The following is a 55,250-nucleotide window of genomic DNA, read 5'->3' as shown; positions in this document are numbered from 1 at the left end:
GAATCGGCCCAGGCTCACGCTAGGGGAGAACTGGCATCTTTCGGGGCTGAATGGACATACTCGACAGGTCGGAACGCCGAGGTCGCGGCCGCTGCCAACTCGTTGGCGGGCTGCCAACGTATCGCCTAGGAGTTAACCGCCGAGGCAGCAGGTCCACCGCCGACCGCCGACCGCCGCTGCCACCGGCTGCCCCGATTCGTCCAGCGTTGCCACGGGGGAGCGCTGGTGCACGCGCCGTTCGTGGGCCACCACCGCGCGCCACCCGCCGTAGGGCGGGAGCTCCGATCGACGCCGCCGGAGTCGTTGCGGCACAGCAGGTGCGTCACGCCGTCGCGGACCGCCTCGTCCATCGGGCCGGTGCCGCCACCCACCCGCAAGGTGCGCAACGAATTGGCCTGCAACAGTCCGAACTGGTGCGGCCGGTCGTCCCGTCCGGACATCCCGGCCAGGTCCGGGACCAGGCTTCGCCGCCCCAGATCGGCCGGGGCGTGCCAGGCGTCAGGGATCGTCTGTCCACGGCAGAGCCCGCCTGCCGAACGCGGCGACCGCGGCCAGCGCGCCGGTGCCCCTGGGCAGCCAGCCAGGACGTGGTGCCGGGGTGGCCGTAGGTCTGGCTCCGGCCGTGGCGCTTGTTACGGGACGCGCCGCCTGCCCGCGGCTCGCCGCGGCCGTAGTGCTTGTACGGGGAGGGTGCCGCCTGCCCGCGGCTCGCCGCGGCCGTAGTCCTTGTTCCAGGAGTGCCGTCTGCCCGCGGCTCGCCGCGGCCGTAGTGCTTGTTCCGGGAGGTGTTGCCCACTCGCAGATCGCGCGGTGGGTACCCGAAAGATCACGGCCGGTAAACGACGCGGCTACGTGCCGGTTGCGGTTACTTCACTCGCGTCGTGGCAGGCTGGGCGGGTGTTTGACGACAGGGATGTGGCTCGGGTCGAGCAGGTGGTGCGTCGGGTGGCCGCGGAGCAGATCATGCCGCGGTTCGGGCGGCTGGCCGACGCCGAGGTGAGCGAGAAGAAACCGGGCGATCTGGTCACGATCGCCGACCATGCCGCCGAGCGGGAACTGACCCGTGAACTCACGGCGCTGCTGCCGGGCTCGGTGGTGGTCGGCGAGGAGGCCGTCGCGGCCGACCCGAGCGTGCTGGAGCTGCTGAACGGCGACGCGCCCGCGTGGATCATCGACCCCATCGACGGTACGGCGAACTTCGTCGACGGCAGCCCGCGGTTCACCGTACTGGTCGCGCTGGCGCACCAGGGTGAGCTGCTCGCCTCCTGGACGTACGCGCCGGCGCTGGACCTGGTCGCGACCGCCCGGGTCGGTGGCGGTGCCTGGATCGATGGCGAGCGGGTCCGGGTCCGCCCGACCGGCCCGCAGCTGCGCCACCTCGACGTGACGGTGGCCAGTCCGCGCTGGTGGACCGAGCGGGACCGGCGTGGCTTCCACGCGCTGGCCCGCCGCGGCGTGTCGATGGCGTTCTACGACACCACTGGGCTGGACTACCTCGCACTGGCCCGGGGTGGCCGGGGTGCGATTGTGGTGACCTGGGACAACCCGTGGGACCACGCGGCCGGGCTGTTGCTGGTCGCCGAGGCGGGCGGGGTGGCGCGTACCGCCGCCGGGGTCCCGTTCCGCCTGGCGGGCGGCAACCCGCTGCCGCTGGTCGCCTCTGCCGACGCCGAGTGCACCGCCGCCGTCCTGGCCGCCTTCGCCGGGGAAGCGGCCGCCGAGCAGCCGCTCACTGTCGAACTACCGCCCCCTGCCCCGGAACCCCGCACTCCCGCGATCCGCTGACCCGCCCGCCCGCGTCGCCCCGCCGCCCGCCTCCGGCGGTCAGGAAGGGGCCCTTCCACAACGTATTCCGAGCCGAGCCGCCGCCCGTCTCGCTGACGCGAGCCGACGAAGCTGCCCTTCCTTACCTGAAGCTGCCCTTCCTTACCTAAGGACGGTGCTGACGAGGCCTACGGTGCCCCAGTCGACGTCGGGGTCGGTGAGCAGGGCGCCATAGGTGGTGATCTCGACGGTGGTGTGTTCGCCGTCGGCGGTCACGCCGTGTTCGCGGGGTCCGGTGGTCAGGGCGTCGAGTTCGGCCTCGGTGAGTTCGAGGCCGAACAGGTGGACCCGGTGCGCGGACAGGGTCGCGGCGACCTGGCGGGCGCCGTGGGCGCGCAGCCGCGCCGGGGCGACGCGCAGGCCGGTCTCCTCGGCCAGTTCGGCCACCGCGGTGGCCAGCGGGTCGACCGGTCCGGTGCCGGGGCGGGTGGAGCCGCCGGGCAGCTCGTGCACGTACCCATCGGTGGTCACCGCGCCGCTGCGGAACTCCCGGACCAGCACGACCCTGGTGTCGGCGGGCCGTGGCGCGGGCAGGTACGCGACCACCACGCTGATGTCCGGGCGGCCCAGCACCACCTCGTTGTCCTTGACCCGCCCTTCGGCGGTGACCTCGACGGCCACGTGTGCCGCCCAGAAGAACGGGCGCCCGTCGGGTCCGGGCCAGGTCCAGGCGACCCGGGCCGAGCGCAGCCGGTTGCCCGCGCCCTCCTGGGCGGCCAGCCAGGTGCGCAGCGCGGAGTCGCGCCACAGCGGCAGCGGCAGCCATCGGTGCGCGCCCGCGCGCCGCTGCCCGGGGGTCACCGTCGCCAGCGCGAACAGCAGGGTCCGGGCCAGCGTGTCGGCGAACGGCACGCCGTGCACCCGGGCGTAGTGCCGCAGGTAGCGCAGGCCCGGGGCATCGGATGGGGCGCCGAGCACGGCCCGACCGCTGCCCTCCCATCGGCCCCACTCGACGTTGGTGGTGAAGCCGGGCAGGGTGGCCAGGTCGCGCGGCACCCAGAACACGATCGCGTCGCTGAGGTGCAGCCCGGCGTCCTCCCAGGCCACCTGGGCGTCCCAGCCGTGCGGCATGCCGCCGGTCTCGGTCTCCGGCACGAACACGACCAGCCGTCCCGGGCCCTGCCACAGCTCGCGCAGCAGTTCGAGGGCTCGTGGGCGCCAGGAGGCGACGTCGGGGGAGCGGGGCGTCGGCCCGGCCAGGAACAGCGCGGCGTCCCACCAGCCGGGCGGCTCCTGCCCGGCGTGGACGACGACGACCTCGGCGGGTTCGTACGGGGTGGACATGAGGGCGGAGCCTAGCCGTTTCGCGTTACCGAGGAATGCTGCCCAGATTCCTAGGACGGAGTAGGGGGTGTGCCGGGCGGTACGGTGACCGAGTGCGAGCGATCTCTCCGCAGCGGCTGCGGGACGGGCTGACCGAACGCGTCGCCGGGCTGGCCGAGCAGCGGGACTGGACCCGGGTGGCCGTCGACGGGGCGGCCGCGACGGCGCCGGACGAGTTGGCCGCCGACCTGGTCGCGCCGCTGCGGGCACGCGGGCACGCGGTCCTGCATGTGCGTACGGCCGACTTCCTGCGCCCGGCCTCGCTGCGCCTGGAGTTCGGCCGGACCAACCCTGACTCGTTCTACGAGGGCTGGGTCGACGAGGCGGGACTGCGTCGCGAGGTGCTCGACCCGACGGGGTCCGGAGGCACCGGCCGGGTGCTGCCGAGCCTGTGGGACGCCGCGATCGACCGGGCGACGCGGGCGCCGTACCAGACGCTGCCGCCCGGGTCGGTGGTGCTGGTCAGTGGGGCGTTCCTGCTCGGTTCCGGGCTGCCGTTCGAGCTGACCGTGCACCTGCGCGCGTCGGCGGCGGCGCTGGCCCGCCGTACGCCGCCGGAGCAGGGCTGGACGCTGCCCGCGTACGCCCGCTACGACGAGGAGGTCGCCCCGGACACCTTCGCCGACGTCGTCGTGTCGCTCAACGATCCACGTCACCCCGCGATAGTGGCCTGACCTGCGACGATGTCTGTCGATTAACGTGCGCGCGGGTCGGGCGCCAGCGCAGGATGAGCCCCAGGGGACCGTTCGAGGGGGGTTGCCATGACGACGGCGAAGCAGATGATGCATTTCGGGGTGCAGTGCGTGCCCGAGAGCGAGACGCTCGACCGGGCCGCGCAGATGATGCGGGACCTGCAGGTGGGCTCGCTGCCGATCTGCGGTGAGGACGACAAGCTACGCGGGATCATCACCGACCGCGACATTGTGATCAAGTGCATCGCGGCGGGCAAGGATCCGGCCAAGATGACCGCGGCCCAGTTGGCGCAGGGCACCCCGATCTGGGTGGACGCCAAGGCCGACGAGAACGAGGTGCTCAAGCTGATGGAGCAGCACAAGATCCGCCGAATTCCGGTGATCGAGGACCACCAGCTCGTCGGCATGATCAGTGAGGCGGACCTGGCCCAGCACCTGGACCACGACAAGCTGGCCCACTTCGTGGAGACGATCTGCAAGGCGCCGCCGAGCCGGGCGTGACGCCGTACGCGTGACAAAGGTGGCGCGGGTCCTGCCAGACCCGCGCCACCTTTCCTCGTGCGGTGCTCAGTGCGCGCCGTGGCCGGTCAGCGACCGGACCTCCAGCTCGGCGAACTTGGCCGCGTCGGCGGACTCGCGCGACAGCATGGTGCCGATCCAGCCGCACAGGAAGCCGACCGGAATCGAGATGATGCCCGGGTTGGACAGCGGGAACCAGTGCCAGTCGGAGTCCGGGAACATCGCCGTCGGGGTGCCGGACACGACCGGCGAGAAGAACACCAGCACCACGGCGGTGATCAGGCCACCGTAGATGGCCGCGGTGGCCCCGGCGGTGGTGAACTTCTTCCAGAACAGCGAGTACAGGATGGCGGGCAGGTTGCCCGAGGCCGCCACCGCGAACGCCAGCGCCACCAGGAACGCCACGTTGAGGCTCTGCGCGAAGATGGCCAGCACGATCGCGACCGCGCCGATGGCGAACGCGGAGATGCGGGCGACCTTCACCTCGCCGCCCTCGGTGACCTGACCCTTGCGCCACACGTTGGCGTAGAGGTCGTGCGCCAGCGAGCTGGACGAGGCCAGGGTGAGCCCGGCGACCACGGCCAGGATGGTGGCGAAGGCGACCGCGGCGATGACGGCCAGCAGGGCCGCGCCGCCGTTGGTGCCGCCGAAGAACTTCTCGCCCAGCGCCTGGGCCAGCTGCGGTGCGGCGGTGTTGCCGCTCTTGTCCTGGCCGGTGATGGCCGCGCCGCCGACCATGGCCGCGGCGCCGAAGCCCAGGGCCAGGGTCATCAGGTAGAAGACGCCGATGATGCCGATGGCCCACAGGACGCTCTTGCGGGCCGCCTTGGAGTTGGGCACGGTGTAGAAGCGGATCAGGATGTGCGGCAGGCCCGCGGTGCCGAGGACCAGCGCGATGCCGAGCGACAGCAGGTCCATCTTGTTGTAGAAGGTCTGCGTGGCGTCGCCGGCGACCTCCTTGCCGTACCGCAGCCCGGGTTCGAGGAACGCCGCGCCCTTGCCGGACTTCTCGGCCGCGCTGCCGAGCAGGTCGGACAGGTTGAACTTGAACGCCGCGAGCACCAGCACGGTCATCAGCGCGGCGCCGACCATGAGCAGGAACGCCTTGACGATCTGGACGTAGGTGGTGCCCTTCATGCCGCCGACGGTGACGTAGACGATCATGAGGATGCCGATGAAGACGATGGTGGCGATCTTCGCGGTGGCGGCGTCCATACCCAGGAAGGTCTGTCCGGGTTTGATGCCCAGCAGCAGCGCGACCAGGGCGCCCGCGCCGACCATCTGCGCCAGCAGGTAGAAGATCGACACGGTGATGGTGGAGATGGAGGCGGCGACCCGGACCGGGGTCTGCCGCATCCGGAACGCCAGCACGTCGGCCATCGTGTACTTGCCGGAGTTGCGCAGCAGTTCGGCCACCAGCAGCAGCGCGACCAGCCAGGCGACCAGGAAGCCGATGGAGTAGAGGAAGCCGTCGTAGCCCGAGAGCGCGATGATGCCCGCGATGCCCAGGAAGCTGGCGGCCGACATGTAGTCGCCGCCGATGGCCATGCCGTTGGCGAAGCCGGAGAACGAGCGGCCGCCGGCGTAGAAGTCGGTGGCGGTGCGGGTCTGGCGGCTGGCCCAGATGGTGATGGCCAGCGTGATCAGCACGAAGACGACGAACAGGACGATGGTGAGGGTACGGGCGCTCACTGGTCGCCTCCTTCCAGCTCGGCCTTGATCTGCTCGGCGACGGGGTCGAGCTTGCGGTCGGCGTAGCGGGCGTACAGCCACGCGATGAGGAACGTGGAGACGAACTGCAGCAGCCCGAAGATCAGGGCGACGTTGATGTGATCGCCGAGGACGACCTTGCCCATAAAGCCGCGCGCGTACGCCGAGAGGATCACGTAGAGCGCGTACCAGGTGAAGAAGGCGATGGTCATCGGGAAGACGAAGCGTCGCAGCGCGCGGCGCAGCCCGTCGAATTCGGGGCTCGCGGCCACCTGCTCGTAGCGGTCGGGCGCGGCTGCGCTCGTCTCAGGAGCGTCGGTGCTCATGTGTCACCAGCCTGTGGGGAGGGGAACGGTTCAGCGCAGGCTAGGACTGGTGATCGCCCGCCGGTACGGGCAAATCGGGCGCGGCGGCCGCACGCGCCGAACGGTAGCGCCCACGCGCCCAGCGGCTCACCCCCCTCGCCGAACGGCACCCCCGAGGGGGTAAGGAAGGGCACCTTGTTATCGCTTTCCGATGTAGAAGGGCCCCTTCTTAACGCCGCTGCGCATAAGCGACGGCGGGTGGCGGCGTGCGGCGGCGTGCGGCGACGGGTGGCGGCGTGCGGCGGCGGGGTGGCGTGGCCCGCGCCGTCAGGCGGTCCAGTGCTGCTTGGCCGGGCGGATGAGCCGGTCCTTGAGCGCGCGGGTGTGCCGCCGCGCGACCGGGAGCTGGTGGCCTTCCACGGTGACGACGTACCCGGAGCCGGTCAGCCGCAACTCGGTGACCAGGTCCAGCCGGACCAGGTACGACCGGTGGATGCGCAGGAAACCGGCCTCGGTCCAGCGCTCCTCCAACTGGGTCAGCGACACCCGGACCAGGTGTGAGCCGTCGGCGGTGTGCAGCCGGGCGTAGTCGCCCTGCGCCTCCACCCAGCACACCGCCGAGCGGGGCAGCAGCTTGACCACGCCGCCGAGCTCGACCGGGATGGTCACGTCCGCCCCGGCCGGGTCAGGGGCGGGCCGTTCGCCGCCATGGCCGCGTTCTGCCAGCACCCGTCGCAACGACTCGGCGATCCGTTCGGGCCGTACCGGCTTGCGTACGTAGTCGACGACGCCGAGGTCGAACGCGTCGGCGGCCCGGTCGTCGTAGGCGGTGACGAAGACGACGGCGGGGGAGCGGGCGAAGCGCTGCAGCAGCCGGGCCAGGTCCATGCCGTCCAGGCCGGGCATGCGCAGGTCGAGGAAGACCGCGTCGACCTCGGTGTCGCGCAGGACGCGCAGCGCCTCGGTGGCGTCGGGGGCGGTGTGCACGTGCCCGACCCGGGGGTCGTTGCGCAGCAGGTAGGCCAGTTCGTCGAGGGCCGGGGGCTCGTCGTCGACGGCCAGGACCCGCAGCGAGGGTTCCATCGAGGTCATGCGCGGCTGCTCCGGTGGAATTTGGGGATGCGCAGGCTGACGCGGGTGCCCGCGTCCGGGGCGGTCTCGACGACCAGGCCGTACGAGTCGCCGAAGACCGCCCGCAGCCGGTCGTCGACGTTGCCCAGCCCGACGTGGCGGCCGGGTTCGCCGTCGCCGACGGGCGCCGGGTTGAGCAGGATGGCGGGGTCCATGCCGACGCCGTCGTCCTCGACGATGATCTCGCAGTCGGCACCGGCGTCGGCGGCGCTGATGCGGATGGTGCCCATGCCGGGCTTGGGGTGCAGGCCGTGCCGGACGGCGTTCTCGACCAGCGGCTGCAGGCACAGGAACGGCACCTCCACCGGCAGCACCTCGGGCGCGACCCGAAGCCGCACCTGCAGTTTCTCGCCGAAGCGGGCCCGTTCGATGGTGAGGTAGCGGTCGATGGAGCGCAGCTCCTCGGCCAGGGTGGTGAAGTCGCCGTGGGCGCGGAAGGAGTAGCGGGTGAACTCGGCGAACTCGAGGATCAGCTCGCGGGCGCGTTCGGGGTCGGTGCGCACGAACGAGGCGATCGCGGTGAGGGCGTTGTAGACGAAGTGCGGGCTGATCTGGGCGCGCAGGGCGCGTACCTCGGCGCGGGCGGAGCGGGCGCGTTCCTCCTGGAGTTCGGCCAGTTCCAGCTGCAGCGCCATCCAGTGGGCGGTCTCCAGCACCACCCGCAGCAGGCCGGGGGAGGGTCGGGCGTCGGTGACGGCGACCAGCGCGGCGGTGGGCGCGCCGGTGCGTGAGGGCGGGGTGACGGTGGCGGCGACGACGCCGCGGACGGGACAGTCCAGGCGTACACAGGACAGTTCGTCGGCGTGCAGCAGCACGGGCCGTTCGGTGGCCAGGGCGCGGCGGGCGGCGGCGAGCACCGCGTCGCGATGGTCGGTGCCGGCACCGTCGTGGGCGATGACGCCGTTACGGTCGGCCAGGGCCAGCCCGGCGGTGCCGACGAGGGTACGCAGATGCTTGAGCGCCTGCGCCGCGGTGTCGTCACGCAGGCCCTGCCGCAGCGGCCCGCTGGCCAGCGCGGCCGAGTGCAGCACCTGGTAGGTGGCCCGCTCGGTCGGCGTGATCACCCGGCGACGGCCGCGCAGCATCACTGCGGCGGTGGCCGCCACCACGGCGACCACCGCGGCCACCCCCAACGCCGGAAGCATCCCCCGATGTTGCCCTGCCGCCGCCGGAGAGGGAAGGGCACCTTCTTATCGGAATACGTTGTGGAAGGGCCCCTTCCCGACCGCCGGAGGCGCTCGGCGGGCGCCTGGGCGTCCCGGTGGGGCCGGGATGGGCGGCGGATGGGCGGTGTGGGCGGTGGGTGGTGCGGGGGCGGTGCGGCGGTTACGATCCGACGGCTGTGAACCCCTACGCCCTGTTCGCCGTCACGACCGTCACCGTGGTGACCGTCGTGATCGGAGCATGGGGTGTGCGCCTGGTGCGCGGCACGTCGGATCTGCTGGTGGCGTCGCGGATGGTGAGCCCGACGCAGAACGCGGCCGCGATCGGCGGGGAGTATCTGTCGGCGGCGAGCTTCCTGGGCGTGGCCGGGCTGATTTTGGCGTACGGCGCGCGCATGCTCTGGTATCCGGTCGGGTTCGCCGCAGGCTACCTGGCGTTGCTGCTGTTCGTGGCGGCGCCGCTGCGCCGGTCGGGCGCGTTCACGCTGCCGGACTTCTGCGAGGCGCGGCTGGGCTCGCCCCGGCTGCGGGCGCTGGCGACGGCGTTCGTGCTGTTCATCGGCTGGTTCTACCTGCTGCCGCAGTTGCAGGGGGCGGGGCTGACGTTCGGGATCGTCACCGGCGGTCCGCACTGGCTCGGGGTGGTGCTGGTCGGGGCGGTGGTGACCGGCAACGTGGCGTTCGGCGGGATGCGCTCGGCCACGTACGTGCAGGCGTTCCAGTACTGGCTGAAGCTGACCGCGATCGCGGTGCCCGCGTTCTTCCTGCTGGCCCGGTGGCGCTCCGACGGCAGCCCGTCGATCCCGGCCGATGCCGCGTGGGCGGCGCCGACGGGCGGGCTGGTCGGGACGTACTCGCTGATCCTGGCGACGTTCCTGGGCACGATGGGGCTGCCGCACGTGCTGGCCAGGTTCTACACCAACCCCGACGGGGCGTCGGCGCGGCGCACCACCGCGATCGTGCTGGGCCTGGTCGGCGTGTTCTACCTCTTCCCCGCCGTGTACGGGGTGCTGGGCCGGATCTACACCCCGCAGCTGGTGGGCGGGCGCAATGACACCGTGGTGCTGCTGCTGCCCGGGGCGGCGCTGGGGCCGGGCCTGGCCGCCGACTGCCTGGGTGCGCTGGTGGCGGCCGGGGCTTTCGCCGCGTTCCTGTCGACGTCCAACGGGCTGCTGACCTCCGTCGCCGGGGTGCTGGCCAACGACGTACGGCTGCCGGGGTGGCTGACGCGGCGGGCGGCCGGGCCACTGACGGCGTTCCGGTTGGCGGCGCTGGTGGCCGGGGCGGTGCCGACGCTGCTGGCGCTGGCCGTACACGGGCTGAACGTGTCGCAGGTGGTGGGGTTGGCGTTCGCGGTGGCCGCGTCGAGCTTCTGTCCGCTGCTGGTGCTGGGCATCTGGTGGCGCGGGCTGACCGCGGCGGGGGCGGCGGCGGGGATCCTGGCCGGGGGCGGCAGCGCGGTGGTGGCGGTGCTGTGGACGGTGTTCGTCCCGCCCGCGCCGGGCCTGGCCGCGGACCTGCTGGCCCAGCCCGCGGCGTGGACGGTGCCGTTGTCGTTCGTGGTGATGACGGCGGTGTCGGCGGCGACCCGGCGCCGCGTCCCGGCCGGGGTGGGTGCGATGCTGCTGCGGCTGCATGCCCCCGAAACATTGCGGCTGTAGGTTGGCGGACATGAGCGAACGGGTGCGCGTCGACCTGGCCGCCCACCGCCGGACCCGGACCGCGCCGGGCGCGCACGTCGAGCTGGTGGAGCAGACCCCGGTCGGTGACGTGCTGGTGCGCGAGCTGATGCGGGTGCAGTTGGGGCTGGCGTTGCGACTGGCCGGGGTGGTGGCGGTGACCCTGGGCGGGCTGCCGCTGGTGTTCACGCTGTGGCCCGCCGCGACGCGGGTCAACGTGGCCGGGATGGGCCTGCCGTGGCTGCTGCTGGGCGTGGTGGCGTTCCCGTTCCTGGCGGCGGCGGGGTGGGTGTACACCCGGCTGGCCGAGCGCAACGAGGCCGACTTCGCGGCCCTGGTCGGTCGCCCGGCGGAACCGGCGGCCCAGCGCCGCGGCTGACCGCCGCGGCGCCGGATGCCGGTCAGCGTCCGCGCACGTCCCAGACCCACACGTCGCCGACGGCGGTGCCGGGGCCGTAGAGGGCGTCCATGACCGTGTGCAGCTGGGCGGCGGCGCGGTGGGCCACCGGGAGCACCAACGCGTCGGCCTTCCAGTACCTGGCGTCGGCCAGGGCCTGGGCGCGGTCGGCGTCGGTGACGTCCGTGCCGCGCTTACCGGCCGCCACGTCGGTCAGCAGCACCGAGGTGGGCTGCGGGATGGCGCCCCAGCGCCCGGTGCTGTCGGTGGCCGAGGTCGGGCCGAGGAAGTAGCCCTGCGGGACCGCGAACCCGGTCAGCGCCCGCGCGCTCCAGTTGAGTGAGACGTAGTTGTCGATCGGCACCGGGACCAGGGTGTGGCCGGGGGCGACGTACTGCTTCCAGGTGCCGGCGGTGATGAACGCCGGGACGTGCGGGCGCGCCTTGACCGGTAGCGGGGTGGGTGCGATCGGCAGTAGCGCGGCGGCCAGTGCGAGCACGTACAGCGGGCGTGGCGGCAGGGCGCCCAGCCGGGGCGGGTCGGTGATGATCCGGTCGGTGGCCAGGGCCAGCAGCAGCCCGACCGTCACCGTGGTGATCAGGGCGAACCGGGCCGGGACCACGGAGTCCATCACCGGCAGGTGCTCGATCAGCGCGTATGGCCCGGTGAACCAGGACCCGCCCCGATGCCACCCGATCTCGGGGCCCAGCGACAGCAGACCGGCGATCGCGCCGGCGACGGCCAGGACGCGGACAGCCAGGTCGCGGCGCAGCCACACCACCAGGACGGCGACCAGCAGCAGCAGGGGCCAGCCAAGGAAGCTGGTCTCCTCGGTGGCGTTGGGCGTGAAGCCCTTGCCGCTGCCCGGCCCGCCCGCCAGGGACTGGCTGGCGAACTTGAAGAAGGCGCCGAGTCCCAGTGCGTGCTCGCCCGCGAGCGGGTGTCCGGTGCGGTGCTGGGGTCCGGCGAACTGCATCCACATCGGGTACGCGGCGAAGGCCAGCACGATCACCCCGGCGATCGCGAGGCTGCCCAGGGCGCGGGGGGCGGCCTTGACCGCTTCGCGTCGGCGCAGGACGGCGTAGGCCAGGGCGGCCATGCCGCAGCCGAGCGCGGTGAGGAACAGGACCTCCAGGCCGAGGAAGAACTGGACGGTGATCAGGGCGCCGAGGACCAGGCCGCGCCGCAGCACCGGCCCCGGGGTCGTCAACCGCACGACCTGCCACAGGATGAACGGCAGCAGCCACTGGGCGGTGATGTGCGGGTGTCCGCTGGACTGGGAGATGATGGCGGGGCAGAAGCCGAGGAAGGCTCCGCCGAGCGCGGCCGCCCACGGCGAGCGGACCACGTGCCGGGACAGCACCCAGTACCAGGCGTACGCGGTGGCGACCAGGTTCATCGTCATGATCAGCAGGTACGACGCCGTCGCGCCCAGGAGCAGGGTGATCGGGGCGGTCAGGAAGCCGAGCAGCTGCAGCCCGACGTTGGTCACCAGGTTCACCCCGAGCGGGGCGTTCTGCAGGCTGGTGAAGAACGGGTTGGTGGGGTCGGTGAGGGTGTGCGCGTCGTTGGCGAGCATCCACTCGTTGAAGAGCTGGTCGGGCGGTTGCACCCCCAGGTAGAGGCCGCGCGGGTGCGGCCAGACCCGCCAGGTCACCAGCAGCACCAGACCCACATAGGCCGCCAGGGCCAGCGCGTCCGTCCGCCACGGGACTCTGCGTTTGCCGGTGGCGGCAGTGGTGGGCGCCGCGGCCGTGGGGTCGGCGGCGGTGGCGGCGGTCGTTACGTGGGGGGCGGTCACCGCACGATCCTAAACATCTTCGCGTACGGCGTCCGCCCCTCCTGCCGGGCGATCATGACGGTCGCGCGGGCGGAGGGGCGGGGTGCGGCGCAGGTCACGATGCGATGGTGGCGTGCATCTGCCAGACCAGCACCTCGGCGTCGGTGGTGGCGGTCAGGCGCTGGCCGCCGCTGGCGGTCAGCCGTACCGCGTCGCCCTGCGCCAGCGGCCCGGCCTGCTCCAGCGCGACCTCGCCGCGGGCGACGAACACGTGCAGGTACGGCGCGTGCGGCAGCTCCGCGCTGTCACCGGACCGCAGCCGCGCCACCTGCAGCGCGGCATGCCGGTTGCGGATGCGGATCGCCGCGGCGTCGCGGTGCTCCTTCATGCCGGAGGCGACGGTGACCAGGCCGCCGCGAAGCAGCTCGTCCTCGATCTCCAGCTGCTCGTAGCCCGGGGTGATGCCGTCGGTGTCCGGGACCACCCACATCTGGATGAAGTGCACCGGGTCGGCGTGCCGGGCGCCCTGCAGCCGCCAGGAGTCGTTCTTCTCGGAGTGCAGGATGCCGGTGCCGGCGCTCATCCGCTGGGCCAGGCCTGGGTAGATCACGCCGGAGTGTCCGGTGGAGTCCTGGTGCACCAGCGAGCCGCGCAGCACCCAGGTGACGATCTCCATGTCGCGGTGCGGATGCGTCTCGAAGCCGAAGCCGGGCGTGACGATGTCGTCGTTGTTGACCAGCAGCAGGCCGTGGTGGGTGTTGCGCGGGTCCCAGTGCTGCCCGAACGAGAACGAGTGCTTGGAGTTCAGCCAGGAGATCCGGGTCTTGGCGCGCTCGCCGGCCGAGCGCACGTCGATGAGCTCCCGGCGGGGTGTGGCGGTGGACAGCCTCATGATCGCGACCTCCGTGTCGTTGCGGTGTCAACCAATGCAAGATACACGACATAATTGCGTCGTCAACTATTCCCGCTAGACTGTGCGCATGGCAGAAGTGCGCTGGCTCGACAGCGACGAGCAGGACACCTGGCGGGCCTACCTCGAGGGCACCCGGCTGCTCATACAGGCACTGGACCGCCAGCTGGAGACCGACTCCGGGGTCTCGTTCACCGATTACGAACTGCTGGTCCACCTGTCGGAGGCGCCAGGGCGGCGCATGCGCATGCGTGACCTGGCCGACGCTACCTTCTCCTCCCGTAGCGGTGTCACCCGAGCCGTCACCCGACTGGAAGCCGCCGGGTGGGTGCGCCGGGTCGAGTGCGACGACGACCGGCGCGGGATGCACGCCGAACTGACCGCCGCGGGCGCCCGCAAGCTCGCCGACACCGCCCCGGGCCACGTCGCCGCGGTGCGCCAGCACATGATCGATCAGCTGTCCGCCGAGGAGCGCGCGGCGATCCGCTCGTCGCTCGGTCGTATGCGCGACGGCCTGCGCCCTGGCCCCGGCCCTGGCCCCGGCCGTCCGGCCGAGCCGGGAGAGTAGTCCGACCGGTCGCGCCGGTGATCGGTGTTGTCGGTCGGAAAGTGGGTTTCGGCCCTCGGGCCGTGCAGTGTGCTGACCGGTAGTCGCGATCTTCGGGCCTGTTCCGGTCGATGATCGCCGTCGTCGGTCAAAAGGGCGTCCTACAGCCGAGATAGTGACCGGAGACAGCGATCATCGCTAGCCACCAGCCACCAGCCACCAGCCACCAGCCGTGGGCTGGTGGGGTCAGCCGCCGTTGGTGGCCGCCGTGTAGGTCACCTCGACCCCGGCCTTGCGCAGCGCGTCGGCCAGGAACGGGGTGAGCGTCCGGACGTACGTCGCGGTGATGTGCGAGCCGTTGCGGTAGATCATCGCGTTGCCGACCACCGCCGGGCACTTCAGCGTCGGGCAGATGAAGTCGAACAGGTCGACCAGCTTCACCTTCGGCGCGCCCGACAGGGCGAGCTGCTGGGTCTGGAACGCCTCGTCCCGGTCGTGGCGCTGCCAGTCGAAACCGCAGGCCGTCAGCTTCGTCCGGTGCTTGTCGACGCAGTCGGTCATCTTCACGGTGGGTGACGGGTTGTTGGCGACCGCGACGACCTTGGTGCCGACCGCGTCCAGTCGCGCCCACGCCTGGCGCATTCCGTCGGCCAGTGCCTGCGCCGAGGCGGCGCCGTCGGGTCCGGCCGCCTTGCCGGAGCCGTGCGAGGTGAACACGTACGTGTAGCGCCGCTCGACCAGGGTCTGCAGCAGGGTCGCGTTCCACTGCGTGCACGACGTGTACGGCTTGGCCGCGTCGCCGCCGCTCAGCGTGGTGGCGGTGGTGAACGGGCAGGCCGCCTTGAACGCGATGTCGAGCTGCCAGTCGTTCTGGGCCGCGACGGCCTGGAACGCGGGCAGCCACTGGTCCATCTTCGAGTCGCCGACCAGCGCCACCTTGGTCTTGCCCTGCGGGTTGCCGTAGGTGCACCAGATGACGTCGGCCGGATCGGCGCTCTGGAAGCAGACGCTCGCGCTGTCGGGCGCGTCGTTGGCCGCTTTCAGCGGGTCGGGGTAGATGTACTCGAAGCTGTCCTGCATCTGCGCGGCGCGCTCGCTGATGCCGGTTCGCGGCAGCAACCCGGCGCCGATCGGCGTACGCGGAGTGTCGACCGAACCGGCCGCGAACACGCCCGACATGGTCAGCACCAGACCGGCGCAGATCCCGGCCAGCGTCATGTTGCCGCCGAGGCTGAGCGCCAGGCGGGGCGAACGCGACACCGACCGCGCGTAGCGCATCGGGTTCTCGACCAGCCGGTAGGTGAGCCAGGCCGGGACGACCGAGGCCGCGGCGACCAGCAGGCCGCGCTGGACCGACAGCCCGTCCCAGTACGCCGCCGCCAGGACCAGCATCGGCCAGTGCCACAGGTACAGCGAGTAGGACAGTTCGCCGACCCAGCGGAAGGGCCGGGTGCCCAGCAGCGCCACGGGGCCGCCCCGGCCCGCGGCGACACCGGCGGCGATCACCGCCCCCGCGCCAAGGGTGGGCAGCGCGGCGGCGTACCCGGGCCAGGCCGTGTTCTCGGTGATCAGCACCGCCGCGGCGGTGACGGCCACCAGACCGGCCCAGCCGAGCACGATCGCGACCTTGCGGGGCAGCCGGGCGGTCCGCGCGGCCGCCAGGGCCAGGCCCGCGCCCAGCGCCAGCTCCCACATGCGGGTGGTGGAGACGAAGAACGCGCGCTGCGGCGAGACGGCCGTGTAGTGGATCGACCAGGCCAGCGACAGCGCGGTCCCGACCGCGAGCCCGAGGCTGATCAGCACCCGGGCCGGGACCCGGCGCAGCACCCGGGCGGCGAGGATCGCCAGGATGATCAGCAGCGGCCAGACGATGTAGAACTGCTCCTCGACCGCCAGCGACCAGAAGTGCTGCACCGCGGAGGGGGCGGTGTCGCGGGCCAGGTAGTCGACCGCCCGGTCGGCCAGCCGCCAGTTCACGACGTAGGTCGCCGCGCTGACGATGTCGCCGCCGGTGGTCTCCCACACCGTGCGGGGCAGCAGGAACCGGCCTACGGCGGCCACCGCCACCAGCACCACCGCGGCGGCGGGCAGGATCCGCTTGGCGCGGCGGGCGTAGAAACCGGCCAGCGAGACCCGGCCGGTGCGGTCGATCTCGCCGAGCAGCTGACCGGTGATCAGGAACCCGGAGATGACGAAGAAGACATCGACGCCGACGAAGCCGCCCGGCAGGAACGGCAGCCCGGCGTGGTAGAGCAGGACGAGGCCGACGGCCACCGCACGCAGCCCGGCGATGTCGCCCCGGAAGTCGCCGCCGTGTCGCCGCGCCGGTTCCGCCGGTACCGGGGCCAGTACCGCGGTGTCGTCCGCGGACTCGGCGTACTCGGGCGCGGCGGCGACCGGGGGCGACTGCGACAGGGTCATCGAGGGGTTCCTTCCGGGCAGTCATTCGGCCACAGAAGATATCCGTCCGGTCCGCCACGCCGCAATCAGGGCGATCTTGGCGGTACGCCCCGCCGCGGTGCCACCGGCCCGATGGCGGCGGCTAGGGTGGGCCGGTGCCCGAAGGACATACCGTACGGCGACTCGCCGACCGCCACCGCGAGCTGTTCGCCGGCGGCCCGGTGGCCGCGGCCAGCCCGCAGGGGCGGTTCGCCGTGGGCGCGGCGCGGCTGTCCGGGGCGGTCCTGGTCGACACCGAGGCCTACGGCAAGCACCTGCTGCACCACTACGACAGCGGCCTGACCCTGCACGTGCACCTGGGGCTGTACGGCAAGTTCGCCGACGGCGACCTGCCCGCCCCGGATCCGATCGGCCAGGTGCGGCTGCGGCTGACCAACGCGCGCCACTGGCTCGACCTGCGCGGCCCGACCGCCTGCGAGCTGCTCGACCCGCCGCAGGTGGATGAGCTGCGGGCCCGGCTGGGCGCCGACCCGCTGCGTCCCGACGCCAAGCCCGAGCAGGCGTACGCGCGCATCCGCCGCAGCGGCAACGCCCTGGCCGCGCTGCTGCTGGACCAGTCGATCGTGGCCGGGACCGGCCTGATCTTCGTGCTGGAGGCGCTGTACCGGGCGCGGATCGCCCCGACCATGCCAGGCCGGGAACTGACCGAGGCGGCGTGGCAGGCGATCTGGGACGACCTGCGGCAGCTGATGGCCCAGGCGGTGGTCACCGGGCGGATCGACACGGTACGGCTCGAGCACACCCCCGAGGCGATGGGGCGGCCACCGCGCGTCGACCGCCACGGCGGCGAGGTGTACGTCTACCGCCGCCCCGGCCAGCCGTGCCTGGTCTGCGGCACCGCGGTCAGCCGGGGTGAACTGGCCGGGCGCAACTCGTACTGGTGCTCGGTCTGCCAGGCCTGAGCGGAGAGGAACGAGCGATGAGCCGGTACGTGGCGCTGCTGCGCGGCATCAACGTGGGCCGCAACAAGCAGATCCCGATGGCGGAGCTGAAGGAGCTGCTGACCGGGCTCGGCCACACTGACGTGGCGACCCACCTGCGCAGCGGCAACGCCCTGTTCGGCAGCGGCGAGACCGACGAGGCCGCGCTGGCCGACCAGATCTCGGCGGCGATCGGGCAGCGGTTCGGCGCCGAGGTCGGCGTGCTGGTGCGCGGCCAGGACGAACTGTCCTCGGTCGTGGCCGCCGATCCGCTGGCCGACCGGGTCACCGACCCGTCCCGCTACCTGGTGGTGTTCCTGTCCGCCCGGGTCACCCAGCAGACCCTCGACGCGATCGACCGCGCCGCGTACGGCACCGAGGTGATGGTCGCCGGTCGCCGCGAGGTGTACGTGTGGCTGCCCGACGGCATCGCCGACAGCAAGCTCACCCAGGCCTTCTTCCAGAAGCGGCTGTCGGTGGAGATCGCCACCGCCCGCAACTGGAACACCGTGACGAAACTGGTCCAACTGCTGGAGGGGCCCGGCGGCAAGTAGGCCGCCGGACCCCTCTGTCCGGTGCTCAGCGCTGCCGGTGCGTGGCCATCCGGGCCAGTGCGTGCAGCGCCGCCGCCCCGTGCGGGCGTGGGTGTGTGGTGTGCAGGGCGCTGATGGCGTCGGCCAGCAGCTCGTTGGCGGCGCCGCGGCCGGTGGTACGCGCCCCGGCCGCCTCGATCAGCTCCGCGGCCCGGACCACCTCCGCCTCGGTCAGCGCCCGGTCCAGCCGGTACAGCAGCTCCAGCTCCCGCCCGGCCGGGGTGCCCGACGTCAGCGCCACCACCACGACCAGCGACTTCTTGCGGCTGTGCAGGTCGGAGTGGACCGGTTTGCCGGTGACGGCCGGGTCGCCCCAGATGCCGAGCAGGTCGTCGACGTACTGGAAGGCCAGGCCGAGTCGGGTGCCGAAGGTGCGCAGCCCGGCGACCCGGTCCGGGTCGGCCCCGCCGAACAGGCCGCCCAACGCGCACGCCCCGCCGAGCAGAGCCGCGGTCTTCGCCTCGGCCATGGCCCGGCACTCGGGCACGGTCACGTCGTCGCGCTCCTCGAACGCGAGGTCGGCGGCCTGCCCGTCGATCAGTTCCAGCACCGCCGCGTGCAGCATCCGCCCGGCCTGCGCCGCGGCCGGATGGCCGCACCCGGCCAGCACGTCGTAGGCCAGTGACAGCAGCGCATCCCCGGCCAGGATCGCCGACGCCTGCCCGAACACGCTCCAGGCGGTCGGGCGGTGGCGGCGGGTCACGTCGCCGTCCATCACGTCGTCGTGCAGCAAGGAGAAGTTGTGCACCAGCTCCACCGCCACCGCGGCGGGCACCGCGTCGGCGGCGGCGCCCCCGACCGCCTCGGCGGCCGCCAGCGTGAACGCGGGCCGCATGGCCTTGCCCGCGTCCGCGCCGGCGGGCACGCCGTCGGCGTCGTACCAGCCGAAGTGGTATCCCGCGATGCGCCGCATGGACGGCGGCAGGCGGTCCACCGCCTCGCGCAGCGCGGGGTCGACGATCTCACGGCTCCAGGCGAGCACCTCCCGGGCGGACTGGCCCCGGGCCAGCAGGTCGACCGTACTCACAGGGATCACCTCCTCGTCTGGTGCGGTGGTCAGTGGCCGAGCTCGACGTTCTCGAGCACGCCGAGGGCGTCGGGCACCAGGATCGCCGCCGAGTAGTAGGCGCTCACCAGGTACGACATGATCGCCTTGTCGTTGATGCCCATGAACCGCACCGACAGGCTCGGCTGGTACTCGTCCGGGATGCCGGGCTGGTGCAGGCCGATGACGCCCTGCTCGGCCTCGCCCAGGCGCATCACCAGGATCGAGGTGGTGCCGTTCTCGCTGATCGGGATCTTGTTGCAGGGCAGCAGCGGCACCCCGCGCCAGGCGGGCACGCCCGAGCCGTCCAGCTCGGTGCCGCCGGGGTAGATGCCGCGGCGGGTGCACTCGCGGCCGAACGCGGCGATGGCCTTCGGGTGGGCGAGGAACGCGTGCGAGCTGCGCCGCCGGCTGAGCAGCTCGTCGAGGTCGTCGGGCGTGGGCGGACCGGTCCGGGTGTGGATGCGCTGCTTGAGGTCGGCGTTGCTGAGCAGCCCGAACTCGCGGTTGTTGATCAGTTCGTACTCCTGACGCTCCTTGAGCGCCTCGATGGTCAGCCGCAACTGCTGCTCGATCTGGTTCATCGGCTCGTTGTAGAGGTCGGCGACGCGGGTGTGCACCTGCAGCACGGTCTGGGCGACGCTGAGCTCGTACTCGCGCGGGGTCAGTTCGTAGTCGACGAACGTGCCGGGCAGTTGCGCCTCGCCGACGTGGCCCGCCGAGATGTCGATCGCGGCCTCGCCGTGCTTGTTCTGCGCCGGGATGGGGCTGTCGCGGCGGCGCCGTACGTGCTCGCGCAGGCTCTCCGACAGCGCGGCGACCTCCTCGAACGCGGTGCGCGGCAGCGACAGCACGATGCAGGAGGTGACCGCCTTGACGGTGGTGTCCCAGGTCGTCCCCGCCTGGGTCAGCGCCTGCTCGCCGAAGTACTCGCCGTCGGCGAGCACCCCGAGCACGATCCTGTCGCCGTACTTGCCGGTGCCGATGCGGTTGACCTTGCCGTGGGCGAGCAGGAAAACCTGGTCGGCGGGCTCGCCGCTGGTGACGATGACGTCGCCGGGGGCGTACTCGTGCTGCCGGAACCGGTCGGCCAGGGCCTCCAGGGCCATGGGGTCGTCGAAGCCGCGCAGCAGCGGCAGTTCGCACAGCTCCGGCGGCACCACGCGGACCTGGCCGCCGGCGGTGGTGAAGCTGACCCGGCCGTCGCCGACGGCGTAGCTCAGCCGCCGGTTGACCCGGTAGGTACCGCCCTTGACCTGCGTCCACGGCAGTACGCGCAGCAGCCACCGGGAGGAGATCTCCTGCATCTGCGGCGCGGACTTGGTCGTCGTCGCGAGGTTGCGGGCCGCGGCAGTCGCGAGAGACTGCTGCCGCTGTCCATTGTCGACCTCTGTGCGGGCGTCTACGGACACCACGATCACCACCCCTGGATAGGAGGAACCGGCGGGGGGAAGCCGCCGGTGTGTACCGGAACGCGCGGTGTGTTCCTTGCGTCCGGTTCGTACCAATTCTTAGTGGTCGGGAGGGGTGAGCGGAAGTCCTGATCGCAGGAAAATATCCGCTTTTAATATGGTACGGCCTCTGTTAAGGTGCGGTCCGGCCCGATGATCGTCGTTTGCGGTCGGTTGCCGCAGCTCCAGCCCGCCTTCGGACCGACGCCGGCGATCATCCACGGGCGATCGGCCCGGCGTGTCGCACGTGACCGGGTTGGACGGTGGGCGCGGCGGTCAGGCGGTGGCGAACCAGTCGCGGACCGACTGCATCGAGTCGAAGTGGCAGGTCGGGAACTCGGCTGGACCCTCCGGCGCCGGTTCGGCCTCGGCCGCGTAGGCGGGCGGCGACAGATAGGCCATTTTGGTCACTCCGGCCCGGTTCCAGTGCGGGACGAGGTTCTGGTCGCACCAGGCGTCGAAATCGGCGTCGGGACGGTGATGCAGCTGCCGCTCGTCGACCACCAGGTACTCGGTGGGCAGCTGCTCGGCGGTCTGGGCGAACCGGCTCAGCAGGGCCCGGAAGTCGGCGTCGCTGATGTGGTCGGTCGCGGGCGACCAGGTCAGCTCAAGTACGTGCCTGGCGTCGTCATGACTGATGGAACCGTATTCGTCATGGTAGATCGAGTTCGACATGACGTTCCCCCTCTCGGGCGACGGCGTCGGTGGTGCCGTGCTCGCCGCCGCTGACCTCCAGCACCTGCCCGGTGACCCCGGCCGCCTCGTCGCTGGCCAGCCAGGCGATCGCCGCGGCGACCTCGTCGGCGGTGACCGGGCGGCCCAGGGCGTTCTCGGCGAACATGCGCGGGGCGCTGCTGTGGCCGGTGCGTACGTGGTTGACCCGGATGCCGTTACGGCCGTACTCGGTGGCCATGCTGCGGGTCAGTGCCTCCAGCGCACCCGCGATCGCGCCCAGTGCGCCGGTGTGCGGGCGGCCGCTGCGGCCGTCGGTCGAGGCGACCGTGATGATCGAGCCGCGCCGTACGGGCAGCATCACCCGGGCCGCCTCGGCGCCGGTGAGGAACTGCGCCCCGACCACGTGCCCGAGCGCGCCGGTCAGGGCCGCCGGATCGAGGTCGTGGTACGGCACGCCGTCCCCGGCCGCGACCCCCGTCAGCGCCAGCACGTTCACCACCGTGTCGACCGGGCCGCCGGCGGCGACCTCGGTGAGATGGCCGCGGACCTCGTCGCGGTCGCCCGGGTCGACCGACGCCGCGGTCGCCTCGCCGCCGTCGGCGCGGATCTTCTCGGCGAGGGTGTTGACGGCGTCCTCGTCGCGGCCGCTGACCCATACCGTCGCGCCGTGCCGGGCCAGGTGGCGGGCTGCGGCCCCGCCCAGCCGCTCGTCGGCGGCGAACACCAGCACCCGCTTGCCGGACAGCATCATCTGCATCCCCCCACGCGTAGCGCGCCGCGTCCGCCCAGCTCAGCCGGGCAGTCCCCACCGGCATCGTCCCACCCGAACCCGGCGGTTTCCGGGGGTTTTCACGGGTGTGAATGTCACGTAAGGTGGGTGCGGGAGCGCTCCCACCCATCCGGGCAGGTGGGCCAGAACACCCTCGGTCGGCAGTCGGCACCGCCGGGCTGAGGGACTCCGCATCGCGGGACCCGTCCCGCCCGTGTACCCGGGAAACCCCATGAGACTGCTGCGTACCCGCGTCCTGCTGGTCGCGCTGGTCGGTGCGAGCGTGCTCGCCGTACCGACCTCGGTCGGCGCCGCCGGCCTGCCCTACCAGGACCCGTCCCTGCCCGTCGCCACCCGCGTCAGCGACCTGCTTTCACGGATGAACCTGGACGACAAGCTCGGCCAGATGACCCAAGCCGAACGGGCCTCGGTCAGCACCGGCGAGATCACCTCGTACCGGCTCGGCTCCGTGCTGTCCGGCGGTGGCTCGGCGCCCTCGTCGAACAACGCCACCGGCTGGGCCGACATGACCGACAACTTCCAGCGCGCCGCCCTGGCCACCCCGCTGGGCATCCCGATCCTGTACGGCGCGGACGCCGTGCACGGCCACAACAACGTCGTCGGCGCCACGATCTTCCCGCACAACATCGGCCTGGGCGCGACCCGCAACCCGACCCTGGTGCAGGACATCGGCCGGGCCGTGGCCGAGGAGGTCACCGGCACCGGCGTCGACTGGGACTTCGCGCCCTGCCTGTGCGTGGCCCGCAACGACCGCTGGGGCCGCACCTACGAGTCGTTCGGCGAGAAGCCCGAGCTGGTCAGCTCGATGGCCACCATCGTGACCGGCCTGCAGGGCAGCAGCCTGGGCGGCACCGCCTCGGTGCTGGCCACGGCCAAGCACTACGTCGGCGACGGTGGCACCACCAACGGCACCGACCAGGGCAACACCCAGATCTCCGAGGCGGAGCTGCGCGCGACCCACCTGCCGCCGTTCCAGGCCGCCATCGCCAAGGGCGTCGGCTCGGTCATGATCTCCTACAGCAGCTGGAACGGTGCCAAGCTGCACGGCAACCAGTACCTGATCACCACCGTCCTCAAGGGAGAGCTGGGCTTCACCGGCTTCGTGGTGTCGGACTGGAACGGCATCGACCAGATCGACGGCGCCACCGGCATGAGCGCCACCGACGTACGCAGCGCGGTCAACGCGGGCATCGACATGGTGATGGTGCCCACGGCCTGGAAGACGTTCATCGACCTGCTGCGCACCGAGGTCAACGCAGGCCGGGTCACCACCGCGCGCATCGACGACGCGGTGCGGCGCATCCTGACCAAGAAGTTCGAACTCGGCATGTTCGAGAAGCCGCTGGCCGACCGAACCTTCACGTCCAGTGTGGGCAGTGCCGCGCACCGGACCCTCGCCCGCAGCGCCGTCGCGCAGTCGCTGGTGCTGCTGAAGAACAGCAACAACGTGCTGCCGATCGCGACGGGCGGCGGCAAGATCTTCGTGGCCGGGCGGCACGCCGACAACATCGGCCTGCAGAGCGGCGGCTGGACCGTCTCCTGGCAGGGCGCCTCGGGCAACACCACCCCGGGCACCACGATCCTGCAGGGCATCCGGAACACGGTCGGGTCGGGGGCGACGGTCACCTACAGCGCCAACGGCGGCGGCATCGACAGCTCGTACAAGGTGGCGATCGCCGTCGTCGGCGAGCAGCCGTACGCCGAGGGCCAGGGCGACCGGACCGGTGACCTGGGGCTGGACAGCACCGACCTGGCCACGCTGACCACGCTGCGCAACTCCGGCGTGCCGGTGGTCGTGGTGCTGGTGTCGGGGCGGCCGCTGGACATCGCGTCGCAGCTGCCGAACTGGAACGCGCTGGTCGCGGCTTGGCTGCCCGGCACCGAGGGACAGGGCGTGGCCGATGTGCTCTTCAACGTCGTCGCGCCGACCGGCAAGCTGCCGATGACCTGGATGAGCAGTGCGAGCCAGCAGCCGATCAACGACGGCGACGGCAAGACCCCGCTGTTCGCGTACGGCTACGGCCTGACGTACTCGACCCAGCCGCCGGTCGACACCACCCCGCCGAGCACGCCGGGCACCCCGTCGGCGAGCCAGATCGGCACCAACAGCGCCACGCTGAGCTGGGCCGCCTCGACCGACAACGTCGGGGTCACCGGCTACGACGTGGTACGCGTCCAGGGCTCGACCGAGACCACCCTGGCCACGGCGACCACGAACACGGTCGCGCTGACCGGGTTGTCCGCCTCCACCAGCTATACGGTCGCGGTGTACGCCCGCGACGCCGCGGGCAACCGGTCGACCCGCTCGGCGACCGGGACGTTCAGCACCACCATCGTCGACGGCGCCCCGCCGACCGCCCCGGGCAGCCTGACCGCCTCGAACGTGAGCAGCAGCGGCGTGACGCTCAGCTGGACGGCGTCCACCGACGACGTCGCGGTGGCCGGATACCAGGTGTTCCAGGCCCCGGGCGCCTCCGGCGGCACGTTCACCCAGCTCGGCACCACCGGCGCGAGCACGACCACGTTCGCGGTGACCGGGCTGGCGGCGGCGAGCACGTACCGGTACTACGTCCGCGCCGTGGACCTGCCGGGCAACGTGTCTGGCAACTCGAACACGGTCACGGTGACCACGCTGCCCGGCGGCGGTGGCGCGAGCTGCAAGGTCGGTTGGGTGCCGAACAACTGGGGCACCGGGTTCACCGCCAACGTGACCATCACCAACACCGGTACGACCACGATCGGCGGCTGGACCCTGGCCTGGACGTTCTCGGGCAACCAGGCGCTGACCGGCGGCTGGAACGCCACGCTGACCCAGACCGGCACCTCGGTGACCGCCCGCGACGTGGGCTGGAACGGCACCATCGCGCCGGGCGGCAACGCCCAGTTCGGCGTTCAGGGCACCTACAGCGGCTCGAACCCCAACCCGACGGCGTTCACGCTCAACGGCTCCGCCTGCACCCTGGGCTAGTCCTCGCCCCGCGGGCTTCGGAGTAAGGAAGGGCACCTTCTTGACGGACGTCCTTGAGAAGGTGCCCTTCCTTACCCGCAAGACCTCAGGGGCGGGGCGGCAGGACCTGGATGGTGTCGGTGGGTTCGCGCAGGGCGCGGCCGACGGTGCAGTAGCCCTCGTGCACCCGGTGCGCCACCGCCTCGAACACCTCGGCGGCCTTGTCGTCGCCCGGCGGCAGCTCGATCTCGTACGTCGCCGTCACCGGCCCGAGCTTGCTGGTCTCAACCTTCTCCGCGTCGACGCGCACGGCGAGCTTGACCAGCCGGTGGCCGCGCTTGGCCGTCAGCGGCTCGACCGTCACGATCTCGCAGCCGCCCAGCGCCACGAGCAGCAGCTCGACCGGCGTGAACACGCCATCCTGATCGGACCCGCCGATCTCCACGCGCGCGCCGCGCGCATTGGTGGCGAAGAATCCGCCGTCGTCGGTCCGCTCGACCCTCACCTCAGCCATGATCGCCATGGTAGTCACGCGCGGCGGGTCATGCCCGCGAGTGGGCAGGTCACGGGTAGATCTTGCGACCCTCGGCGCACATGGCGACGTACTGCGCGATCCGCCGGGCGCGGGTCTCCGGCTTCTTGGCCTCCTGGATCCGGTGCAGGATCGCAAACCGGTTGGCGCTGTTCAGGGTGGCGAAGAACGCCGCCGCGGGCTCGTCGGCGGCCAGGGCCTCGGCCAGGTCCGCGGGCACCTCGGCGGTGCGCGGGCTGTCGTACGCCGCCTGCCAGCGCCCGTCGACCTTGGCCCGCTCGATCTCGGCGAGCCCGGCCGGGCGCATCCGCCCCGCCGCGATCAGGGCCTCGACCTTGTCCCGGTTGACCTTCGACCAGCGGCTGCGGGCCCGACGCGGCGTGAACTTCTGCAGCCAGTACGACTCGTCGAGCGCCTTCTTCTGCCCGTCGATCCACCCGTGGCACAACGCCACGTCCAGCGCCTGCGCGTAGTTCAGCGCCCCGGGCACCCCCTTGGCCAGCTTCAACCAGAGCCCCGGCGCGTCGGCGTCCGGGTGTGCCGCCAGCCACTGCTCGAACGCCTCCGCCGAGGCGAACTCAATGATCTCCGCGTCATCAGCCATCCGAGCAGTCAAGCACCGACCACCGACAAACCGACACCGCCATAGCCTCGCGCCGCCGCAGCGACAGCCGCAGCCGCGGTCGCCACCGCGGTCGCGGTCGCGGTCGCGTACGGCGGAGCCAGGTGGCGGGTGTGCTGGCCAGGCGGGTCAGGCGGGTCAGGCTTCGAGCACGTATCGGTGCACGGTGACGGGGCTGCCGTCCGGGGCGGTCCAGGCCGCCGCGCTCGTGCCGGTGCGGCGCCAGCCGGTGCGCTCGTACAGCGCGATCGCGGCCGCGGCGTGGGCGGTCACCTCCAGCATCAGCGGGAGCTCGCGGGCGCGGGCCCAGTCCACGGCGGCGCCGAGCAGCGCCGAGGCCACCCCGGCGCCCTGCGCGGCGGGTGAGACGAACAGGCGGCTGATGTTGTGGCCGTGGCCCGGGGTGTCACGTAGCAGCACATGGCCGACGACCATGTCGTCGAGCAGGGCGACCCAGCCCTGCTCGACGTCGCCGGGGGTCAGCCAGGCGATGGGATCGGCGGGCCAGCGGGTCGGGTACCCGGTGCCGGAGGCGTGCACGGCGGCCAGCGCGGTGACGCAGCCGGGCAGGTCGGCGAGGTCGCGGGGGCGGATGACCGGAAGGTGAGGGGTGGTCACGTCGCTGATCATTCCACGGGGCCCCCGCCCCGAGGGCGGGCGCCGTCGCGCCGTGAGGACGGGCGCCGTCGCGCCGTGAGGATGGGCGCCGTCGCGCCCCCCGAGGACGGGTGGCGTCACGCCGCGCGGGACGGGCGCCGTCGCGCTGCCGACCAAGGCCGCCCGCGCTCCAGCCGAGGTCGCGGCGACCCCGTTCACGCTGCGACGGCGTTGATTTCGCGGTTGCCCAGGATCCGCTCGCGAGCGCCGTCGTGGCCGACCCGGACCATGGCCAGGCCGACCTTCTCGGTGGTGGTGATCACGCTCGGGAACAGGCGGCGCAGCAGAGGATAGAGCGGGCCGGTGACCGCGTATCCCACCCGGTACAGGCCGGTCTTGGAGACGATCCCGTGCATCGGCTGGATGAACCCGGGTCGGAACACGTACGTGTCGAACGGCATCGCGAGCAGCGCGTTCTCGGTGCGGCCCTTGACCCGCGCCCACATGCTGCGGCCGCGTTCGGTGCTGTCGGTCCCGGCGCCGGAGACGTAGACGAACCGCATGCCCGGGTCCGCCTGGGCCAGCACGCGGGCCACCGCCATCGTCAGCTCGTAGGTGACCCTGGTGTAGGCGGCCTCGCCCATCCCGGCCGAGGACACGCCCAGGCAGAAGAAGCACGCGTCGTAACCGGCGAGCCGATCGGCGACGGGGGACAGGTCGTACAGGTCGGAGTGCACGATCTCGGTGAGCTTGGGGTGGCTCTGCCCGGTCGGGGTGCGGCCGACCACCAGCACCGCCGAGATCCCCTCGTCGCGCAGGCATTCGCGCAGCACACCCTGCCCGACCATCCCGGTCGCCCCGAAGAGCACAACCCGCATACGACGCTCCCTACGACATCGGCCGAGGTGAGGGTATCCGACCTCCGATTGGGGCAGGATGGAGGCGGGTGGGGAAGGTGTGGAACCTGCACATCGGGGGTATGGGCACCGCATGCTGAGCGAGATCAGTGCCGAGCTGCTGGAGACGATGAAGAAGTCGGCCAGTGTGCTCAAGCGCGCGGAGATTCCGTTCGTGCTGGCCGGAGGTTTTGCCGCGTACGCGCGCGGTGGCACCTCCAGCGACCACGACGTGGACTATCTGCTCCGCGAGCAGGATGTGGAGCCCGCGCTGGCGGCGCTGGCACAGGCAGGGTTCCGAGTGGTGCGCCCGCCCGAGGACTGGCTGGTCAAGGTTTTCGACGAGGACCGCCTGGTCGATCTGATCTTCCGTCCCGTGCAGCGTCCGGTCACCGACGAGGTGCTGGCCGACAGCGAGATCATGCCGATCAGCGCGCTGCACATCCCGGTGCTGTCGGCGACCGCGTTGATGGAGCACAAGCTGCTGACCTTCTCGCAGCACCACTGCGACTTCGCGCGCGCGCTGCCGCTGGCCCGCTCGCTGCGCGAACAGATCGACTGGGACCGGGTGCGCGCCAACACCAAGGAATCGCCGTACGCGCAGGCCTGCCTGTACCTGCTCAGCCTGTTGGAGGTCATCTCGCCGCAGTGAGGCGGGACGCGGGAGGGAGTGGGCGTGAACGAGCATGACATCAGCGACGAGTACATCGACGCCGCGGTGCAGCGGATGCTGACCGAGGACGACGAGATCTCCGAGCAGGGCATCGAGGTCGTCTGGCACGGCGGCACGGTGGTGCTGCGCGGGCAGGTCGAGTGCGCCTCGCGGCGTGAGGCGATCGAGGCGCGTGTGCTGGCGCGGTTTCCGGATCGCAGGGTGTGCAACGACATCTCGGTGACGGCGGTACGTGAACCCGCCGAGCCGGAGGTGCTTTCATGATGCGGGTGGCCGCGGTCGGCGACGTACACATGGACATCGACGTGCTGGGCCGGTACCGGCCCCGGCTGCTGATGCTGCCCGAGCAGGCCGACGCGCTGCTGCTGGCCGGGGACCTGACCCGGCACGGTACGCCCGCCGAGGCCAAGTGCGTGGCGCAGGAGTTCGGGGACCTGGGTGTGCCGGTGGTGGCGGTGCTGGGCAACCACGATCACCACAGCGACCAGCAGGTCGAGGTGGCCGATGTGCTGCGCCAGTCCGGGATCACCGTGCTGGAGGGCGACGGCGTGGTGCTGGACTGCCCGTCCGGGCGGCTGGGCGTGGCCGGGGTGAAGGGCTTCGGCGGCGGGTTCGCGGGCCGGTGCGCCAGCATGTTCGGCGAGCGCGAGATGAAGGAGTTCGTGGGTACGAGCGAACGCAGCGCGCAGGCCCTCGAGGCGGCCCTGCTGGGGCTGGACTGCGATGTGCTGGTGGCGCTGACGCACTACGCGCCGGTGCCGGAGACCCTGCACGGGGAGCCGCTGGAGATCTACCCGTTCCTGGGGTCGTACCTGCTGGCGCAGGCGATCGACGCGGCGCCGACGGCGCTGGCGCTGCACGGGCACGCACACGCGGGCACCGAGCGCGGCATGACCTCCGGCGGGGTGCCGGTGCGCAACGTCGCCCATCCGGTGATCCGGCAGGCCTACAGCGTCTACCAACTGCACTCGGACGAGGCGCGGGTCGCGGTTTCGCAGGCCACGGCGTAGGGCATACCAGCCTTGTCGCCGTTCGCGAGAGGCAGGAGACAACGATGTTCGGAACCCGGAACCATGAGGGCGTCGCGGCTGCCACCTGGCACGAGTTCCTCAAGGGGCTCAGCTCGACGCGCGACGTCGCCTCCGAGAAGGCCGTCGAGCGGGCCGAGGCCGTCAGGGACACCCTGACCGGCACCGGCACCGAGGCGCGCCGTCGGGCGTCGGCCGCCTTCGACGTACTGGCGGGTCGTCCCGCACCGGTGCGGTGGGGGTGGGTGCTGGCCGCCGGCGCGGTCGGAGCCTTCGTCGGCTTCGCCGTCGCCGAGGCACTGCGCGGGCATCCGGTCGACGAGGCGGTGGTCTCGCTGCGCAGGCAGCTGGGTCACGCGGGCGAGCGGGTGCGTGAGTCGGTCAACAGCAGTATGCAGAGCTGATTCCCGCGCCAGTCCCCGGCCCGTGACGCCTGATCCTGCTAAAACGGGATCGGGTCCGTCACGGGCCGCCTGCGGTGAGAGGGGTGAGGGGTGAAGACCGAGTACCGGTTGTTCCTCGGGGTGAGCGGGTTCCTGTTCGTGGCCGCCATCGTCTACTGGCTGTGGACCGGCACCACTGCGCAGGGATACGACTGGATCGGCACCACCACGCTGACCCTCAGCGGCCTGCTGTGCCTGATGTGCGGCGGCTACTTCTGGTTCGTGTCCCGCCGGATCGACCTGCGGCCGGAGGACCGTCGCGACGCCGACATCGCCGAAGGAGCCGGGGAGGTCGGCTTCTTCAGCCCTGGCAGCTACTGGCCGTTCGGGGTGGCGCTGGCCGCGCTGGTGGCGTCGCTGGGGCTGGTGTTCTGGATGTGGTGGCTGATCGCGCTCGGGATAATCGGGGTGATCGTGACCGCCGCCGCGCTGCTGTTCGAGTACTACACCGGCACCCGGCGCTCGGCCGAACGCTGACGGCGACCCGGCTTCTGGCGCACAATCGAGGTATCCGGGAGGGGGCCCGGACACGTGGGGGAGTGTGCGGCGATGGGTATCGAGGCGAAGCTCAGCAACGTGTCGCAGCGGCTGGTGGGCCGGGCCGAGGAGGTGGCCGGCCGGATCACCCACAACGATCACTGGCAGGCCGACGGCCGGTCCCGCCGCGAGCACGCGCGTGAGGACGAGATCCGGCAGAAGGCCAAGGACGTCGCCAAGGCGCAGGAGGCGATGGGTCTGATCAGCCACGACGAGCGGCTGCGCCTGGAGCGCGAGGAGAATCCACCCAGCACGCCGGTATGACCGGGCACAGCGGTCGATGCGTTGGATCGGTGGCCGTGAGGGTGTCGGGCGACACGCTCGACGGGGCCTGTAACGCCAGTGTCATCGCGCGCCCTTAACGTGGTCTAAGACGTTGTACGCAAGGTCAGCCCCCTTGACGCCAGCGGAGCCGGCTCGGGGGCCCGTGGTCCTTGCCGTCATGAGACTTGAGGGATGCCGATGGAAGACGCGCGGCTCAGCGCACTGGACCTGTCTTTTCTGTGCCTGGAGAACAGTGCCTCGCCCATGCATCTGGGCGCGGTCGCCGTTTTCCGCCCGGACGCCCAGGCGTCCGCGGCCGAAGTGGTGGGCCTGCTCACCGAACGGGCCCGGCAGGTGCCCCGGATGCGCCGCCGCGTCGTGCCCACGGCGTTTCCGCCGGGCGGTGCCGCCTGGGCCGAGGATCCTGACTTCGACCCGCGGGCGCACGTGCACCATCACGAGCTGCCCGGTGGCGGCCGGGAGGACCTGGCGGCGCTGGTCGCCGAGGTGATGGCGGCACCGCTGGACCGTGACCGGCCACTGTGGGAGCTGCACGTGGTCAGCGGCCTGGACGGCGGCCGGTTCGGCCTGCTCGCCAAGATGCACCACGCCATGTGCGACGGCCAGGGTGCGATCGGGATCGGGCTGTCGTTGCTGGACGGCGGGCTGTCGCTCCCGTCGGCTCGGGCGGCGGCCGCGCGGCGGACCACGGCACCGCAGCCGTCGGGGCTGGTGGGCCGGTCCGGTCAGCTGCTCGGCGGCGCGATCGGCGCGGCCGCGGGGGCGTACGGCACCGCCAGCGGCCTGCTGGGTCAGGCCACCCGCGCGTTCGACATCGCCTCGGCGGTGCTGGCCACCATGCGGGCGCCGGCCCCGTCGCCGCTGCTGGCACCGCCCTCGGGCACCCGCCGGGCGGCGTTCGTCGGGCTGGAGGTGCGCGAGCTGCAGCGGATCCGGCGCGCCATGGGCGGCACCGTCAACGATGTGCTGCTGGCGGTGGTGACCGGGGCGTTGCGGCACTGGCTGGCCACGCACGGGCGGCCGCTGCCGGGGCTGCGGGCGCTGATCCCGGCCAGCCAGCGGGCCCGTTCGGGCGGCAGTGAGGACGGCAACCAGCTGTCGGCGTACCTGTGTGAGCTGCCGGTGGGCGAGGACGACCCGGTGGAGCGGGCGCGGCGGGTCCGGGCCGAGATGGAGACGAACAAGGCGCGCGGGCCGTTGCGGGGCGCCGGGGCGATCCCGGTGCTGGCCGGGGTGGTTCCGCCCGCGCTGCACCGGCTGGCCGCGCCACTGGCCGCGCACGCGGCGCCGCTGCTGTTCGACCTGGTGGTGACCAGTGTGCCGCTGCCGCCGCTGCCGCTGCGGCTGGGCGGGGCCGAGCTGGAGGAGCTGTACCCGATCGCGCCGTTGGCCAGCGGGCACACGCTCGCGGTGGGCATGTCGCGCTACCGCGACAAGGTCCACATCGGCCTGTACGCCGACGGGGTGGCCCTGCCCGACCTGGAGAAGATCAGCGAGGCGCTGCCCCGCGCGGTCGCCGAGCTGCTGGAAGCCGCCGGGCACTGAGCCGACGCGGTCGCGCCACCGCACCAGGGCTGGGGTGGCGCGACCGCTGGTCCGCGCGGGTGACCGCCGCTCCGATCGCGCGGCGGTCACCGCGGTCCGAGGCGTGTCGACGCCGCGGACCTCATCAGGCAGCGTTGCTCGCGGTGGCGGAACCGGACAAGTGGCGGGCCTGGCGGATCCGCGCCGTGGCGCTCATTCGCCACCCGGTGCGGGCGGCCGTGCCAGGGACATGCGCATGGCCAGGATCGTGGCGACCGCGTCGAGCCAGCGGGCCAGGGCCGCGTCCACCTCGAACCACGGTACGTCCTCGACGGTGGCCGCGGCGGCGATCCACTCACGCACCAGGGCGCCCTGCGCGGGCGTCGGCATCGGCTCGGGCAGGTCGAGCGCGAACGTCAGCCCGCCCCGGCGCACGATCTCGGCCAGGAACGTCAGCGAGCGGGGCCGGGTGCGCAGGTGATGCAGCGAGATCGCGGCGGCGATGGCACCCTCGGCGAACAGGCGCGGCCCGTACGGCCACCGGGCCAGCAGCGGCGCCGGGTCCAGTGCCGCCAGTTCGGCCTCGGTGACGCGGTGCCCGGCCGCCGGTCGGGGCGTGGTCATCGGGGCACCCGGATGCTGATCGGGGTGGGCGGGACGTCCTTGTCCACGGCGTTGTCCAGGTGCCCGTTGATGAAGTCCTCCTCGCTGACCCAGACGGTGTAGCCCCACGGGTTGTAGATCTGCAGCATGCCGCCGTCGTGGCCGACGATCATCATCTGGTGGTCGGGCGTCCAGTCGTCGCTGACCGACACCGGCACCGGCAGGCCGTTGTCGACGGCCTTCTCGACCTCGGTGAGCACGTCGCGGCGGGCGTCGCCGTCGCCGAGCTTGACGTCGTGGTAGTCGATGCCGGTGTGGGCGCCGATCTCCTCGTCGGCGACCGAGGTGGACTGCCAGTCGGCCATGCCGTCGACACCGAACCCCTTCTGGAAGATGTTGCGCCCGCCGTCGTAGACGCGTTCCTGCTCGTCACGAAGCCGGGCGGCGAACGCGTCGGGGTTGTCGAACGCGGGGTCGCCGGGGTGGCCACCGGTGGTCAGTTGCAGCGCGTACAGCGGATCGACCTGGGCGCGGGCGGTGACCGTGGACGAGGCGACGCAGGTGGGGTACTGGCCCTGGGTCCACTCCTTGCCGTCGTACATGGTGGAGGTGTGGGCGCCCTGGACCGGGTTGGCGCTGGTGTCCAGCGGGGCCAGGTGCCGGTCGAGCCAGGCCGGGTCGTCGCCGTGGTCGTGGATCTGCTGGTCGAACTTGGTGAGCTCGCCGACGCCGTACCCGGCGGCCAGGGCCTTGAGCAGGTACGCCCGCTCGTACGGCGACTTGGCTGCGGCCAGCAGCGCCAGCAGCGCGGCCCGGTCGGCTTCGCTGAGCCCGTTGAGCCGCTGCTGAGCCCGGTCGGCCGCGGCCGCGGTGAGGATGACGCCGTGGAACTCGTCGGCGCCCGCGTTGGCGATCATCAGCTCGTCCAGGGCGCGCAGCGGCGAGCTGCCCAGCTTGGCCAGGCGCGCGGAGCTGGTGAGGTCGTTGAGCGTCCGGGTGACCCGGTCGGCGCTGTCGCGGGCGGCGGTGTGGGCGTGCACGCGGGCGTTGACGCCGTCCATGGCGGTGCGGTGGGCGGCGCGCATGACGTCGCCGTCGTAGTCGAAGAAGCCGTCGATGTCGGCGACCCGGGCGCGGGCGTCGCGCAGCTGCTCGACGCCGCGACCGTCCTCCCGGGCCGCGTCGACCATGACGGCCGCGTGTGCGGTGAGCACGTCGGCGGCGTCGCCGAGCACGTCGACGATGTGCTTGAGTTCGCCCTCCAGCGCTTTCATGCCGTCGGCGGCGGGCACCGACATCTGCCCGACCACGGCCGCGTCGAGCTTGCGCGAGGCCAGGGTGTGCGTCTGCACGGCCTGGGCATCGACGCGCTTGGCGTATTCGCGCAGCCGGTCGGCGAGGTTGGCGGCGATGCCGTAGAACTCGGTGAGGTGCGGCGCGGACAGGCCGTCGTCGATGCCATCGAGCAGGCCGCCGGTGCCCCAGTAGCCGTAGGAGCCGTCGATGTGCTGCTTGGCCTCGATCAGCTTGCGCAGGTGGTAGGCGCCCATCAGCGGGTTCCCACGACGGAGTTCTTGTCGGCGTCGTCATACGCCTGCGCGGCGGTGACCAGGCCGAACACGATGTCGCCGCAGGCGTCGGCGGTGCAGGTCAGCTCGGTCGACCAGACCCGCAGAAACTCGCTGAGTGCCTCGGGCACCTTGGCCACGGCGTAGACGTAGTCGTCGAGCACCACCGGCAGCTCCTCGCGGCCGAGGTGGAAGGCTTCGTCGCGCAGCGCGGTGGCCACGTCGCGGAATCCGTCCGCGACCTGCCGCATGGCGGTGGTGTCGGCATGCATGCGGGCAGGCTAGCAGCGATCGATGATCGCTTCTGTCCCGTTTGGAGCGCGGTTCGGTTGCGTTCAGGCGTCGGCGGACGGCTCCACGACGCTGCCCTGACGCAGCGCGGGCGGCTCGCCCCGGCCGGCGGCCGGCCAGGCGTAGAACTGCCCGTCGGCGAGGTACAGGTCGAGTTGCAGGCCGACGGAGGGGTCGTCGGGCAGGTCGATGCTGACCGAGAAGCACTGGTGCGGCTGGTCGTCCATGACGATCGCCAGCCGCTTGTTGCCGTCGTAGTCGGCGACGGTGCTGGCGTGGCCGTTGTATACGAATCGCCGGTTAATCAGGCCGTCTGAGGGCATCTGATCCTCCGTTCTTCCGGGTGCGCTCGGTGCGTACGAGGTCCGCCCGCCGGGCGCGATGCTGTCCTCGCGGATGCATCCCACCATGTCCGCGCGGTTTCTGCACGACGGGGCGCCTCATCCGAGTTCGGCTCGCGTGTCGGTGTGTCCCGCCCTGTCGGGTTTCTCGGGTGATAACGGGCTAATAGGTGCTTACTGTGAAAGGCTGGTTGACAACAGGCGATCCGGTGGGGTGGTTTCGATGTTCGCTGTGCCTGAAACAGTACGTGACCTCGCAAAACTCATCGCACGGCTGGGGCTGGGCGTCATCTTCTTCGCCCACGGCTGGCAGAAACTGTTCGACCTGGGCATCCCGAAGGTGACCGCCGGATTCCGGGCCATGGGCGTTCCGCTGCCCGGCCTGTCCGCCTGGTTCGCCACCTTCGTCGAACTCGTCGGCGGCGCGTTGCTGATCCTCGGCCTGTTCACGCCGATCGTCGGCCTGCTGCTGGCCATCGACATGCTCGGGGCCTACCTGACCGTGCACATCGGCCACGGCCTGTTCATCGACAAGGGCGGCGCCGAGCTGGTCATCGCCCTGGGGGTGGGCGCGCTGCTGCTGGCCGCCGTCGGCGCGGGCCGCTACAGCCTCGACCACGTCCTGTCCCGCCGGGCCCGCAGCTCCGGCCGCCTGGCCCGCGACGGCGATGGGCCGGTGCAGCGTTACTGATCCGGCCGCAACCGGTAGGTTGCCCGGTATGGCAGACCCGGCCGACAACCTGGTGGAGATCTACACCGATGGCGCGTGCAGCGGCAACCCCGGCCCCGGCGGCTGGGGTGCCATCCTGCGCTACCGCGGCCACGAGCGCGAGCTGTGCGGCGGCGAGGCCGGGCAGACCACCAACAACCGGATGGAGCTGATGGCCGCCATCCAGGCGTTGGAGGCGCTGAAGCGGCCGGTGACGGTGCGCCTGCACACCGACAGCAGTTACCTGCGCAACGGGATCACCTCGTGGCTGGCTGGGTGGCGGCGCAACGGCTGGCTGACCAGCGACCGCAAGCCGGTCAAGAACGCCGACCTGTGGCAGCGGCTGTCCGAGGCGGCCGCCCGGCACACCATCGAGTGGCGCTGGGTGAAGGGGCACGCGGGCGATCCGGGCAACGAGCGCGCCGACGCCCTGGCCAACCGGGGTATGGCCGAGGCCCGCGGCCGCTAGTCGCACTCAAGATCGTGAAGGCTGCGGCTGGAGATCCCGTGCCGCTCCGGAGCCGCGCTGGTGCGCCCGGTATGGATGGCCGGACACGTGTAGATCCCTGCACTCGTAGCCAATGTTCCGAGATCGACAGCGGTCGGTAGTTTGCTAGGGGTGTCGGGACATGTGTTCATCAGCTACAGCCACGCCAGTGACAGCGCTTACGTGGCCAGCTGGCCGAGCATCTGACCGCTGCCGGTGTCGAGGTTTGGTTCGATCGGCAGGTCATCACAGGCGACCGGTGGGCCATGGTGATCGAGCAGCAGATCGACACGTGCGCGGCGTTCGTCGTGGTGATGAGTCCGGCTTCGAACTCGTCGGTGTGGGTGGACCGGGAGATCGATCAAGCCGAGCTGAACGGCAAGCAGATCTTCCCCCTACTGCTGGGTGGTAGACGGTTCTTCCGGCTGGCGAACCTGCAGTTCGAGGACGTCACCGACGGCCGGATGCCGACGGCTGGGTTCACCACCCGTCTACGCGGCGGTCAGAACACCGCGCCGCCCGCACCGGCAGCCGCGCCTGTCGACGCCAAGACCCTCACCCGCCAGCACAACGACGCCGTCAGGATGTTCGAGCGAGGCGACTACGCCGAGGCCGCAGACCTGCTTCACCATGTCGTCGCCGACCGCGCTCGGGTCCTGGGCGCCGACCACCCCAAAACTCTCAACTCCCGCCACAACCTCGCATACAGCATCGGGCAGAGCGGGGACCGGGCTGAGGCGGTGCGTCTGTTCCGCGCGGTCGTCGCCGACCGCACTCGGGTTCTGGGCGCCGACCACTCCGACACCCTCGACTCCCGGCACTACCTCGCGTACAACGTCTCGGAGGGCGGCGACCGGGCTGAGGCGACGCGCCTCTACCGCGCCCTCGTCGCCGACCGCACTCGGGTCCTGGGCGCCGACCACTTCGACACCCTGACCTCCCGCCACAACCTCGCGCACAACATCGGGTGGGGCGGGGACCGGGCTGAGGCGGTGCGTCTGTTCCGCGCGGTCGTCGCCGACCGCACTCGGGTTCTGGGCGCCGACCACTCCAACACTCTCAACTCCCGCCACAACCTCGCGCACAACATCGGCGAGGGCGGGGACCGGGCCGAGGCGGCACGTCTGTTCCGCGCGGTCGTCGCCGACCGCACTCGGGTCCTGGGCGCCGACCATCCGGACACCCTGACCTCCCGCCACAACCTCGCGCACAACATCGGGAAGGGCGGGGACCGGGCCGAGGCGGCACGTCTGTTCCGCGCCCTCGTCGCCGACCGCATCCGCGTCCAGGGTGCCGCCCATCCCAGCACCGAAGTCAGCCGTGAATATCTCAAGTACTACGACGCGTAACCATCTGAAAGCCCCTGGCGCAGCCATGGCGGAGCGCACGCTGGTACTGGCCGACCTCATCGAAATGCGGCTATTTTCGCTGGTTAACCGCTAGTCGACGCGGGTGGCGTACCCGGGGTAGGTGACCACGAAGCCGTCGCTGTCGACGGTCAGCTCGGCGCTGAACGTGCCCGAGGTGAACTGGATCTTCTCCGGCGAGATCACACTGTACGTGTGCTCCACCGGGATGACCTGCAACGACGGCACCCGTACCCAGGCCACCACCACGGTGTGCGTGGTGCCCGGCGTCGCGCCCAGCAGGTTCAGCCGCCGGATCGGCAGCGTGTTGGTCAGCGCCGTGGCCTCCAGGTCCACGTCGTACGCGTCGGCGAGCCGGTCGGAGTCGACGATGCCCGGCAGCGACGCCGAGCCGAAGCGCCCCTGCTCGCTGGTGACGACCCGCCAGCCGCGATCGGAGCGTTCCAGCTTGACCTCGCGCTGCCAGCCCGCGCCTTCGGACTCGACCGTCAGGGTGTCGGTGACGAATCCCTCGCCGGTGGTCAGTTGGTAGCGGCAGGAGTGGGCGACCGGTTCGGCCGCCACCGCCTGCCCGTGCGCGAACAGTCGATCGGGACGCAGGTCGACCAGGGCGATGTCGGCTCCGACCTCGACCATCCGGTCCCACAGCAGGGCGCGCGGCAACGGGCTCATGCCCTGAGGTTAGTGAAAGGAAGGGCACCTTCTTATCGTTTTGCGAGGTAGAAGGTGCCCTTCTCAACGGGAGCCGCCGGGTTTCCCGGGGCCGGATCGCAGATGCGATCATGAAATTGGGTGTGTGGACGGAGGGCTCATGGAGGTGCTGGCGGTCGGCGACGAGGTGCTGGTAAGGCTCGTGAAACAGGGTCGCGAGAAGATCAGCTATCCGGCGCGGGTGCTCTCTGACGACGGCGTGCACCTGGTGGTGCAAGCCCCGTTCGCCGGGGACGGGCCGCGCGACTTCGGCTTCGTCAGCTTCGACCCGGGCGACATCTTCACCGAGCACTACTGGCGCGACCGGTGGTACTCGGTCAAGGAGGTCAGCGGGCCTGACGGACGCAAGGGCTGGTACTGCGACGTCACCCGACCGGCCGAGTGGGACGCCGACCGCCTGGTCGTCGAGGACCTGGACCTGGACCTGTGGGTGTCCGCCGATCGCGCCCTGGTGCTGCGGCTGGATGAGGACGAGTTCGTCGCCAGCGGCATCGAGCAGCGTGACCCGACCGCCGCCGCTCGCGCCCGGCAGGCGCTGGAGGAGCTGGTCGAGCTGTCCGGGGACGGGTTCGCTTCACTCGGCTGAGCAGCGTCGGCAACTTTTCCCGAAACCTGGGAACCGAGGCGGTCCGCGTACGGTCACAGCAGGCATGAAGGCAACTCTTGCAGTCCGAGCGGTGCTCGCCTCGCTGCTCGTGCTCGGTGCCGCCGGCTGCGCCCAGGCCGCCGACGGCGCGGGCAAGGGCGACGGCGACCAGTTCACGTTCCCCGGCGGAGACTCCGTAGCCCTGCGCGTCGAGCAGGTCGGCGGTTTCGTTCCCCCGTCCTACCTGGCCAGCCGCATCCCCATGCTCAGCGTCTACGCCGACGGCCGGGTCATCACCGAGGGACCCGTGGTGATGATCTATCCCGGTCCGGCGCTGCCGAACCTCCAGCTGCGCCGCATCTCCAGCGGCGACGTGCAGAAGCTGGTCGACCGCGCGGTAAAGGCCGGGGTGGGTAACACCACCAACCTGGGCCAGCCGGGCGTCACCGATATGCCGGACACCGTGATCACCGTGCACACCGCCGAGGGTGACAAGAAGACCTCGGCGTACGCGCTGACCGAGGAGATCACCACCAACGGCCTGTCGGCCGACCAGATCGCGGCACGGCGCAAGCTGCTCGACCTGATCAAGGCGCTGACCGACCTGGAGAGCACCCTCGGCAAGGGCGCCGTCAGCGCTTCCGAGCCGTACCAGGCCAAGACCGTCACCGGCCTGGCCAGCAGCTACCAGCCCAACGCCGACGCGGGCGCGCAGGCCGAGATCGCCTGGCCCGGCCCGGCGCTGCCCGGCAAGCCGTTCTCCGAGGGCATGGACCTGGGCTGCGTCGCTGCCACCGGCGACCAGGCGACGGCAGTGCTCGCGGCCGCCGCCAAGGCCAACCAGCTGACGCCGTGGACCTCCGGCGGCAAGACGTACTCGGTGGCCATCCGGCCGCTGCTGCCGGACGAGGCCGACTGCGCCGCGCTGGCCTGGTGACCACCGGGTGAGTCTCACGCCCGACCCGCGCCTCCCATCCCTCTGCCAACGGGAGCGCGCGGGCCGGGCGTGCCCGGTTCAGCCGTGCCGGTTCAGCTCCGCGCGGCGCGGCGCTGGTAGAGCAGTGCTCCGAGGCCCATGGCCAGTGGCCACAGCAGGTACCAGCCGGTGGTCAGCGCCAGCGCCACCACGGCGACCAGCGCCACCATCGCGCTGCGGTGCGCGGCGGTGCCGCGCGGCAGCAGCTTGAGCGCCGAGGCGGTGCCCAGGGCGTACACGGCGACGAACGCCCCGGTGGCCAGCAGCACCAGGGGCCGGGCCCCGGTGCCGGTCACCGCGACGACGATCATGGCCAGCGCGGACAGGCTCGCGGTGACGGCCAGGCTGCGCCGCGGCACGTCCCCGGCGCGGGCACCCCGGGCCAGCCACTGCGGCAGCGCGCCGTCGCGGCCCAGGGCCGCGCCCAGCTTGGCGGCGCTGGCGTAGTACGCGTTCATGGTGCCGAAGGTGAGCAGCAGCGCCGCCGCCGCGGCCAGCGACCCGGCCGGGCCGCCCAGCCCGATCTCCAGCAGCCGCGCCAGCGGGGCGCCGGTGCCCGCCTGTGGGCCGAGCACCAGGATGCCGACGCCCGCCACCGCCAGGTACAGCACGCCGACCACGACCACCGCGATCCCGGCGGCGCGCGGCAGATCCCGCTGCGGGTGCCGGAAATCGGCGGCCAGGTGCGTGATCGCCTCCCAGCCCGCGAAGCTCCACACCAGCAGCGCGGCGGCCGGGGCGATCGCGAACCAGCCGTGCGGGGCGAACGGGTGCAGGTTGGCCGGGTCGCCGTGCGGCGCGGCGGTGGCCACGGCGGTGAGCAGCAGCGTCACCAGCAGCACTGCAAGCACGAGCTGTACCCGCCCCGAGACGGTGACCCCGAACAGGTTCGTGACCGTGACGGCCAGCATCAGCGCGGCGGCGGTGAGCAGCACGGTGCGCTGGCCGCCCCCGACGGCCGCCTCGACGTACGCGCCCGCGAAGACCGCGGCGGCCGGGGCTCCGGCGGGCACCGCGAAGTAGAAGCACCAGCCCACGGCGGCGGCTGCGCGCGGACCAAAGGCGTTTCGGGTGTACGTCGACACGCCGCCCGCGTCGGGGAAGCGGGCGCCCAGCGCGGCGAAGGTGAGCGCCAGCGGCACGGACAGCACCACCAGGCCGAGCCAGGCCAGCAGCGAGGCGGGTCCGGCGGCCTGCACCGCGAGCGCGGGCAGCGCGATCACACCGGTGCCCAGGACGGCGCCGACGTACAGCGCGGCGCCCTGAGGGAGGGTGAGGCGTCCGCGCGGCGCGGGGGAGTGGTCGGCAGCGGTGTTGTCAGGTCGCTGCAGGGTTTCGGTCATTACTACACCCTCGGGTATGGCTGGTCGGCGCACCAGTGGCAGGAATGCCGTCGTGCGATAGGATCCTGCCATGAGCCCCGCCGCCGCCAAGCGGCACGTCGTCGCGGTGGCGATCACCGACGACCTGCCGGTGTTCGAGCTCGCCGTGCCGTGCGAGGTGTTCGGCGTCGACCGCGCCGACCTGGTCGACCCGTGGTACGAGCTGCGCCTGTGCGCCGCCGAACCCGGCCCGCTGCGGGTGCGCTCCGGCCTGCTCGTGCAGACCGGGTACACGTTGGACGATCTGGTCGCGGCCGACACCGTGCTCCTCCCGGCGTGCAACCGAACCGTGCAGTGCGGCCCACCCCCGGCCCTGGTCGAGGCGGTGCTCGCCGCGCACGCCCGGGGCGCCCGCATCGCCTCCATCTGCAGCGGGGCGTACGTGCTGGCCGAGGCCGGGCTGCTCGACGGCCGCCGGGCCACCACCCACTGGATGAACGCGCTCGACTTCGCCCACCGCTACCCGCGGGTCAAGGTCGATCCCGAGGTGCTCTACGTGGACGAGGGCGACGTGCTCACCTCGGCGGGCACCGGTTCGGCCATCGACTTGTGCCTGCACCTGGTCCGCCAGGACTTCGGCGCCGCCGTCGCCAACGAGGTGGCCCGCCGGATGGTCGTGCCGCCGCACCGCGAGGGCGGTCAGGCGCAGTTCGCCCAGCCGCTGGCGCGCGGCGAGGCCCGCTCGGAGATCGCGCCGGTGCTGGGCTGGGCGCGCGACCGCCTGGACCAGCCGCTGACCGTGGCACAGCTGGCCCGCCAGGCGCACCTGAGCCCGCGCACGTTCGCCCGGCGCTTCCGCGACAGCCTCGGGGTCAGCCCGCTGCAGTGGCTGCTGGAGCAGCGCATCCGGCGGGCGCAGGAGCTGCTGGAGACCACCGACGATCCGGTCGAGCGGATCGCCGCGCGGGTCGGCTTCGGCACCGCCGTCAACATGCGCACGCACTTCCGCCGGTTCACCTCGGTGCCACCGCAGACGTACCGCCAAGTGTTCCGGCGCGGGGTCGCCGCGACTCGATAAGTAAACAACCTTTAGAGTCCGACAACCGGTCCGGCGATCTCGGGCGTTCAGGCTCGCATGAGGACAATCACCACGACCCTGTCGCGTCGTCTGCTCGCCGCGACCGCCCTGCTCGCCGTCGCGTTCGCCGCCGGGTGTGGTGGCGGGGACGGTACGGGCAGGCCCTCGCCGTCCCCGCTCGACCCGACCGACGCCGCCCGCCAGCGGGTGCTCGAGGACGCCAACGTGGCCTGCCTGGCCGACCGCAGCCCGCTGGTCGTCATCACCGACGCCACGGACAACATGACCGCCGCGATCGAGGTGGGCACCGGCGACACCGGCGTCGTCCTGCTGCATCAGGCCGAGAGCAACGTCTGCCAGTGGTACCCGTTCGCGCTCACGCTGCAGCAGCAGGGCTACCGGGCACTGTCGCTGGACATCAGCTCCCGCGACGCGATCGAGGTGGCCCAGGCCGGGATCGCCCACCTGCGCGAGGCGGGCGTCAAGCGGGTCTTCGTGTTCGGCGCCTCGCGCGGCGGCACCATCGCGCTGACCGCGTCGGCGCGGACCACGCCACCGGTCGACGGGGTGGTCAGCCTGTCCGCGCCGACCGTGTACGACGCCGACGCGCGTACCGCCGTGAAGTCCCTGGCCGCGCCGACGATCTTCGCGGCGGGCGAACTCGAGGGCGGCTTCACCGACCAGGCCAAGGAGCTGTACGGCCTGTCGGTGTCCAAGCACAAGAAGCTGGTCCTGCGCCCCGGCGCCGACCACGGAGTCGCCCTGCTCGGCGGCGACCTCGACGCGCTGCTCCTGTCCTTCCTCGCCGACCCCACCACCGTCACCAGCTGACCCCACTCCAGCGCCGCCCGCCCCACCCCACCCCGGCTGGTGGGGCGGTGGCGTGGCGCGGGTCATGCGGCGCGGTTCTGCTCCCAGTCGGCGCGGAGCAGCTCGTACTCCACGTCGCCCTGCTCGCCGCCCTCGATCACGTCCGGCCAGTCCAGGAAGTACGTCCGCACATACCGCAGCCCGCACTTCTCCATCACCCGCCGCGACCCGAGGTTCACCGTCATCGTGTTCGCGGTGACGCGGGCCAGCCCCAGCTCGGCGAACCCTCGGTCGATCAGCGCGAGCGACCCCTCGGTCGCGTACCCCTGCCCCCACGCCTCGCGCCGCAGCCGGTACCCCAGCTCCGCCTCGCCGTCCGGCATCTGCTCGTCGCGGCTCAACGCGAACCAGCCGAGGAACGCCCCGCCGTCGCGAGCGAACGCGGCCCAGCACCCGAACCCAGGAAACCGCCGGTACGTGGCGAGCAGTCGGGGCAGCACCTCGTCGCGGATCTGCTCGCGCGGCGTGTTCCTGCCGCCGGTCAGGTACTTCATCACCGCCGGGTCGTCGTCGAGTCCGTACAGGTCCTCGACGTCGGCGGCCGACCCGGTGAACGGCCGCAGCTCCAGCCGGGCGGTGCGCAGATAGCTTTTCACCGGCGCATGATCGCACGCACGAAGGCTCGCCTACCTCGGGTTTGTCGACCCGGAGATTGCGTCACCAGCCTTCGAGCTTGGCGGTGTGCCCGTCGCAGGTGGCGCTGACCCAGCCACCCGGCGTGCCGTAGTTGTTCGTGCTCTCGACCCGCGCGTTGCCGTCGGCGTCGGTGGTGATGACCTCGGCCCCGAACAGGTTCGCCCCCTCAGCGCTGTCGAACGTGCACCTTACCGCACTGTCGGGGTCGAAATCGGACAGCGTGAGGCCGATGAAGTGGCAGGCGCTGCGGAAACAGTTGTCCTTCTGCGGGTTGGCACCCTGGAACACCTCGACCGATGGCTCGGTGAACGGCGGCCACTTCACGGCCGCGGCGAGCGACAGGTAGGCCAACACCGTGCCGAGCAGCGTCCCCACGATGGTGACGATGGTCGCGGTCCGGCTCAGGCCGGACGATTCCTCGGTGGACATGGGTGCTCCTACGGCCGGGGGCGGTTGCCGGAATCGTAGTCAGCCCGCGGTCGCCGACCGTGAGAGGGCGGTGGCCCGCTGATGGCGGCCGAGAAAGGGAACGGCGGGCGTCCTCCGTGGACGCCCGCCGTTCGTGGGCAACTGCCCGGGTGGATCAGCCCAGGCCGTTGCGCATGGCGGTGATCAGCTCACCGCCGGTGGTGTCGCCGGACAACTCCCAGAAGAAGCTGCCGCCGAGACCCTGCGAGTTGGCGTAGGACATCTTGCCGCCGATGGTGCTCGGCGTGTCGTAGCTCCACCAGTTGCTGCCGCACTTGGCGTACGCGGTGCCCGCGATGGTGCCGGTGGTGGGGCAGCTGGTCTTGAGGACCTTGTAGTCCTCGATACCGGCCTCGTAGGTGCCCGGTGCCGCGCCGGTGGCGGTGCCGCCCGGGGTGGCCTGAGTGACGCCGGTCCAGCCACGGCCGTAGAAGCCGATGCCGACCAGCAGCTTCGAGGAGGGCACGCCCTTGCTCTTCAGCTTCTGGATGGCCGCGTCGGTGTAGAACCCGGGGGTCGGGATGCCGGTGTACGACGTCAGCGGCGAGTGCGGCGCGGTGGGGCCCTGCGCGGCGAAGGCGCCGAAGAAGTCGTACGACATCACGTTGTACCAGTTGACGTACTGCGCCGCGCCGCCGTAGTCGGCGGCGTCGATCTTGCCGCCGGCGGTGCCGTCGGCCGTGATGGCGGCCGTCACCAGGTAGCTGGAGCCGAAGCGGGTGCGCAGCGCCGACATCAGGTTCTTGAAGGCCGCCGCACCGCTGGCGTCACAGGACAGACCGCAGGCGTTGGGGTACTCCCAGTCGATGTCGATGCCGTCGAAGACGTCCGCCCAGCGCGGGTCCTCGACCAGGTTGTAGCAGGAGTTGGCGAACGCGGTCGGGTTGGCCGCGGCCTGGCCGAAGCCGCCGGACCAGGTCCAGCCGCCGAACGACCACAGCACCTTGAGGTTCGGGTACTGCCGCTTGAGTTTGCGCAGCTGGTTGAAGCTGCCGCGCAGGGCGCCCGCGTCCCAGGTGTCGGCGACCCCGTCGACGCTGCCGGCCGCGTCGTACGCCTTGTCGTAGTCGGCGTAGGCGTCACCGATGGCGCACTGGCCGTTGGTCACGTTGCCGAACGCGTAGTTGATGTAGTTCAGCTTGCTGGCCGAACCGCTCGTCGCGATGTTCTTGACGTGGTAGTTGCGCTGGTAGACGCCCCACTCGACGAAGTAGCCGAGGATCTTCTTGCCACCGGGCGGCGGCGGGGACTGTGGCGGCACGGACGGCGACGGCGAGGACGGCGGGGACACCGACGGGCTCGGGGAGGCCGACTTCGACGGGGACGGCGAGGCCGGAGGCGAGGCGGGCGGCGACGACGGCGGAGTGCCGGGGCCGTCCAGCGAGAAGTCGTCGGCGTAGTACGTGCCGGTGCCGTACCAGCCGTGCACGTTGATGGTCAGCGACGTCTGCCCGGCAGCCGTGGTGAGGTTGAGCGAGAGCTGGGTCCACGCGTTGGCCGAGGCCGGGTTCCAGGTCTCGGTGCCGCCGGTGTAGCCGAGGTACACGTAGCCGCCGCTACCGCGCACCCAGGCGCTGAGCACGTACGCCGTGTTCGGCAGGACGGTGACGGTCTGGCTGCACTGGGCGTGGTTGGACGCGTTGGCCGCGCCCGCCAGCGCCTTGGTGCCGCCGTGCACGGGCGTGGTCACGACGCTGCCGAGACCGGCGGCGCAGGTCCAGGGGGAGAGGGCGCCTGTCTCCAGGCCGGGGTTGCTGACGAGATTGGCCGCCGACGCCGCGGTGGAGATCGCGAGCGAGGCACCCATCGCCACCAGCGTGGCGGCCGTGGCCGCCAGCACCCGCATGCGAGTGCTCTGAGCTGGGCGTTTCATGAGTTTCCACCTACCTTGGATTTGCAGGCTGTCATGTACTCGTCAACGTAAATTAAACAAACCTAATAGTAAAGACTCCTTTCAATGATCCTTAACGTTCTAACCCCGCCGCCGTGGGGCTCGGTGGGCGCGGTGGCAGCATGGTGAGGTGCTGGAAGTGACGATGGACCGGCTGGCCGAACTCGTCGGCGGCGGCGACGTGACGGTGCTCAGCGGCGCCGGACTGTCCACCGAATCGGGCATCCCCGACTACCGCGGCCCTGATGGGGTGCAGCGGCGCGGCGCCCCGATGACGTATCAGACGTTCACCCGGGAGGCGTTCGCCCGTCGCCGCTACTGGGCGCGCAGCCACCTGGGCTGGCGCGGCATCGCTCGGGCCAGTCCCAACGACGGCCACCGCGCGGTGGCCGCGCTGCAGGAGCGGGGCTTGCTCACCGGCATCGTCACCCAGAACGTCGACGGCCTGCACCAGGCCGCGGGCGCCGACGAGGTGGTCGAACTGCACGGCAGCCTGGACCGGGTGATCTGCCTGGACTGCGGCGACCTGAGCACCCGCCAGCGGCTGCACCGCCGCCTGGAGGCGGCCAACCCCGGCTACACCGCGCAGATCACGGCGGTGCACCCCGACGGCGACGTCGAACTCACCGATGACGAGGTCGCGGGGTTCGCCACCGTCGACTGCGAGGGCTGCGGCGGCATGCTCAAGCCCGACGTGGTCTTCTTCGGCGAGACCGTGCCCGCCCCGCGCGTGCAACACTGCTTCGGCCTGGTTGAACGCTCCCGGGCGCTGCTGGTGCTGGGCAGTTCTCTGACGGTCATGTCGGGGCGCCGGTTCGTCATCCGCGCGGTCAAGCACGGCATTCCGGTCGCCATCGTCAACCGCGGCGCCACCCGCTCCGACCCCGACGCCACCCTGCTACTGGACGCCCCACTGGGCACCGTCCTACCCGCCCTGCTGCACCGCCTACCGCAGCGCTCCACCGCCGCCGCCTGAGCCGGGCGTTAACAAGGGCACCTTCTACGCAAAGCGATAAGAAGGTGCCCTTCCTTACCTCGCCGTGCGGCGGCGTGCCACCTCGCCGTGCGGCGGGGCGTCCAAGATCGTTCAAGTTGCCGGGCAGTCGGGCGAAAGTGGGCCTTCAAACGCCCGATTGCCCGGCAACTTGAACGATCTTGGTGTGGGTCAACGGGCCGAACGGCGGTCAGTGGAGATAGCGGTCGGTGAAAGGGTTGCGGAAGCGGCCGTCGCGGTCGAGGTCGGCGCGCAGGCGCAGGAAGTCGGGGAGGCGGTCGTAGGCGGCGCGGACCTGGGCCGGGTCGAGGGAGAACACCTTGCCCCAGTGGGGGCGAGGCGTGAACGGGGACAGGGCGTGCTCGACGGCGGTCAGGACGGGGGCGACCGCGGTCGCGTCGGCGATCCAGGTGAAGTGGAAGGCGACGCTGTCGCGGCCGTAGGCCGGGCTCAGCCACAGGTCGTCGGCCGCCACGGTACGGATCTCGCCGATCTGCAGGACGGGCGCGATGAGCGGCGCAATCGCGTCGAGTGCCGCGTACGCGTCCAGGGCCGCCTCGCGCGGCACGAAGAACTCCGACTGCAGCTCGTCGCCGCTGCTCGGGGTGAAGTCGAGCCGGAAGTGCGGCAGCCGCTCGTGCCACGGCCCGGCCAACCCCTGCTGGGCGGTGCAGTGCACCGGCGACATGCTCGCGATCGGGTGGCGTGGCCCGTCGGCGACGCTCGCCCCGTGCCAGCGCGCCGGGGCGGCGAACCCGTCCCGGCTGCTCTTGACCCACACCTGGTCGACGCCGCGCCCCGACCACGAGGTGAACAGGCTCACGCTGTACGCCGCGTCGAGCACCTCGTCGAAGCAGTCGGGGACGGCGGCGGCAGGCAGGTCGTCGTACACGTACTGGCTGATCTCGAACGTCGGCAGCAGGTCCAGGGTCAGGTGGGTGACCACGCCGAGTGCGCCCAGGTGCACCACCGCGCCGGGGAACCGGTCGTCGGTGCGGTCCAGGGTCAGCAGGTCGCCGGTGCCGGTCACCAGTTCCAGGCCGGATACGGCGGTGGCCAGGTTGCCGTTGCGGCGGCCGGAGCCGTGGGTGGCGGTCGCGCAGGCGCCGCCGACCGAGATGTGGGGGAGTGAACCCAGGTTGGGCAGGGCGAATCCGGCCTCGTGCAGGGCCGTGGCCAGCTCGCCGTAGCGGGTGCCCGCGGTGACCCGTACCGTGGCGGCTTCGCGGTCGATCTGCGCGACCGGCGGCAGTGCGGCGACGCTGACCAGCTCGCCTTCGGTGTCGGCGAGTTCGTTGAACGAGTGCCCGGTGCCCAGCGCCCGCACCCGCGCCGCACCCGTCACGATGTCGCGCAGCTCGTCCACGCTGGACGGTCGCCGCACGTGGGCGGCCTGGAAGACGACGTTGCGGGCCCAGTTTGTCACGGTCACGGACAAAGCCTAGACGGGGCGGGCCCGGCGCCCTGAGAGGTCGACACCGGACCCGCCCCGTGGGACTCCCCGCGGTGGTGGGGAGTCAGCCCGCGATGCCACCAGCCCTAATGACCTCGCGGTACCACAGCGCGCTGTCCTTGAGGATGCGCTGCTGCGTGTCGTAGTCGACCCGGACGATGCCGAAGCGCTTGCCGTAGCCGAAGGCCCACTCGAAGTTGTCCAGCAGCGACCAGACGAAGTACCCGCGCAGATCGGCGCCCGCCGTCAGCGCCTCGTGCGCGGCGGACAGGTGCAGCCGCAGGTACTCGATGCGGTCGGTGTCGCGGACCCGGCCCTCGGCGTCGACCTCGTCGACGTAGGCGGCGCCGTTCTCGGTCACGTACAGCGGCAGGCCGGGGTGGTCGCGGTGCAGGCGCAGCAGCACGTCGCGCAGGCCGGTCGGGTCGACGGTCCAGCCCATCTCCGTACGCGGGCCGGGGGTCTGGTGGAACGCGACGTCGGCGGTGGCCGGGTAGGGCGAGTTCTCCTCCGACAGTTCGGTGGCGGCGCTGACCAGGTCGGGGGCGTAGTAGTTCACGCCCAGCGCGTCGATCGGCGCGGCGATCACGGCGAGGTCGCCGTCGCGGACGAACGACCAGTCGCTGACCGAGGCGGTGTCGGCCACGACGTCGGCCGGGTACTGCCCGGTCATGATCGGGTCGAGGAAGATGCGGTTGAGCAGCCCGTCGATGCGGCGGGCGGCGTCGCGGTCGCCGTCGGCGCCGGTCAGCGGCCGGACCGCGCCCTGGTTGAGCGCGATGGAGACCTGCGCGCCGGGCACCGCCGCGCGCACGGCGCGGGTCGCGAGGCCATGGGCCAGCAGCAGGTGATGAGTGGCCTGCAAGCCGCCATCGGCACTGGTACGGGCCGGAGCGTGGTGCCCCGAGCCGTAGCCGAGGAACGCCGAGCACCACGGCTCGTTGAGGGTGCACCACAGCTTGACCCGGTCGCCCAGCTTCTCGGCCATGACCGCGGCGTACTCAGCGAAGCGGTGGGCGGTGTCGCGGTCGAGCCAGCCGCCGCGATCCTCCAGCTCCTGCGGCAGGTCCCAGTGATAGAGGGTGGCGGTGGGGCGGATGCCCGCGTCGAGCAGCTCGTCGACGAGCCGGTCGTAGAAGGCCAGGCCGGTCTGGTTGACGGCGGGGCCGCCGCCCGGCTTGATCCGGGGCCAGGAGATGGAGAACCGGTACGCCGACAGTCCGATCTCGCGCATCAGCGCCACGTCGTCGCGGTAGCGGTGGTAGTGGTCGGCGGCGACGGCGCCGGTGTGCCCGTCGACGACGCGGCCGGGCGTGGCGCAGAAGGTGTCCCAGATCGACGCGGTGCGGCCGTCCTCCGCCACGGCGCCTTCGATCTGGTACGCCGCCGTCGCCGCACCCCACCAGAAGCCCTGGGGGAACTGCAGCGTCTGCCGCGTGGCGGCGGCGGGTTCCTCGGTCTGCGTGAGCATGGATTACCTCTCGGGGTGCCGGGGAGCGAAGCGGGAAACGCGATGGAGAGCGCTCTCCCACTTGGGCAAGGCTCCCGGTTGGACGGCCCGGATGTCAAGAGCCCCAGCGCTGTTCTTGTAACCGGCTTACCAAATCGATCGGTCATAACGGATTGATCCGGGCGAGTCGGCACCGATGATCGTCGCCGTCTTGACACTGAGGAAATTTGGGCGTAACACTCGGAGAGCGCTCTCCATCGTGGCCCGTACCGGGCCCGGAACCCGACTCCTCCGAACGCCCCGATGAACAGGTAGGAGCTCCATGACACCCGCCCTCACCAGCCCGGGCGCGAGGCGACTCGCCCGCCGGTGGCGGATCGCGATACCGGTCGCGATCTCCACCGTCGTCTCGTCCCTGGTCCTGATCGTCCCCTTCACCACGGCGAATGCGGCCGACACCCTCATCTCACAGGGCAAGCCCGCGACCGCCTCGTCCGTCCAGGGCGCCGACCTGGCCGCGGCCAACGCGGTCGACGGCAACGCCGGCACCCGCTGGGGCAGCCAGTGGAGCGACCCGCAGTGGCTGCAGGTCGACCTGCAGGGCAACGCCACCATCAGCCAGGTCGTGCTGCAGTGGGAAGGCGCCTACGGCACCGCGTTCCAGATCCAGACGTCCAACGACGCCACCAACTGGACCTCGATCTACAACACCACCACCGGCACCGGCGGCACCCAGACCCTGAACGTCACGGGCACGGGCCGCTACGTCCGCATGTACGGCACCGCCCGTAACAGCGGCTACGGCTACTCGCTGTACGAGTTCAAGGTCATCGGCAGCATCGGCGGGACCAACCCGTCGCCGACGGCCGGTGCCTGCGGCACCACGAACGTGGCCCAGGGCAAGACCGCGACCGCGTCCTCGGTCGAGGTCGGCACGCCCGCCGAGGCGGTCGACGGCAACACCGGCACCCGCTGGGGCAGCCTGTTCGCCGACCCGCAGTGGCTGCGCGTGGACCTCGGGCAGTCGTACAGCATCTGCAAGGTGGAGCTGGTGTGGGAGGCGGCGTACGCGACCGCGTTCCAGATCCAGACCTCGCCCGACGGCAACACCTGGACCTCGGTCTACTCCACCACCACGGGCACCGGCGGCACGCAGAGCCTCACCGTCTCCGGCACCGGCCGCTACGTGCGGATGTACGGCACCGCCCGGGTCGGCGGCTACGGCTACTCGCTGTGGGAGATGCGCGTCTTCGCCGGCGGCACCCCGCCGACGTCCCCGTCGCCGAGCAGCAGCCCGAACCCCTCGCCGAGCCAGTCGCCGTCCGGCAACTGGACCACGGTGTGGGAGGACAACTTCGACGGCGCGGCCAACACCTCGCCGAGCGGGGCCAACTGGCTGCTGCGCACCGGCACGCAGTATCCGGGAGGTGCGGCGAACTGGGGCACCAGCGAGATCGAGACCGCCAGCGCGTCGACCGCCAACGTCTACCTCACCGGTGACGGCAAGCTCAACATCAAGGCGATCCGCGACGGGGCCGGCAACTGGACCTCGGGCCGCCTGGAGACCCAGCGCACCGACTTCACCCCGGCCGCGGGCGAGCTGACCCGCTTCTCCGCGGTGATCCAGCAGCCCAACCCGGCCAACGGCCTGGGCTACTGGCCCGCGTTCCGGGCCACCGGCGCGGCGTACCGGGGCAACTACAACAACTGGCCCGGCGTCGGCGAGACCGACATCATGAGCGGCGTCAACGGGCGCAGCCAGCTGTCCAACACGCTGCACTGCGGCACCGCCCCGGACGGGCCGTGCGGCGAGTACAACGGTCGCACCTCGGGCCTGGCCAGCTGCCAGGGCTGCCAGACCGCCTTCCACGAGTACGCTCAGGTCATCGACCGCACCAAGACCGACGAGGAGATCCGCTTCTACCTCGACGGGGTGCAGACCTACGTCGTGCGCGAGAGCCAGGTCGGCGTGGCCGCCTGGGACGCGGCCGTGCACCACGGCTTCTACCTGCGGCTCGACCTGGCCATCGGCGGCCTCTACCCGAACGCGATCGCGGGCGAGACCGTGCCGACCCCGGCCACCACCTCCGGCGGCATCCTGGCCGTGGACAAGGTGACCGTGTCGCGGCAGGTCGGCACCACCGCCGCGGCGATGACCGACCCGGCCGTGCCGGCCGGTCCGAGCGTCGTGAAGGTCACCGGTACCCAGGGCAACTGGCAGCTGCAGGTCAACGGTGCGGCGTACACGGTGAAGGGTCTGACCTACGGCCCGCCGCAGGGCGCGGCCGACGGCTACATGCGCGACCTGAAGAACATGGGCGTCAACACCATCCGCACCTGGGGCGTCGACGACGCGCAGACCCCGGCGCTGCTGGACACCGCCGCCCGGTTCGGCATCAAGGTGGTCGTCGGGCACTGGCTGAACCAGGGCGCCGACTACGTCAACGACACCGCGTACAAGACCTCGGTCAAGGCCGAGATCGTGGCCCGGGTCAACGCGCTCAAGAACCGCCAGGGCGTATTGATGTGGGACGTCGGCAACGAGGTCATCCTGACCATGCAGGACCACGGGCTGCCGGCCGCCGAGGTCGAGGCGAGGCGCAACGCGTACGCCGCCTTCGTCAACGAGGTCGCGGTCGCGATCCACGCCGCCGACCCCAACCACCCGGTCACCTCGACCGACGCGTGGGTGGGCGCGTGGCCGTACTACAAGAACAACGCCCCGAACCTGGACCTGTGGGCGATCAACTCCTACGGCGCCATCGGCGGCGTGAAGCAGGCCTGGATCAGCGGCGGCTACAACAAGCCGTACATCGTCACCGAGGGCGGCCCGGACGGCGAGTGGGAGGTGCCCAACGACATCAACGGGGTGCCGAAGGAGCCCACCGACGTGCAGAAGAAGGCCGGTTACACGGCCAGCTGGAACGCCGTGCTCAGCCACCCCGGCGTGGCGCTCGGGGCCACCGAGTTCCACTACGGCCTGGAGAACGACTTCGGCGGCGTCTGGCTCAACACGCTGACCGGCGGCTGGCGCCGACTCGGCTACCACGCGCTCAAGCAGGCGTACTCCGGCACGGCCTCGGCCAACACCCCGCCGGAGTTCTCCAGCCTGACGCTGTCGAACGAGACGTCGGTGCCCGCGGGCGGCACGTTCACCGTGTACGCCGGGGCGTCGGACCCCAACGGTGACGCGATCCGGTACAACCTGATGTTCAGCAACAAGCACATCACGGGCGGCACCGGGTTCTCCAACGTGCGGTTCACCCAGCTCGGCAGCAACGAGTTCCAGGTGACCGCGCCGGAGCAGCTGGGCGTGTGGAAGGTGTACGTGTACGCCTTCGACGGCTACGGCAACGTCGGCATCGAGCAGAAGTCGTTCCGGGTCGTGCCGCCGACGATCCCGGGTACCAACATCGCGCTGAACAGGCCGTGCACCGCCTCGACCTACCAGCCGACCGGCACCAACGGTCCGCAGCTGCCGTCCTACGCCACCGACGGCGACTACGGCACCCGCTGGGCCAGCGAGTGGGTCGACACGGCGTGGCTGCAGTGCGACCTGGGTTCGGTGAAGTCGTTCAACAACGTGCTGCTGGCGTGGGAGACGGCCTCGGCCAAGTCGTACACGATCCAGACGTCCAACGACGGCACCACGTGGACGACGATCTACTCGACCACCACCGGCAACGGCGGGTTCGACCAGATCCCGGTCAACGCCTCGGGCCGCTATGTGCGGATGAACGGCACCGTACGCAACACCGCCTACGGCTACTCGCTGTGGGAGTTCCAGGTCTACCAGTGATGACCTGGCGCTTGTAGAGTGCGGCGGGCGGCCCGGCCAGGGCTGCCCGCCGCACCATTCTGCGCAGGTGGCGGGCGGAGAGCGCTCTCCGTTTGTGCTATAAATTCGTTCATGAGCAGTGACCGACCCCCAGCGCCGCGGCTGCCCACCCTTGAGGACGTCGCGCAGGTCGCGGGCGTCTCCCGGGCGACCGTGTCCCGCGTGATCAACAACATCCGCAACGTGGATCCGGCGCTGCACAAAACGGTCTGGGACGCGGTCACCGCCACCGGCTACGTGCCCAACCGCGCGGCCCGCTCGCTGGTCACCGGCCGCACCGGCGCCATCGCGCTGGTCGTGTCCGAGGCGGAGAGCCGCACCGCCGACGACCCGTTCATGGGCCGCTTCTTCTCCGACCCGTTCTTCGGTCGCGTGGTCGGCGGCGTGCTCAGCGTGCTGCGCCCGGTCGGGGTGCACCTGGCGCTGACGCTGGCCGGTGACGAGGAGGCGTGCCAGAAGGTCGTCGCGGACGTGCGGCAGGGGCAGGTCGACGGGGTCGTGGTCATCTCACTGCACCCGCACGACGAGTTGCCGGGGCTGCTGGCCGACGCGGCGGTGCCCGCGGTGCTGTACGGGCGCCCCGCCTCGCCCATGCCGATCAGCTACGTGGACGTGGCGACGTACAACGGGGCCCGACTGGCCGCCGACCATCTCGCCGCGCGCGGCTGCCAACACGTGGCGACCATCTCCGGTTCGGTGGACATGCCCGCGGGCGCCGACCGCCTCAACGGTTTCCGGGAGGCGATGGCCAAGCACGGCTTCGCCTACGTGCCGTCGTACGACGGCGGCTTCACCCAGGACGGCGCCGAGCGCGCCATGGAGCAGCTGCTACGGGAGTATCCGGAGGTCGACGGCGTCTTCGTGGCCAGCGACGTGATGGCGCAGGGCGCACTGATGGTTCTTCGTGATCATGGGAAAAGCGTTCCCGGTGACGTCGCCGTCATCGGCTTCGATGACTCCAGCGCCGCCACCACGGGCAGGCCGCCGCTGACCACCGTGCGCCAGCCGGTCGAGGACATGGCCGCGGAGATGGCACGCCTGCTGCTCGCCCGGATCGACCAGCGCGGTCACCGGACCACCTCGGTCATCTTCGAGCCGGAACTCGTGGTCCGCCAGTCGGCCTGAGGGGTCGACGAAAGCGTCTGAGGCCTGGTGACCCCGGGCCTGCGCAGCGTGCCCGGACGGAGCGCGTAACGGAACGGTAATGGCCCCTTGACATGCGCGGGGCGGGAGAACATGCTCCTGTGTGGGAGAGCGCTCTCCAATCGCACCTCCGCATCACCCTTCGCGCAACTGCTTTGAAACCCCTTCCCTTCCTGTTTGGAGGATGGCAATGCGTTCAGCTCACACCGGCAACGGTCTGCGGCGCCGCGCTGTCGTGATCGCCGGCTCGCTGCTCGCCGCGTCGCTGGTCCTGACGACCGCCGCGTGTGGTGGCAGTGACGACCCGGCCAAGCCCGGCGGCAAGGTCAAGCTCACCATCGCGACGTTCGGCGAGTTCGGTTACAAGGACCTGTACAAGGAGTACCAGCAGCTCAACCCGAACGTGGAGATCACGGAGCGGATCACCAAGGCCGAGGATCACCACAAGAACCTCGCCGCTCACCTCGCCA

53 protein-coding genes and 1 pseudogene are annotated in these 55,250 nt (G+C 71.5%); 27 read left to right on the top strand and 27 right to left on the bottom strand.

Translation table 11 applies throughout. The features are described from left to right. Positions 1 to 897 precede the first annotated feature (897 nt). A complete protein-coding gene (locus KUA19_RS35700) occupies positions 898 to 1,785 on the top strand; it encodes an inositol monophosphatase family protein (RefSeq protein WP_217403320.1) in 888 nt (295 codons plus the stop codon). A gap of 141 nt (positions 1,786 to 1,926) precedes the next feature. On the opposite strand, the gene KUA19_RS35695 is transcribed toward KUA19_RS35700, so the two are convergent. Continuing rightward, a complete protein-coding gene (locus KUA19_RS35695) occupies positions 1,927 to 3,108 on the bottom strand; it encodes a nucleoside 2-deoxyribosyltransferase domain-containing protein (protein WP_217403318.1) in 1,182 nt (393 codons plus the stop codon). Between the two features lie 35 nt (positions 3,109 to 3,143). Between KUA19_RS35695 and KUA19_RS35690 the strand changes: the two genes are divergently transcribed. Beyond that, positions 3,144 to 3,821 carry a nucleoside/nucleotide kinase family protein gene (locus KUA19_RS35690; RefSeq protein WP_217403316.1) on the top strand — a complete coding sequence of 226 codons (678 nt, stop codon included), beginning with the start codon at positions 3,144 to 3,146 and terminating at the stop codon, positions 3,819 to 3,821. Between the two features lie 87 nt (positions 3,822 to 3,908). Continuing rightward, the gene (locus KUA19_RS35685) at positions 3,909 to 4,340 is read left to right on the top strand and encodes a CBS domain-containing protein (protein ID WP_217403315.1); all 432 of its coding nucleotides are present in this window, start codon (positions 3,909 to 3,911) and stop codon (positions 4,338 to 4,340) included. A 66-nt stretch (positions 4,341 to 4,406) separates the two neighbouring features. Here KUA19_RS35685 and KUA19_RS35680 read toward each other — a convergent pair whose 3' ends face one another. The 4 genes from KUA19_RS35680 to KUA19_RS35665 form a co-directional block, all read right to left on the bottom strand. Beyond that, positions 4,407 to 6,050, bottom strand: a complete 1,644-nt coding sequence (locus tag KUA19_RS35680) for a monocarboxylic acid transporter (RefSeq protein WP_217403314.1) — start codon at positions 6,048 to 6,050, stop codon at positions 4,407 to 4,409. Next, complete coding sequence (locus KUA19_RS35675; RefSeq protein ID WP_217403313.1) at positions 6,047 to 6,394, bottom strand: DUF485 domain-containing protein; 348 nt, start codon at positions 6,392 to 6,394, stop codon at positions 6,047 to 6,049. The genes KUA19_RS35680 and KUA19_RS35675 overlap by 4 nt, the downstream gene beginning before the upstream one ends. A gap of 306 nt (positions 6,395 to 6,700) precedes the next feature. Continuing rightward, positions 6,701 to 7,456, bottom strand: coding sequence for a LytR/AlgR family response regulator transcription factor (locus KUA19_RS35670; RefSeq protein ID WP_217403388.1), 756 nt, complete (start codon positions 7,454 to 7,456; stop codon positions 6,701 to 6,703). A 5-nt stretch (positions 7,457 to 7,461) separates the two neighbouring features. Then, the gene (locus KUA19_RS35665) at positions 7,462 to 8,649 is read right to left on the bottom strand and encodes a sensor histidine kinase (RefSeq protein WP_217403312.1); all 1,188 of its coding nucleotides are present in this window, start codon (positions 8,647 to 8,649) and stop codon (positions 7,462 to 7,464) included. Positions 8,650 to 8,846: 197 nt separating this feature from the next. Between KUA19_RS35665 and KUA19_RS35660 the strand changes: the two genes are divergently transcribed. After that, entirely contained in the window at positions 8,847 to 10,328 is a 1,482-nt protein-coding gene (locus KUA19_RS35660; RefSeq protein WP_217403311.1) for a sodium/solute symporter, read from the top strand. A 10-nt stretch (positions 10,329 to 10,338) separates the two neighbouring features. Next, positions 10,339 to 10,725: a hypothetical protein gene (locus tag KUA19_RS35655; RefSeq protein WP_254550631.1), complete on the top strand. Its 387-nt coding sequence runs from the start codon at positions 10,339 to 10,341 to the stop codon at positions 10,723 to 10,725. Between the two features lie 22 nt (positions 10,726 to 10,747). Here KUA19_RS35655 and KUA19_RS35650 read toward each other — a convergent pair whose 3' ends face one another. Both KUA19_RS35650 and KUA19_RS35645 read right to left on the bottom strand, forming a co-directional pair. Beyond that, on the bottom strand, positions 10,748 to 12,544 hold the full coding sequence (locus KUA19_RS35650; protein WP_217403307.1) for a DUF6311 domain-containing protein: 1,797 nt from the start codon (positions 12,542 to 12,544) through the stop codon (positions 10,748 to 10,750). 94 nt (positions 12,545 to 12,638) lie between these two features. Then, positions 12,639 to 13,415: a pirin family protein gene (locus KUA19_RS35645; protein WP_217403305.1), complete on the bottom strand. Its 777-nt coding sequence runs from the start codon at positions 13,413 to 13,415 to the stop codon at positions 12,639 to 12,641. An 88-nt stretch (positions 13,416 to 13,503) separates the two neighbouring features. Here KUA19_RS35645 and KUA19_RS35640 point away from each other — a divergent pair, with 88 nt between their 5' ends. Beyond that, complete coding sequence (locus KUA19_RS35640; protein ID WP_217403304.1) at positions 13,504 to 14,001, top strand: MarR family winged helix-turn-helix transcriptional regulator; 498 nt, start codon at positions 13,504 to 13,506, stop codon at positions 13,999 to 14,001. A gap of 225 nt (positions 14,002 to 14,226) precedes the next feature. Here the strand turns inward: KUA19_RS35640 and KUA19_RS35635 are convergent, their stop codons facing one another. Further along, positions 14,227 to 16,401 (bottom strand): acyltransferase family protein, encoded by a 2,175-nt coding sequence (locus tag KUA19_RS35635; protein ID WP_217403303.1) that lies wholly within the window; start codon positions 16,399 to 16,401, stop codon positions 14,227 to 14,229. Positions 16,402 to 16,535: 134 nt separating this feature from the next. On the opposite strand from KUA19_RS35635, the gene KUA19_RS35630 reads away from it, so the two are divergent. Next, positions 16,536 to 17,342, top strand: coding sequence for an Fpg/Nei family DNA glycosylase (locus tag KUA19_RS35630; protein WP_217403302.1), 807 nt, complete (start codon positions 16,536 to 16,538; stop codon positions 17,340 to 17,342). 17 nt (positions 17,343 to 17,359) lie between these two features. After that, a complete protein-coding gene (locus tag KUA19_RS35625; RefSeq protein ID WP_217403301.1) occupies positions 17,360 to 17,914 on the top strand; it encodes a DUF1697 domain-containing protein in 555 nt (184 codons plus the stop codon). 25 nt (positions 17,915 to 17,939) lie between these two features. Here KUA19_RS35625 and KUA19_RS35620 read toward each other — a convergent pair whose 3' ends face one another. The 4 genes from KUA19_RS35620 to KUA19_RS35605 form a co-directional block, all read right to left on the bottom strand. Beyond that, positions 17,940 to 18,980, bottom strand: a complete 1,041-nt coding sequence (locus tag KUA19_RS35620; protein WP_308167833.1) for a family 2 encapsulin nanocompartment cargo protein polyprenyl transferase — start codon at positions 18,978 to 18,980, stop codon at positions 17,940 to 17,942. Between the two features lie 29 nt (positions 18,981 to 19,009). Next, a complete protein-coding gene (locus KUA19_RS35615) occupies positions 19,010 to 20,413 on the bottom strand; it encodes a family 2B encapsulin nanocompartment shell protein (protein ID WP_308167832.1) in 1,404 nt (467 codons plus the stop codon). A 312-nt stretch (positions 20,414 to 20,725) separates the two neighbouring features. Further along, positions 20,726 to 21,124, bottom strand: coding sequence for a hypothetical protein (locus tag KUA19_RS35610; protein ID WP_217403300.1), 399 nt, complete (start codon positions 21,122 to 21,124; stop codon positions 20,726 to 20,728). Next, positions 21,102 to 21,881, bottom strand: coding sequence for an SDR family NAD(P)-dependent oxidoreductase (locus KUA19_RS35605; protein WP_217403299.1), 780 nt, complete (start codon positions 21,879 to 21,881; stop codon positions 21,102 to 21,104). Before KUA19_RS35605 ends, KUA19_RS35610 begins: the two co-directional genes overlap by 23 nt. 244 nt (positions 21,882 to 22,125) lie before the next feature. Here KUA19_RS35605 and KUA19_RS35600 point away from each other — a divergent pair, with 244 nt between their 5' ends. Then, entirely contained in the window at positions 22,126 to 24,882 is a 2,757-nt protein-coding gene (locus tag KUA19_RS35600) for a glycoside hydrolase family 3 N-terminal domain-containing protein (RefSeq protein WP_217403298.1), read from the top strand. A gap of 85 nt (positions 24,883 to 24,967) precedes the next feature. On the opposite strand, the gene KUA19_RS35595 is transcribed toward KUA19_RS35600, so the two are convergent. The 4 genes from KUA19_RS35595 to KUA19_RS35580 all read right to left on the bottom strand — a co-directional run bounded on the left by KUA19_RS35595 (position 24,968) and on the right by KUA19_RS35580 (position 27,490). Next, positions 24,968 to 25,375 carry an OsmC family protein gene (locus tag KUA19_RS35595; protein WP_254550630.1) on the bottom strand — a complete coding sequence of 136 codons (408 nt, stop codon included), beginning with the start codon at positions 25,373 to 25,375 and terminating at the stop codon, positions 24,968 to 24,970. A gap of 49 nt (positions 25,376 to 25,424) precedes the next feature. Beyond that, entirely contained in the window at positions 25,425 to 25,997 is a 573-nt protein-coding gene (locus tag KUA19_RS35590; protein WP_217403296.1) for a YdeI/OmpD-associated family protein, read from the bottom strand. Between the two features lie 156 nt (positions 25,998 to 26,153). Further along, positions 26,154 to 26,633, bottom strand: coding sequence for a GNAT family N-acetyltransferase (locus tag KUA19_RS44230; RefSeq protein WP_217403295.1), 480 nt, complete (start codon positions 26,631 to 26,633; stop codon positions 26,154 to 26,156). 194 nt (positions 26,634 to 26,827) lie between these two features. After that, the gene (locus KUA19_RS35580) at positions 26,828 to 27,490 is read right to left on the bottom strand and encodes an NAD(P)H-binding protein (protein ID WP_217403294.1); all 663 of its coding nucleotides are present in this window, start codon (positions 27,488 to 27,490) and stop codon (positions 26,828 to 26,830) included. A gap of 112 nt (positions 27,491 to 27,602) precedes the next feature. Here KUA19_RS35580 and KUA19_RS35575 point away from each other — a divergent pair, with 112 nt between their 5' ends. The 7 genes from KUA19_RS35575 (at position 27,603) to KUA19_RS35545 (ending at position 32,019) form a co-directional block, all read left to right on the top strand. Then, the gene (locus tag KUA19_RS35575) at positions 27,603 to 28,160 is read left to right on the top strand and encodes a nucleotidyltransferase family protein (protein WP_217403293.1); all 558 of its coding nucleotides are present in this window, start codon (positions 27,603 to 27,605) and stop codon (positions 28,158 to 28,160) included. A gap of 24 nt (positions 28,161 to 28,184) precedes the next feature. Continuing rightward, positions 28,185 to 28,445 carry a BON domain-containing protein gene (locus tag KUA19_RS35570; RefSeq protein ID WP_308167831.1) on the top strand — a complete coding sequence of 87 codons (261 nt, stop codon included), beginning with the start codon at positions 28,185 to 28,187 and terminating at the stop codon, positions 28,443 to 28,445. Beyond that, positions 28,442 to 29,191, top strand: coding sequence for a metallophosphoesterase family protein (locus KUA19_RS35565; RefSeq protein ID WP_217403292.1), 750 nt, complete (start codon positions 28,442 to 28,444; stop codon positions 29,189 to 29,191). Before KUA19_RS35570 ends, KUA19_RS35565 begins: the two co-directional genes overlap by 4 nt. A gap of 44 nt (positions 29,192 to 29,235) precedes the next feature. After that, positions 29,236 to 29,613, top strand: coding sequence for a hypothetical protein (locus KUA19_RS35560; protein WP_217403290.1), 378 nt, complete (start codon positions 29,236 to 29,238; stop codon positions 29,611 to 29,613). Between the two features lie 90 nt (positions 29,614 to 29,703). Then, positions 29,704 to 30,129 (top strand): cytochrome c oxidase subunit 4, encoded by a 426-nt coding sequence (locus KUA19_RS35555; protein ID WP_217403288.1) that lies wholly within the window; start codon positions 29,704 to 29,706, stop codon positions 30,127 to 30,129. 72 nt (positions 30,130 to 30,201) lie between these two features. Further along, positions 30,202 to 30,453: a hypothetical protein gene (locus KUA19_RS35550; RefSeq protein WP_217403286.1), complete on the top strand. Its 252-nt coding sequence runs from the start codon at positions 30,202 to 30,204 to the stop codon at positions 30,451 to 30,453. Between the two features lie 192 nt (positions 30,454 to 30,645). After that, positions 30,646 to 32,019: a wax ester/triacylglycerol synthase family O-acyltransferase gene (locus KUA19_RS35545; protein ID WP_217403284.1), complete on the top strand. Its 1,374-nt coding sequence runs from the start codon at positions 30,646 to 30,648 to the stop codon at positions 32,017 to 32,019. A 192-nt stretch (positions 32,020 to 32,211) separates the two neighbouring features. On the opposite strand, the gene KUA19_RS35540 is transcribed toward KUA19_RS35545, so the two are convergent. The 4 genes from KUA19_RS35540 to KUA19_RS35525 all read right to left on the bottom strand — a co-directional run bounded on the left by KUA19_RS35540 (position 32,212) and on the right by KUA19_RS35525 (position 34,783). After that, positions 32,212 to 32,622, bottom strand: coding sequence for a hypothetical protein (locus KUA19_RS35540; RefSeq protein ID WP_217403282.1), 411 nt, complete (start codon positions 32,620 to 32,622; stop codon positions 32,212 to 32,214). Then, positions 32,619 to 34,151, bottom strand: a complete 1,533-nt coding sequence (locus KUA19_RS35535; protein ID WP_217403281.1) for a hypothetical protein — start codon at positions 34,149 to 34,151, stop codon at positions 32,619 to 32,621. Before KUA19_RS35535 ends, KUA19_RS35540 begins: the two co-directional genes overlap by 4 nt. After that, positions 34,151 to 34,441 (bottom strand): hypothetical protein, encoded by a 291-nt coding sequence (locus KUA19_RS35530; RefSeq protein ID WP_217403280.1) that lies wholly within the window; start codon positions 34,439 to 34,441, stop codon positions 34,151 to 34,153. The genes KUA19_RS35535 and KUA19_RS35530 overlap by 1 nt, the downstream gene beginning before the upstream one ends. A 63-nt stretch (positions 34,442 to 34,504) precedes the next feature. Next, a complete protein-coding gene (locus tag KUA19_RS35525; protein WP_217403279.1) occupies positions 34,505 to 34,783 on the bottom strand; it encodes a hypothetical protein in 279 nt (92 codons plus the stop codon). 241 nt (positions 34,784 to 35,024) lie between these two features. Between KUA19_RS35525 and KUA19_RS35520 the strand changes: the two genes are divergently transcribed. The 3 genes from KUA19_RS35520 to KUA19_RS35510 all read left to right on the top strand — a co-directional run bounded on the left by KUA19_RS35520 (position 35,025) and on the right by KUA19_RS35510 (position 37,346). Further along, on the top strand, positions 35,025 to 35,492 hold the full coding sequence (locus tag KUA19_RS35520; RefSeq protein ID WP_217403278.1) for a DoxX family protein: 468 nt from the start codon (positions 35,025 to 35,027) through the stop codon (positions 35,490 to 35,492). 28 nt (positions 35,493 to 35,520) lie between these two features. Then, a complete protein-coding gene (rnhA, locus tag KUA19_RS35515; protein ID WP_217403277.1) occupies positions 35,521 to 35,979 on the top strand; it encodes a ribonuclease HI in 459 nt (152 codons plus the stop codon). A gap of 209 nt (positions 35,980 to 36,188) precedes the next feature. Continuing rightward, the gene (locus KUA19_RS35510) at positions 36,189 to 37,346 is read left to right on the top strand and encodes a tetratricopeptide repeat protein (RefSeq protein ID WP_302563497.1); all 1,158 of its coding nucleotides are present in this window, start codon (positions 36,189 to 36,191) and stop codon (positions 37,344 to 37,346) included. Between the two features lie 90 nt (positions 37,347 to 37,436). Here KUA19_RS35510 and KUA19_RS35505 read toward each other — a convergent pair whose 3' ends face one another. Next, a complete protein-coding gene (locus tag KUA19_RS35505) occupies positions 37,437 to 38,036 on the bottom strand; it encodes a putative glycolipid-binding domain-containing protein (protein WP_217403275.1) in 600 nt (199 codons plus the stop codon). Positions 38,037 to 38,175: 139 nt separating this feature from the next. On the opposite strand from KUA19_RS35505, the gene KUA19_RS35500 reads away from it, so the two are divergent. Then, on the top strand, positions 38,176 to 38,661 hold the full coding sequence (locus tag KUA19_RS35500; protein ID WP_217403274.1) for a ribonuclease FAU-1 family protein: 486 nt from the start codon (positions 38,176 to 38,178) through the stop codon (positions 38,659 to 38,661). Positions 38,662 to 38,725: 64 nt separating this feature from the next. After that, positions 38,726 to 39,598, top strand: coding sequence for a hypothetical protein (locus tag KUA19_RS35495; protein WP_217403272.1), 873 nt, complete (start codon positions 38,726 to 38,728; stop codon positions 39,596 to 39,598). A 92-nt stretch (positions 39,599 to 39,690) separates the two neighbouring features. Here KUA19_RS35495 and KUA19_RS35490 read toward each other — a convergent pair whose 3' ends face one another. Further along, on the bottom strand, positions 39,691 to 40,980 hold the full coding sequence (locus KUA19_RS35490) for an APC family permease (RefSeq protein ID WP_217403271.1): 1,290 nt from the start codon (positions 40,978 to 40,980) through the stop codon (positions 39,691 to 39,693). Positions 40,981 to 41,050: 70 nt separating this feature from the next. On the opposite strand from KUA19_RS35490, the gene KUA19_RS35485 reads away from it, so the two are divergent. Both KUA19_RS35485 and KUA19_RS35480 read left to right on the top strand, forming a co-directional pair. Further along, positions 41,051 to 42,037, top strand: coding sequence for a GlxA family transcriptional regulator (locus KUA19_RS35485; protein WP_217403270.1), 987 nt, complete (start codon positions 41,051 to 41,053; stop codon positions 42,035 to 42,037). A 57-nt stretch (positions 42,038 to 42,094) separates the two neighbouring features. Continuing rightward, positions 42,095 to 42,868: an alpha/beta hydrolase gene (locus KUA19_RS35480; RefSeq protein WP_217403269.1), complete on the top strand. Its 774-nt coding sequence runs from the start codon at positions 42,095 to 42,097 to the stop codon at positions 42,866 to 42,868. Positions 42,869 to 42,930: 62 nt separating this feature from the next. Here KUA19_RS35480 and KUA19_RS35475 read toward each other — a convergent pair whose 3' ends face one another. The 3 genes from KUA19_RS35475 to KUA19_RS35465 all read right to left on the bottom strand — a co-directional run bounded on the left by KUA19_RS35475 (position 42,931) and on the right by KUA19_RS35465 (position 45,884). Then, on the bottom strand, positions 42,931 to 43,503 hold the full coding sequence (locus KUA19_RS35475) for a GNAT family N-acetyltransferase (RefSeq protein WP_217403268.1): 573 nt from the start codon (positions 43,501 to 43,503) through the stop codon (positions 42,931 to 42,933). 61 nt (positions 43,504 to 43,564) lie between these two features. Then, positions 43,565 to 43,972 carry a hypothetical protein gene (locus KUA19_RS35470; protein WP_217403267.1) on the bottom strand — a complete coding sequence of 136 codons (408 nt, stop codon included), beginning with the start codon at positions 43,970 to 43,972 and terminating at the stop codon, positions 43,565 to 43,567. Between the two features lie 154 nt (positions 43,973 to 44,126). Further along, positions 44,127 to 45,884, bottom strand: coding sequence for a glycosyl hydrolase family 18 protein (locus tag KUA19_RS35465; protein WP_254550629.1), 1,758 nt, complete (start codon positions 45,882 to 45,884; stop codon positions 44,127 to 44,129). 163 nt (positions 45,885 to 46,047) lie between these two features. Between KUA19_RS35465 and KUA19_RS35460 the strand changes: the two genes are divergently transcribed. Then, positions 46,048 to 46,878, top strand: coding sequence for an NAD-dependent protein deacetylase (locus KUA19_RS35460; RefSeq protein ID WP_217403379.1), 831 nt, complete (start codon positions 46,048 to 46,050; stop codon positions 46,876 to 46,878). Positions 46,879 to 47,086: 208 nt separating this feature from the next. Here KUA19_RS35460 and KUA19_RS35455 read toward each other — a convergent pair whose 3' ends face one another. Continuing rightward, on the bottom strand, positions 47,087 to 48,328 hold the full coding sequence (locus tag KUA19_RS35455; protein ID WP_217403265.1) for an FAD-binding protein: 1,242 nt from the start codon (positions 48,326 to 48,328) through the stop codon (positions 47,087 to 47,089). An 85-nt stretch (positions 48,329 to 48,413) separates the two neighbouring features. Further along, positions 48,414 to 49,820 (bottom strand): GH1 family beta-glucosidase, encoded by a 1,407-nt coding sequence (locus KUA19_RS35450; RefSeq protein WP_217403263.1) that lies wholly within the window; start codon positions 49,818 to 49,820, stop codon positions 48,414 to 48,416. 301 nt (positions 49,821 to 50,121) lie between these two features. Here KUA19_RS35450 and KUA19_RS35445 point away from each other — a divergent pair, with 301 nt between their 5' ends. The 3 genes and pseudogenes from KUA19_RS35445 to KUA19_RS35435 form a co-directional block, all read left to right on the top strand. Beyond that, positions 50,122 to 53,598: a discoidin domain-containing protein gene (locus KUA19_RS35445; RefSeq protein ID WP_217403262.1), complete on the top strand. Its 3,477-nt coding sequence runs from the start codon at positions 50,122 to 50,124 to the stop codon at positions 53,596 to 53,598. Positions 53,599 to 53,709: 111 nt separating this feature from the next. Next, on the top strand, positions 53,710 to 54,762 hold the full coding sequence (locus tag KUA19_RS35440; RefSeq protein WP_217403260.1) for a LacI family DNA-binding transcriptional regulator: 1,053 nt from the start codon (positions 53,710 to 53,712) through the stop codon (positions 54,760 to 54,762). Positions 54,763 to 54,970: 208 nt separating this feature from the next. Then, a pseudogene (locus KUA19_RS35435) lies at positions 54,971 to 55,250 on the top strand (hypothetical protein); the annotation flags it as partial.

Origin of the sequence: Catellatospora tritici (assembly GCF_019083965.1) — a bacterium.
In the GTDB taxonomy this organism is placed as follows: domain Bacteria; phylum Actinomycetota; class Actinomycetes; order Mycobacteriales; family Micromonosporaceae; genus Catellatospora; species Catellatospora tritici.
This window is presented reverse-complemented; position numbering and strand designations above follow the sequence as displayed.

Excerpts from the sequence above, each read along its gene's own strand:
- KUA19_RS35525 (WP_217403279.1), bottom strand. The coding sequence starts at position 34,783 with ATGCCCTCAGACGGCCTGATTAACCGGCGATTCGTATACAACGGCCAC.
- KUA19_RS35560 (WP_217403290.1), top strand. The coding sequence starts at position 29,236 with ATGTTCGGAACCCGGAACCATGAGGGCGTCGCGGCTGCCACCTGGCAC.
- KUA19_RS35500 (WP_217403274.1), top strand. The coding sequence starts at position 38,176 with ATGGAGGTGCTGGCGGTCGGCGACGAGGTGCTGGTAAGGCTCGTGAAA.
- KUA19_RS35495 (WP_217403272.1), top strand. The coding sequence starts at position 38,726 with ATGAAGGCAACTCTTGCAGTCCGAGCGGTGCTCGCCTCGCTGCTCGTG.
- KUA19_RS35625 (WP_217403301.1), top strand. The coding sequence starts at position 17,360 with ATGAGCCGGTACGTGGCGCTGCTGCGCGGCATCAACGTGGGCCGCAAC.
- rnhA (WP_217403277.1), top strand. The coding sequence starts at position 35,521 with ATGGCAGACCCGGCCGACAACCTGGTGGAGATCTACACCGATGGCGCG.
- KUA19_RS35550 (WP_217403286.1), top strand. The coding sequence starts at position 30,202 with ATGGGTATCGAGGCGAAGCTCAGCAACGTGTCGCAGCGGCTGGTGGGC.
- KUA19_RS35690 (WP_217403316.1), top strand. The coding sequence starts at position 3,144 with ATGCTGCCCAGATTCCTAGGACGGAGTAGGGGGTGTGCCGGGCGGTAC.
- KUA19_RS35675 (WP_217403313.1), bottom strand. The coding sequence starts at position 6,394 with ATGAGCACCGACGCTCCTGAGACGAGCGCAGCCGCGCCCGACCGCTAC.
- KUA19_RS35480 (WP_217403269.1), top strand. The coding sequence starts at position 42,095 with ATGAGGACAATCACCACGACCCTGTCGCGTCGTCTGCTCGCCGCGACC.
- KUA19_RS35670 (WP_217403388.1), bottom strand. The coding sequence starts at position 7,456 with ATGGAACCCTCGCTGCGGGTCCTGGCCGTCGACGACGAGCCCCCGGCC.
- KUA19_RS35635 (WP_217403303.1), bottom strand. The coding sequence starts at position 16,401 with ATGACCCTGTCGCAGTCGCCCCCGGTCGCCGCCGCGCCCGAGTACGCC.
- KUA19_RS35605 (WP_217403299.1), bottom strand. The coding sequence starts at position 21,881 with ATGCAGATGATGCTGTCCGGCAAGCGGGTGCTGGTGTTCGCCGCCGAC.
- KUA19_RS35530 (WP_217403280.1), bottom strand. The coding sequence starts at position 34,441 with ATGCATGCCGACACCACCGCCATGCGGCAGGTCGCGGACGGATTCCGC.
- KUA19_RS35540 (WP_217403282.1), bottom strand. The coding sequence starts at position 32,622 with ATGACCACGCCCCGACCGGCGGCCGGGCACCGCGTCACCGAGGCCGAA.
- KUA19_RS35640 (WP_217403304.1), top strand. The coding sequence starts at position 13,504 with ATGGCAGAAGTGCGCTGGCTCGACAGCGACGAGCAGGACACCTGGCGG.
- KUA19_RS35580 (WP_217403294.1), bottom strand. The coding sequence starts at position 27,490 with ATGCGGGTTGTGCTCTTCGGGGCGACCGGGATGGTCGGGCAGGGTGTG.
- KUA19_RS35600 (WP_217403298.1), top strand. The coding sequence starts at position 22,126 with ATGAGACTGCTGCGTACCCGCGTCCTGCTGGTCGCGCTGGTCGGTGCG.
- KUA19_RS35610 (WP_217403300.1), bottom strand. The coding sequence starts at position 21,124 with ATGTCGAACTCGATCTACCATGACGAATACGGTTCCATCAGTCATGAC.
- KUA19_RS35450 (WP_217403263.1), bottom strand. The coding sequence starts at position 49,820 with ATGCTCACGCAGACCGAGGAACCCGCCGCCGCCACGCGGCAGACGCTG.
- KUA19_RS35465 (WP_254550629.1), bottom strand. The coding sequence starts at position 45,884 with ATGAAACGCCCAGCTCAGAGCACTCGCATGCGGGTGCTGGCGGCCACG.
- KUA19_RS35575 (WP_217403293.1), top strand. The coding sequence starts at position 27,603 with ATGCTGAGCGAGATCAGTGCCGAGCTGCTGGAGACGATGAAGAAGTCG.
- KUA19_RS35665 (WP_217403312.1), bottom strand. The coding sequence starts at position 8,649 with ATGCTTCCGGCGTTGGGGGTGGCCGCGGTGGTCGCCGTGGTGGCGGCC.
- KUA19_RS35590 (WP_217403296.1), bottom strand. The coding sequence starts at position 25,997 with ATGGCTGATGACGCGGAGATCATTGAGTTCGCCTCGGCGGAGGCGTTC.
- KUA19_RS35485 (WP_217403270.1), top strand. The coding sequence starts at position 41,051 with ATGAGCCCCGCCGCCGCCAAGCGGCACGTCGTCGCGGTGGCGATCACC.
- KUA19_RS35645 (WP_217403305.1), bottom strand. The coding sequence starts at position 13,415 with ATGAGGCTGTCCACCGCCACACCCCGCCGGGAGCTCATCGACGTGCGC.
- KUA19_RS35685 (WP_217403315.1), top strand. The coding sequence starts at position 3,909 with ATGACGACGGCGAAGCAGATGATGCATTTCGGGGTGCAGTGCGTGCCC.
- KUA19_RS35490 (WP_217403271.1), bottom strand. The coding sequence starts at position 40,980 with ATGACCGAAACCCTGCAGCGACCTGACAACACCGCTGCCGACCACTCC.
- KUA19_RS35655 (WP_254550631.1), top strand. The coding sequence starts at position 10,339 with ATGAGCGAACGGGTGCGCGTCGACCTGGCCGCCCACCGCCGGACCCGG.
- KUA19_RS35565 (WP_217403292.1), top strand. The coding sequence starts at position 28,442 with ATGATGCGGGTGGCCGCGGTCGGCGACGTACACATGGACATCGACGTG.
- KUA19_RS35445 (WP_217403262.1), top strand. The coding sequence starts at position 50,122 with ATGACACCCGCCCTCACCAGCCCGGGCGCGAGGCGACTCGCCCGCCGG.
- KUA19_RS35535 (WP_217403281.1), bottom strand. The coding sequence starts at position 34,151 with ATGGGCGCCTACCACCTGCGCAAGCTGATCGAGGCCAAGCAGCACATC.
- KUA19_RS35460 (WP_217403379.1), top strand. The coding sequence starts at position 46,048 with ATGGACCGGCTGGCCGAACTCGTCGGCGGCGGCGACGTGACGGTGCTC.
- KUA19_RS35520 (WP_217403278.1), top strand. The coding sequence starts at position 35,025 with ATGTTCGCTGTGCCTGAAACAGTACGTGACCTCGCAAAACTCATCGCA.
- KUA19_RS35695 (WP_217403318.1), bottom strand. The coding sequence starts at position 3,108 with ATGTCCACCCCGTACGAACCCGCCGAGGTCGTCGTCGTCCACGCCGGG.
- KUA19_RS35545 (WP_217403284.1), top strand. The coding sequence starts at position 30,646 with ATGCCGATGGAAGACGCGCGGCTCAGCGCACTGGACCTGTCTTTTCTG.
- KUA19_RS35470 (WP_217403267.1), bottom strand. The coding sequence starts at position 43,972 with ATGTCCACCGAGGAATCGTCCGGCCTGAGCCGGACCGCGACCATCGTC.
- KUA19_RS35440 (WP_217403260.1), top strand. The coding sequence starts at position 53,710 with ATGAGCAGTGACCGACCCCCAGCGCCGCGGCTGCCCACCCTTGAGGAC.
- KUA19_RS35595 (WP_254550630.1), bottom strand. The coding sequence starts at position 25,375 with ATGGCTGAGGTGAGGGTCGAGCGGACCGACGACGGCGGATTCTTCGCC.
- KUA19_RS35505 (WP_217403275.1), bottom strand. The coding sequence starts at position 38,036 with ATGAGCCCGTTGCCGCGCGCCCTGCTGTGGGACCGGATGGTCGAGGTC.